Genomic DNA, 57,671 nt, shown 5'->3' with positions numbered 1-57,671 from the left:
GTTCATGCCCTCCACCGTGAATCTGGGCAACCAGATCAACGCGTGGCTCACGACGCACAAACAGTGCACCCACGCCTTTGGGGCCGTAAACCTTGTGTGCAGAAAAAGACATCAGGTCAACAGGGAAGGCGCTCAAATCAATTGATATTTTACCTGCGCTTTGAGCTGCATCAACATGAAATAAAACATTTTTTGCTCTGCAAACCTCACCTAGAACATGAATATCGTTAATACTGCCGATTTCATTGTTCACATGCATCAGAGACACCAGAATCGTATCTGGCCGAATCGACGCCTCAAGTTGCTCGGGACTGATACAGCCATCTTTGCCAGGCCTGAGATAACTCACTTCGAAACCCCGTGTTTCAAGATAACGACAGCTATCCAGCACGGCCTTGTGTTCAATCGCTGAGGTGATGATGTGTCGGCCCTGGTCGGCGTAAAACTCAGCCACCCCTTTAATGGCCAGGTTATCCGCTTCCGTGGCACCAGATGTCCAGACAATTTCACGGGTATCGCAGCACACAAGATCAGCCACATCACGGCGGGCATTCTCAACGATTTCTTCCGCCTGCCAGCCAAATACATGGGCGCGCGAGGCCGGATTGCCAAAATAGCCGTCCAGCGTCAGGCACTGGGCCATGCGCTCAGCTACTCGGGGGTCCACCGGCGTGGTGGCAGCATAATCCATATAGATGGGCAGCTTCATGACAACTCCTGATTTGGCTGTGTATGCTGTCAGGATGTCAGGCGCATGTCACGAATAACCAGCTCACGACGCTCGTCCTGAGTATCAGCAATCCGGCGCACGTCACGACGCTTCATCAGATCGTCGAGGCTGATATCCTTCAGGAAATCATGAATCTGCTGGCTCAGATCCTCCCAAAGGTGGTGAGTCAGACAGATTTCACCTTGCTGGCAATTGCCCTGACCCTGACAGCGAGTCGCATCAACTGACTCATCAACAGCGTCTATGATGTCTACAATGGCAATATCGCCGGTAGCACGACCCAGTCGATAGCCGCCACCAGGGCCACGCACGCTCTGCACCAGCTCCCGGCGACGCAATCTGGCAAACAATTGCTCCAGATAAGACAGCGAAATATCCTGTCGCACTGAAATATCCGACAGCGTAACCGGCTCCCGATCGGCATGAATTGCCAGATCCAGCATCGCCGTTACAGCATAGCGGCCCTTGGTTGTCAGTCGCATAAATTGTCTGGATCCTGACAGGGATGAAAATTAGTAGACTGATTATGAAATACCACAGTATTTTTATCAACTATTGCAGGCATCAGAGGAAGAATAGACGATACCACGACGCTTATTTACAATGACCTCACCTTACATTAGGCTGCCGCCCCATGTTTGACCTTCATTCCCATACCTCACTGTCCGACGGCGAGCTGTCTCCGCAGAACCTGATCATCCGAGCTCACAGTGCCGGACTTCAATGCCTGGCAATCACAGATCACGACTGCATCGACGCGCACCTGCAAATCGAAAGAGGTCAGATTACTGTTCCCGAGTCTCTGGACATCATACCTGGCACAGAGATATCAACTGGCTGGGAAAATCAGGAAATTCATATACTTGGTTTATTGATCAACCAACACGATCAACCGCTGCGATCACTCCTTCAGGAACAACAACAGAGGCGCCGGGAACGAGCGGCGCAGATTGGAAAAAAACTCGAAAGAGCTGGAATATGCGGACTGGAGCATCACCTCAACATACTTGCGTGCGCGGCGCCGGGGCGTTTGCATATAGCAGATTTTCTATTGAAGCAGGGTAAAGTAACCAGCAAACAACAGGCCTTCAGCAAATATCTTGCAAAGAAAGGCAAGGCTTATGTCAGCGCCCAATGGTGCTCGATCGGCGAGGCGGTCGCTGCGATCCGGCATGCCGGCGGCGTGGCAGCCATCGCACACCCGGACCGTTACACCTTGAGCAGACCTCGTTTCAATCGGTTGATTGATGAATTTGTTGAGGCTGGCGGCAACGGCATTGAAGTCAGCTATTCCAACCTCAATCCAGATATTCTTTCCAATCTGGCCAGAATAAGTCGCGAGAAGTCCCTATGGGCCACTGCCGGGTCTGATTTCCACTCGCCGCAGCATCACTGGATGGATCTGGGCCGAATACGCCGCCTGCCGGAACAGTGTGCTGAACAGGCAATCTGGCATCACCCCCGCTGGCAGATTTTTGCCCGACCTGTTGAACAATAAGCCAGGCAGAAGTATCAGATTTAACGACGTCGAATCGATGCGATAACGCCCTTGAATACATCCATCAGTGTTTCATGCTTATAGTCCGTAAACTCTCCGGCATCCATGAACATGCCGTGATCCGGGCATGCTTCATATTCGAGATGCGGCTGTTTGCGGTCATTCAGTTTTACCATGGCTTTACTGCAACGCGGGCACTGGATGTCACGAATACGGTTATAGGTTTTGCCCACCCGGGGATCACCACTGTCCAGAAAATCGGACATCCAGGATTCTTTGAGTTGCTCAGCTTCACCATTGTCAAACCACAGCCCCTGGCAACCTGAACACTGATCAATTACGACTGTTCCGTGCAGCACTTCCACTGATCGCTCAATCATTTTCGCGTTACATTTGGGGCAATCCATCTTGTTCTCCTTCTTATGTCGCGGCAAGACACGACATTGGGCTTATTGTTGTGGTTCCAGCCTGGATAGCTGCGAGGATTATTCTATAAGATAAGGCGAGACCTTAACAGTCTCAATATTCGTAACTAAGAGCAGTTTCAAGCAGCTGTCCACCGGTGATTGCACCACGTTGGCAATCCTGCAGATCCCGCTGAGAAATCGTGTAAACCCGGTCGTATCGAACGGCAACCTGTTCATCAGCCCGCCCGGCGCCAACCAGAACCAAATTCAGATATTCACCTGACGGCAGGTCGCGCAGCCCGCCGGCAAAGTCGCAAACTGTCGTAAACAGTTGCTGCTCGAATTCGGCCATTTGCTGCTGCCGTGCCAACTGTTGCTCAGCCTGCACCGTCGCCTGATGGTCGCGAAGCGTCTGCATTCTCCCGGCAAGTTGACGTTGCAGCTCACCGACGCGCAATTCAATTTGTTCCCGAGTCGCCTGCCAGGCTGCAAGCGTCGCTGGCTCCGGCATCGATTCCGCCTCTGCAGCCTGCCGACTGATGTCTCTGCGCAAGCGGGCAAGCGCCTCGATCTGTGACTGCACATGCTCACGCAAGGTCTGCAGCTCATCATCCAGCCCGGTCAACAACGACTGATCTGCAAATGCAGCACTCTGCAATCGACGAATCTGTAACGCTGCCTCCGCAAGCGCCCGATCCATTACCGGCAAACTGCCGATCTGAGTCAGTTGCTGCATCAGGTCCCTGTAGTAAAGCGATATCTCATCTGTTCTCAAGCTCAACGCCAGTGCGTCGCGCATCGCATCAAAGTCTGGACGGGTCACGACACCCCGCTCCATCATGCCTCCCAATTGCAGGGCCAGCTCATCGAGAGACTGGCCAAGTTCACGCACAGATATGTCAACATTATCCGGAGTGCCACGCATTGGTGCCACAATACTGAGCGTAACCCCCTGCCCGGCCAGATAACGACCCTGAACATCGCCGTTACGAGGACTGAATATGCCCTGCCGCTGGTTCAATCCTAACCCCTCACGCAGCACATTGCTGAACAGATCCACGGCACGACGCATCTCCGTAACATTTTCCTGCGCCACGATACTCAATGGCATAGCAAGCGTGACCAACAAAGCACCCGGAGCAATGCTCCGTCGCAGAATTTGCACGGTATTTGCGATCATGGTCGGGCCTCCTGATATTGCACGTAAGACGCCAACTGCTGGACGGAATTAACCGTCTGAAAATTGCTGTCGAGCATCTGCTGAAAACCAGCTTCCATCCGCTGAATATCAAGCTCCCTTTGACGCTCCAGATACTGCACCAGTTGCATCATGGAATCAGAACTGGTTTCGCTGAATCTGGTCAGAGCCTGTTGCAGGTCCTGTTGTGTCTCCTGGCGCTGTTCTTCCGCAAACACAGCGAGATAGTCCCGCAATTGCTGATCTGTAACAAACGCCTCGCCGGGCGCCGCCTCACTGCCCTGTCCACCAATACTGAGCGCCCAACCATCGCTGTCGCGTTGTACGTTTAATTGCAGCACCAGCGCTGTCGCCAGCACACAGGAGGCGGCAAGCGAAGCCCAATGCAGCCAGTTTGTGACACGGCGGCCAACTCCCGGATCATTAACAATCGGCACTGCAGAGGCCTTTCGATCCCATTCCGGAGTTTCACCCGGGACATAATTTTCCAGCAGTTCAAGGGTGGGCCTCAACGATTCAACTTCACATCGACAAATCTCACAAGCCGCCAGGTGAGCTTCGATCTCAAGTCGTCGCTCGGGAGCCAGTTGACCACCCAGATAATCGGCTACCAGGATTGGGGTATGCTGGCAATTCATGTTCTGGCCTCCATTAACTCTCTGATCTTTTTCAGCGCTGTGTAAAAGCGGGTTTTTGCCGTATTAGCGGAAATACCGCTCAGGTCCGCAATCTCATCAAATGTCAGCTCCTGGTAGATTTTAAGCTCTATCACCATGCGCTGGGCTGGTGGCAATTGCGACAACAACATAAGGACTCTTTCATTTCCCTGTATCGCCTCCAACTGCTCATCCGGGGCAGGTTGCTCGCTGCGCAGTTCCTGCAACTCATCATAATCAGCCTGTGCGTTCAGTACCGGGCGCACACTCCGCCGCCTTGCCAGGTCAATCGCCTTATTATGAGCCACCCTGAACAGCCATGTTGACAACTGCGCCTGCCCACGGAACTCCTCAAGATTCCGGTATAAACCCAGGAAAACTTCCTGCATGAGATCCTGCGCATCATCCGCGTTGCCGACAAAGCGCAGGCTGAAGTTATATACCTGTCCTTCGTAACGGCGCACCAGCGTATCCCAGGCTGCCAATGAACCAGCCTGCGCTTTTCTAATCAGGTCCAGATCTGACTGATCCATAGGTTTTCAGTAGTTGGTCGCGCGTTGCAGAAAAAAAGTTTGCAGGAAGTGTGCAATGATTCCACACGAAAGGGAATGCCTGCCTGAGAATCGCCCTGTTAGTGGAGGACAGCTCTCAGGCGGGCAGAGGAGAAATGATCAAAAAAAAGTTCCGATCTCCGCAGATTCAAGCCGCAGAACGCTGCCTGGCCTCTTCGATCAACTGACCGGCGGCACGCAGCAAGGCGTTAAGCGAGGAGCTGACGATATCACGACTAATCGCAACACCCGTATACCGTTCCAGGCCATGTTTGAGCTGAATATAGGTCACCGCTTCTGCATCAGCACCCTGCCCCAGGGCGTGCTCTCCGTACTCCATGATCTCAAATTCTATATTGGTCGCCTTTTTAATGGCCTCGACAAAGGCGTCTACCACCCCATCGCCCTCACCTTCAATATCGAGACTCTGTCCAAAGCAGTTCAATCCAGCACTAAAGCGCTCGCGCTCTCCCACTTTTTCGAAGGTGAAATTATCCAGAGACACATCCTGATGAGCATTGAGATAGGTGGACTGAAACAGTGTCCAGATCTTGTCTGCTGCTATCTCCTGACCAGTCACCTCAGCTTCTTTCTGCACTACGCGGCTGAAATCAATCTGCAACCAGCGCGGCAGATTAAAACCAAACTTGCTCTGCAGCACGTAAGCCACGCCACCCTTGCCGGACTGACTGTTAACCCGAATCACATCCTGATAGGTTCGCCCCAGATCTCGCGGATCAATGGGCAGATAGGCAATCTCCCAGCTATCGCCCTCCTGGTATAAATCCAGGCACTTCTTGATAGCATCCTGGTGGCTGCCGGAAAATGCTGTAAAGACCAGATCACCCGCATAAGGTTGACGCGGATGAACATCAATCTGCGTACAGGCTTTGCTGACCGTGCAGATTTTGTCCATATCACTGAAATCCAGCATTGGGTCGATACCCTGGCTGTACAGATTCATCGCCATGGTAATGATGTCCATGTTGCCGGTTCGCTCTCCGTTACCGAGCAGAGTTCCTTCCACCCGATCGGCGCCCGCCATTACACCAAGCTCCGCAGCCGCAACCGCACAACCACGATCATTATGCGTATGCAGACTGATCACAACAGAATCACGCCGCTTGACCTGCCGACAGAACAGTTCAATCTGATCAGCGAACACATTGGGGGTAGCCATTTCAACAGTGGCAGGCAAATTTATAATGCATGGCCGGTCAGGGTTTGGCTGCCATACATCAATGACCGAATTACAAACCTCCACGGCAAAATCGACCTCTGTGCCTGTAAAACTCTCTGGTGAGTATTGAAAAACCCACTCCGTTTCCGGATGTTGAGCCGCGTGCTCTTTAACCAGCCTGGCACCCTCAACGGCAATGGCTTTGATGCCGGCCTTATCCATCTTGAATACTTTTTCACGCTGCACTACCGAAGTTGAGTTGTACACGTGCACAATGGCCCGCTTAACGCCTTTTAATGCCTCGTAAGTGCGGGCAATCAACTCAGGACGGGCCTGAGTCAGAACCTGCACGGTGACATCGTCGGGAATACGGTTTTCTTCAATCAGATAACGAACAAAATCAAAGTCTGGCTGGGACGCCGATGGAAAACCAACTTCGATTTCTTTGAATCCAATCTCCAGCAGCAGATCAAACATCTGCTTCTTCTGGGCTACCGACATCGGTTCAATCAGCGCCTGGTTACCGTCACGCAGATCCACGCTACACCAGCGCGGCGCACGCGTAATGAGCTGATCAGGCCAGGTACGATCCTTCAGCGCTACAGGCGCAAAGGGAACATATTTACGGTGATTAAAACGGTTCTGTGGAGCCATGCTGACTTTCCTCTGATTCTTGCGATTGCGTCTGTTTCCGGCTAACAGGTCCGGCAGGCTGACTGATGCTGGTAGCATCAGGATAGCAGTGTGTGCGGGGTCTTCTTGTGGATGATCTGCAAACACACTGTGTCTCTGGCCTGTCATCACCGCCGAAGGATCATTCCGCAGTGATTGGCTGGTCCGGATCATGCCCGGCCGGATGTTGCATAGAATAGGGATTTGTTATTAGTGTTTCTACCGCTTATTTACCCTTAAAATGGAACTTTTTAGAGCAATACACTAATATATTGATAAAAACAGATAGCAGACACCAAATTAAGGAAATTTTATGGAATTAGACAAACTTGACCGGCGAATCCTGCATGAATTACAGCGTGATGGCGCCATTACCAACACGGAGCTGGCAGAGCGAGTCGGGCTGTCAGCCACCCCCTGCGCCCGACGCGTCAAACGCATGCAGGATGAAGGACTGATCATGGGCCAGACCATAGTTCTGAGCGCTGCGGCATTGGGATTAAAGCTCAGCGCGCTGGTACAGGTCAGTATGGACCGGCATACACCCGATCGCTTTGAACGGTTTGAATCAGAAATACTCAAACATCCAGAGGTCATCGAATGTCTGCTGATTACCGGCCAGTCAGCCGACTATCAGCTCAAAGTCGTTGTGCCGGATATGGATTACTATCAAGAATTTCTTCTCAATACGTTGACTCGTATTGAAGGCGTGGCGGATGTCCACTCAAGCTTCATCATGCGCAAGGTTCTTGACACAACTGCACTGCCCCTGATGCATTTAACGTGACATCTTCAAGATCAGCAAGGTCACGAATGGTCAGTATCAAAAGAAGTGTTTAACCTTATCCTTGTATGAACGACTCATCTTCAATGAAGCGCCACAGCTCAGCGTCAGGTGAAACTCTCCATTGATATGTGATGATACTTTTTCCACACGATCCAGGTTAACAATCGTGGAGCGATGGACACGCTGAAATATGGCCGGATCGAGCAGAGATTCAAGCTCTTTCATGGTGGTTCGCATGATATGAGTCTCGCCTTTTACATGCACACACATGTAATCACCGGCTGCGTCAATCCAGTCAATATCCCTGACTGGCACAAAGGTGGTGGAAGAACCGTCTTTAATCGCCAGCTTTTCACTGAAGCGACCCGGGCTCTGGCCACTTTTCATCAACTCGGCAATTGCCTGTTCCGATCTTCCGGTCAGCCCGATGACGATATCGAGCAACTGTCGCTTCTCTTGATCCGAACGCCCAAGCGCCAACCGTTCGCGCACTTTATCCAGTGCCTGCGCAAGTCGGGGTGTTTCTATGGGCTTTAGCAGGTAGTCAACTGCATGTACCTCGAAGGCGCTGACTGCAAACTCATCGTACGCCGTCACAAACACGATTAAAGGCATATTATCCTGTTGCAGGCTCTCAACCACCTCAAAGCCATTCATTCCGGGCATCTGGATATCCAGAAAAAGCAGATCAGGCGTCAGTTCGGCAACTGCTTCCAGTGCCTCGCGACCATTTTTACAACTTCGAACCACCTCGACACCGCCCAGCTCAGCCAGACGCAGCTCCAACCCCTGCCTGGCCAGAGTTTCATCATCAACGATTACCGCTCGCAGGGAATGCTTTTGATTATCGGATTTCATAAGGCATCACAACCGTTACCTGAAAGCCTCTGGGTTCGCGTGGCGATGATACCAGCATAAATTTATCGCCATACATTTCCTGAAGCCTGTCACGAATATTTTTCAGTCCCACCCCGATTGACGTCGGGTGATCCGACGCACCTGGACCATCATCGGCCACAGTAATACACAATTTGTCTTTCTGACAACGACTGGCGGTGATCCAGATGGTACCGCCGCTTTCGCTTCTGGCTATAGCATACTTGATTGCATTTTCTACCAATGGCTGCAGCAACATGCTCGGCACCTGCGCCTGACGTGTATCTGACTCCAGATCATACTCAACATGCAGTCGCTCCTCAAAGCGGACTTTTTCAATGTCCAGATAAAGATTGAGGCTGCTGATCTCATGATCAAGACTGACTTTATCCAGGGGATCATGTTCCAGCGAATACCTGAGAAACTTGCTAAGCCGTGTCACCATGGCATTAGCCTGATCTGTGGATTGAACCAGAATCAATGTTGAAATGGCATTCAGAGTATTAAACAGAAAATGGGGGTTCAGCTGGTATCGGAGCATGCGCAATTGTGCTTCGTGCGCCAGTGATTCGGAACGCAGGCTCTTTTCCTTTTCGCTCTGAAAGAGCTGATAATACTTAAGAAAAAAATACAGAACACTCCATATCAGCAGCAACGACATGGATACCGGTAACCAGACACTGATTGTCGCCCAGCCATAATCAGTCAAATCAACAGACGATCCGAAATCACTGTCAGTGATAAGGACTTTGATAGGCCGCCAGGCCTGAGAAGCTAACCAGCAACCGCCAAAAACCGCTAACACACGGATAGTTACGGCTGCCTCCCAGACTGCTCGATACAGGTATCTCAAGACAGTCGTCAGCGCCATGCCGATCAGCGCATCCACAACAAACACTGACACCCGTCCCAGCAGATACTCACTGGGAACAAAGGTCATATCCCGCAGCACAAGCATGACAATCCAGATACTCCAGCCAGCCAGCTGAAACATCCAGAACTGCAACTCCCTGCGCCAGTTAACGCGAATCATCGACAGAATATCCCGGCATGTCTCTCAGAATTCAACATGCCGGGATCGTATCACTGTTATGGGAGCAGATGGGCAACACCGGCCCGTTCTTCTTCAAGCTCTTTCTCGGTTTTGCTCATCAGGTCACGGCTGAAATCATTAATATCCAGGCCCTGAACAATGCTGTACTGACCGTTCTCACAAGTCACCGGAAAAGAGTAAATCAGGCCTTCGGCAATACCGTAGCTGCCATCGCTATGGATACCCATGCTCACGATCTTGCCGTTGGTACCCAGTGCCCAGTCGCGCATATGCTCGATAGCTGCATTGGCCGCTGATGCAGCCGAAGACAGACCACGCGCCTTGATGATCGCGGCGCCACGCTGCTGAACATTCGGGATGAAGGTTGATGTCAACCAGTCCATATCCACCAGATCCAGGGCTTTCCTGCCATCAACAGTGGTATGGTGGACATCAGGATATTGAGTCGCGGAGTGATTACCCCAGATGATCATGCCGTCCACATCGGTGCTGTGCTGACCGGTCTTCTCGGCCAGTTGCGCAATGGCGCGATTATGGTCGAGACGGGTCATGGCGGTGAACTGTCCCGGCTTCAGGTCAGGAGCGTTGCGATAGGCGATCAGTGCGTTAGTATTGGCCGGATTTCCAACAACCAGCACTTTCACATCACGACTGGCGTTGTCATTAATGGCCTTGCCCTGAACCGAGAAAATTGCGGCGTTGGCTTCCAGCAGATCCTTGCGTTCCATACCAGGGCCACGCGGACGTGCACCGACCAGCAGGCAGTAGTCGGCATCTTTGAATGCCACATTGGGGTCATCTGTCTGAACGAATCCCTGCACCAAAGGAAACGCACAATCTTCCAGCTCCATGACCACGCCTTTCAGCGCTTCCAGAGCAGGTGTGATTTCCAGCAGTTGCAGGATGACCGGCTGGTCCTTACCGAGCATTTCGCCGGCAGCAATTCTGAACAACAATGAATAACTGATCTGTCCTGCTGCCCCGGTGACAGCCACGCGAACGGGTGCTTTTGCCATGTTAAAACCCTTATAGATTGTCGAATTTACAATGGTACTGAAAGATTAGAGGGGCACGAGTATACCACTACCGAATGAACATGGCATCGCCGTAGCTGAAGAAGCGGTAACGCTCCTTAATGGCCTGAGCGTAAGCATTCATGATCTGCTCGCGGCATGCAAAAGCGCTGATCAGCATCATCAGTGTAGAGCGCGGCAGGTGGAAATTGGTGATCATCGCATCCACGACACGGAACTCATATCCGGGGTAAATGAAGATGTCCGTTTCACCCTGGTAAGGCAACAGATCACCGTTTGACGGACACATTTGTGCAGCTGATTCCAGGCTTCGCACAGACGTTGTTCCCACCGCTACAACCCGACCACCGCGAGCCCGGCAGGCTTTGATCTTTTGACAGGCGCTGGCCGATACGTCAATCCACTCACTGTGCATCTGATGAGATTTGATATCGTCGGTCCGCACCGGCTGAAAAGTTCCTGAACCGACATGCAAGGTGATAAACGCCATATCGACTCCCTTGTCGCGCAATGCGTCAAGCAAAGGTTCATCAAAATGCAGGCCAGCCGTCGGCGCCGCAACCGCGCCGGGGTTGCAACCATAAACTGTCTGATATCGCGTCTGATCTTCCGGCTCGTCCTGACGATCGATATATGGCGGCAGTGGCATATGCCCGAATTGTTGCAGCAGTTCCAGTGCCGATCTACTGGAGTCGAAACGAATCTTGAAAAAGGCGTCTTGCCGGCCCGTTACTTCGATCTCAAGCACGCCATCGCAGCTTGCAGATTTGACGTTGATGCGCGTACCCGCGCCAGGCGATTTGCTGGCCCGAATCTGTGCGATGGCTTCATTGTCGGACAATAGTCGCTCAATCAGTATCTCTATACGACCACCACTGGTTTTATGACCCAGCAGGCGCGCTGGCAGGACTTTGGTGTCGTTGAATACCAGCAGGTCATCAGACGTGAGCATATCCAGCAGGTCACGAAAGCTGTGATGTGATACCTCGCCAGTCATGCGATCAAGCTGCAGAAGTCGGCTGGCACTGCGGTTCTCCGCCGGATAATGAGCAATCAGCTCATCAGGCAGGTTGTAATCAAAATCGGATAATTGCATAAGGGCGGCAAGTTTGCCCGAATGCCCGACGAAAACCAAGCCCCGCATGTTTAAAAGAAGCATTGTCAGGCGTCGCAATATTGTTATAATGCGCCCCTCTGCACAACCTCACATCCTGCCGGAGTGGTGAAATTGGTAGACACGCCGGATTCAAAATCCGGTGCTAGCGATAGCGTGCCGGTTCAAGTCCGGCCTCCGGTACCATCTTCCCGCCATTGTATATTGCTTAACAAGCTGTGACGCCTCAACTGATCGCGTTTAATCGGCAATTGTGAAAATCTATTATATCTATTAATCGATTTGTCTTTTCTTCGACATACCACAGTTTTATAGTCGACCGGGTAACAACACAATTCTAATGATATGAGACTCAGGAGGAACGATGGACAGTCAGAATAACTCCGGCACCTGCCCCGTCATGCACGGCGGCAACACAAAAGTTGGCAACTCCAATATGGATTGGTGGCCCAACACGCTTAACCTGGACATCCTTCATCAGCACGACACCAAGACTAACCCGCTGGGTGAAGATTTTGATTACGCTGAAGCTTTCAAAAAACTCGATCTGGCTGCTGTGAAAGCCGATCTGACCAAACTGATGACCGACAGCCAGGAATGGTGGCCCGCCGATTGGGGGCATTACGGCGGCCTGATGATCCGTATGGCCTGGCATGCGGCCGGCACCTACCGTATTGCCGACGGTCGCGGTGGTGCAGGCACAGGCAATCAGCGTTTCGCACCTATCAACAGCTGGCCGGATAACGCTAATCTGGACAAGGCCCGCCGACTGCTGTGGCCGATCAAGAAAAAATACGGCAACAGCCTGTCCTGGGCAGACCTGATGATTCTGGCCGGCAATGTTGCATACGAATCCATGGGCCTGAAGACGTTTGGCTTTGGCGGCGGCCGGGCCGATATCTGGCATCCGGAAAAAGATATCTACTGGGGTTCTGAAAAGGAATGGCTGGCTCCCAGTGACAATCCCGACAGCCGTTACTCCGGTGAGCGTGATCTGGAGAACCCGCTGGCGGCTGTCATGATGGGTCTGATCTACGTGAACCCGGAAGGCGTCGACGGCAATCCAGATCCACTTAAAACTGCCAAAGACGTGCGCGAAACTTTTGCCCGAATGGCCATGAATGATGAAGAAACTGTCGCCCTGACCGCCGGTGGTCACACTGTCGGAAAATGTCACGGTAACGGCAAAGCTGATTTGCTCGGCTCCGAACCGGAGGGTGCCGACGTTGAGGAACAGGGGCTTGGCTGGAATAACCACACCACCCGTGGTGTGGGCCGCGACACCGTAACCAGTGGTCTGGAAGGCGCCTGGACAACACATCCAACTCAGTGGGATAACGGCTATTTCCACCTGTTGCTCAATCACGAGTGGGAACTGAAAAAGAGCCCCGCCGGTGCATGGCAATGGGAACCCATCAACATGAAGGAAGAAGACAAACCAGTTGATGTGGAAGACATGACAACCCGTTACAACCCCATCATGACCGACGCCGACATGGCCATGAAAATGGATCCGGAGTATCGCAAGATCTCCGAACGATTCTACAAGGATCCAGACTATTTCACAGAAGTCTTTGCCCGCGCCTGGTTCAAACTGACGCACCGTGATCTGGGCCCCAAGAGCCGCTATCTGGGTCCGGAGGTTCCGGCCGAAGACCTGATCTGGCAGGATCCGGTGCCCAGCGTGGACTACACACTGAGCGATGGGGAAATCGCCGAATTGAAGGCCAAAATCCTGTCCAGCGGACTGAGCATTTCAGACCTGGTCAGCACGGCCTGGGACAGTGCCCGCACTTTCCGCGGTTCCGATTACCGGGGCGGTGCCAATGGCGCACGTATCCGTCTTGCGCCGCAAAAAGACTGGGAAGGCAATGAGCCTCAACGTCTGCAGAAAGTATTGGGCGCTCTGTCGGAGTTGCAGGCTGGATTGAGTAAACCAGTCAGCATGGCCGACCTGATTGTCCTTGGCGGCACAGCAGCGGTTGAGAAGGCGGCCCGTGATGCCGGTGTGGATATCACCGTACCATTTGCACCCGGTCGAGGTGATGCCACCGATGAGATGACCGATGCAGACTCTTTCGAACCACTGGAACCGATTCACGACGGCTATCGCAACTGGGTTAAAAAAGACTACGTTGTGTCACCCGAAGAGCTGCTGCTTGATCGCACCCAGCTGATGGGCCTGACAGCCCATCAGATGACAGCGCTGATCGGTGGATTGAGAGTGCTAGGAACCAACCATGGCGGCACAAAGCATGGTGTCTTTACCGATCGCCCGGGCGTGCTCAGCAATGACTTTTTTGTCAACCTGACTGACATGAACTACACATGGAAGCCAACCGGCAAAAATCTCTATGAGATCTGTGACCGCAAGAGCGGCAAGGCCAAATGGACGGCAACACGAGTCGATCTGGTATTCGGATCGAACTCGATATTACGTGCCTATGCTGAGGTCTACGCGCAGGATGACAACAAGGAAAAGTTTGTCAGAGACTTTGTGAAAGCATGGACTCACGTTATGAATGCTGACCGATTTGATCTGAAATAGATCAGGAAGCTGTTGCGTGCATCGATTCAGAAAACAACTGTTGGCTGTGCTGCTGTATCTGTTCAGTTCCGGGGCAGCAGCACAGTCCTGGTCGGTTTTGATCGATCCGGCGCAGCTTCGGCAGCTTATCAGCAACGAACCGATGCTGAGAATCATCCAGGTGACCGGGGATTATCAACAAGGCCACATACCTGGCTCTGTATATGCTGCTTATTCCCGGTTCAGGGGGCCGGCAAATAACGCCGGCCAACTGCCAGAGCCTGCTGATCTGCAAGCCTTGATCCGCTCGCTGGGCATCGATCGCCAAACCCCGGTGATCGTCGTTCATCAAGGTAGCAACGCCTCTGATATGGGTGCTGCAACCCGAGTTTACTGGACATTGAAATCTGCCGGCATTTCACAATTGGCCGTACTGAATGGTGGATTGAATGCCTGGCGCGATGCTGGCCTTTCTTTAAGCACAGAACCTGTAACGGTTGCCAACTCCAATTTTACCCTGCAATGGCGCGATGACTGGCGCATCAGCACCGCACAATTAGCTCAGCGCCTTGATGACCCGGCCCTGAATCTGGTTGACGCGCGTCCTGTCGATTTTTATTTCGGTCAACAATACAGCGCCAGCCGTCCCGGCACTATAAGAGGCGCAGAGAACATAAGTTACAACCAGTGGTTTGAGAACGCAGCCTTGAAAACCGCCAATGAGCTGCGCAACCTGGTGCAGCAAAGCGGGCTGGACAGCAATCAACAACAAGTCGCGTTCTGCAACACCGGCCACTGGGGCTCCCTCAACTGGTTTGTGATGAGCGAAATCGCTGGATTGCCTGATACCCGTTTGTACGCCGAAAGCGTATTCGAGTGGTCTGCACAAGCTCTGCCCATGGATCATCAGCCAGGACGCATAAAACATTACTGGTCCATGACTCGGGACTGGATCAGATCGTTGATAGGGGGTTAACAGTTCATGACGCTGACCCCTGCCGCCTCCAGAGTCGGTCTGCTGGCCTGTTTGTTGCTGATCATCTCCGCCACTTTTGCTTATGCTGGCCCCAGGTCAGCTTTGCTGATGGCCATCGGGCTGGGTTTCGGGCTGACCCTCGAGGGTCTCAGATTCGGCTTTGCAGGCCCATGGCGGCAGCTGATTGTGGACCGCGACAGTCGCGGCATGGTGGCGCAGTTAATGGCCATCGCCGTGACAGCAGCCGTCTGTTTTCCATTGTTGGCGATCGCCAGTGAAGAACTCAGCGGCGCACATGCCCCGATTGGCCTGGCGATGATCGTCGGTGCTTTTGTGTTTGGCGCCACCATGCAGGTCGTATTGGGTTGTGGGTCCGGCACCCTGGTCAATGCCGCAAGTGGAAATTTTGTCGCCTTGCTGGCATTGCCCGGTTTCGTTGCCGGCAGTTTTCTGGCAACGTTGCACCTGGACTGGTGGACCGGGTTTGGCACCCTGCCTGTGCTTAGCCTGCAAGGCCTGTTTGGCACCGCAGGCGGGTTGCTGTTGACTCTCAGCGGCCTGATGCTCCTGCTTGTAATTGCCCTGATACGGGCACGCGCCGGTCTCCGCCTACCGGGTAGCCGCTTATGGCTGGCGGCCATGCTACTGGCAATTCTGGCTGTATTGCACCTGGTCATCAGCGGTCAAAGCTGGGGGATTGTGTACGGCCTGGGTTTGTGGGGCGCCAAGCTCTCGCAAGCTGGCGGACTGGACCTGGCTACCACCGCTTACTGGTCAGCAACTACCAACGCGGAACGCCTGCAGCAGTCAGTTTTCACAGATGTCACCTCGCTGACTAATATCGGTATCATGCTGGGTGCGTTTATCGTCATGCAATGGCGCCGCGCCGGGCATAACGCTAAATCTGACACACAGACCGAAACTTCAGTGCAGATTGTTATAGCCATGTTGTTGGCAGGGCTGGTGCTTGGCTACAGTTCCCGCATTGCCTTTGGCTGTAATGTAGGCGCCTATTTCAGCGGCATAGCCACTGGCAGCCTGCATGGTTGGGTCTGGCTGATCGCCGCCTTTGCGGGTGCCATCCTGGGCGTCAGAATACGGACACGTTTGCAGACCACCGCAAGTAGCCGAGCAGAATCTCACCGGCCACCGACACGGCAAGTCAGCGCCATTTATACACTTGTACTACTGACCGCGTTGTTGATCACCGATTATCGCAACGCTCGTATTCTCAACCCCTTTGCTGCGCCACCACCGGCCGCGTTAGGATCCGGCCTGCAACCGCAAGGCGCGCATTGTACCGACTTCTGACAAACAGCGATTCAACATTTCCTGCGACAAATTGACCCAGCGCATTGCTATTGATCAAAAGCCGCGCATAATAAGCTTATAACTGTTAAAGCTAACATGACCCAGGAGCAATCAATATATGCGCCAAGCCATCAGCAAAACACTGTTGTTCGTTGCAGTAAGCGGCGCAGTGTCTATATCCTCAGCTCAGACACAGGAGGCTGGTGTTGATAGCGCTCACATCGCGTTTCTGCAGGCATTGGGTGAGCCTGCACTGATCGGCGCCAATGCCGACCATGAACTTGCACCCACCGCTTACCGGCCCGTTCCCGCTTTCCGGCAGGATCAACTTGATGCAGACAAACTCCGACTGGGCTTTGACCTGTTTCACGAGCGCCGCCTGTCAGTGGATAACAGTGTAGGATGCAACAGCTGTCATTCCGGCATGTTTGGCGGTACCGACGGTCGCACCGTATCTACCGGTGCCAATGGCGCGCAAGGCCTGCTGAATGCGCCGACAACATTTAATGCGGCCTATAACTTCCGGCAATTCTGGGACGGACGCGCTGTGACCCTGTCCGATCAGGCATTGGGGCCAATTGAAAACGACCTGGAAATGGCACACAGCCTGTCGGCTGTCCTGCAGATGCTTGAACAGGACAGCAACTATCCCGACGAGTTTTCCAAAGTCTATCCGGACGGCATCAGTGTCAATAATATGGCCGACGCCATTGCCTATTTCCAGACAGTAAATTTCAGCCGCTCCACCACGCCTTTTGTCCGCCATCTTGATGGTCAGACTGGTCAACTCAGCGAGCAGGCGCTGCGTGGCTGGCAGCGCTTTGACGAGGTCGGATGCTTATCCTGCCACAACGGTATCAACCTGGGTGGCAACTCCTACCAGACACTGGGCGCCGCTCTGGATTATTTTGTTGAACATCGGGTCGCCGGACCCGCCGACAACGGTGTTTTCAACCGCACGCAGCGCGAAGAAGATCTCCACCTGTTCAAAGTACCGACCCTGCACGGTGTCGCCGAAACAGCCCCCTACTTTCATGATGGCAGCATCGACACGCTGGAGGCGGCTATCGAAGAAATGGGTGAACACCAGCTCGGGCGCATGCTTAGCGAGCAAGATGTAGAAGATATTGCCGCTTTCCTGCGCAGTCTGGGAGGACGCCCGATGGGCATGGCCATGGGCAGCATGGGCATGGGACGCGGCATGGGCATGCGTCAGCCCCAAACTCAAGGACAGGGACACGGACAGGAACACAACCATGAAATGAATCACGGCGGCCAGGGCATGGGTCGTGGTCAGGGCATGAACCACGGTTCAGGAAGCCAGGGTGGCGGCATGCATCATGATCAAGGCCGCATGAGTAGACATGGCAGCATGCCAGGTGCGATGGGCAGTAATGACGGCACAGGCAGTGCACCAGAAAACCCGTCATCAATCACCATCACCACCAGCCACCAGAAAGCATACGCAATAGCCATCCAGGTCGCAGAATCAGCGCCGGAGCGACTGATCGCTGAAATGCAGAAAGTCGTTCAGGATGAGGTTAAGAACTATGACTTTCTGCAGTTTGAACACCTTGAATTGATTCGCCACGCTCGTGCTCTGCAACATACGCCAGCGACACTGAGTTCAGCGCAGGCCGCAGGTTTGGCTCAAGCGGCAGAGCAGTTACTGGAGCAGGCACACAAGCTGGAGTGGATCATCGCAGACTTTCTGCGCGCTGTTGCCATGCGCAAAATAATGGAGAGCCACATCGAGGAACCCGAGCTCAGTGAGCTGGCGGCCGAACTGGGTGACCCGGTACAGCAGCGCGACAACTACCAGCGTGTGGCATTAAACCTGATAGGTGATATGCAGGAAACAGGGATCAGTGAACTGGCTGCCGGGATGCGTCGACTGTATTCCGACAGCCAGTAAACCTCAGGGTTGAGCGGACTCCAGCGGCTGAGTGGAGTAGCGCTCCAGATAGCGTTCATAAAGCTGTTGTTGTGTACCATTCAGATCAATCAGGCGTCCTTGAATAAAGGCTTCCTGAACCTGACTGGTGCGCATATCCAGCGCATCTCCCAGCGAGATAAAAAACGTTGCATCCTTGCCGGTCTCCAACGTTCCGATACGATCATCAACGCCCAGTATCTGCGCCGTATGGCTGGTCACCATAGAAAGCGCCGTTTCCCGATCCAGACCATGCGCAGCGGCAGTGCCCGCGTAAAAAGGCAAATTGCGCTGCGAGTCGAGGGCTGACTCGCCACCGCCGATACTGACAAGAACGCCGGCATCGTGTAACTCGAAGGGAATCTTGAAGGGTTCGTCAATGTCATACCATTCTCGCGCTGGCAGGCTATGCACCGACTCATAAATCACGGCGACATCGGCATCACGTAACAGATCCACTACTTTCATGGCGTCACGCCCCCCGACCACCACCAGTTTTTCAACTCCATAGCGCTGAGCAAACTGCACGCTGGCAACAATATCGCGGGCGTTGTCAGCATGTAAAAACAGACTCGCCTCACCCGAAAACAGCGGTTGCATGGCCTCCAGGTTCAGATTAACCGGCTGACCGGAATAGCTCAGTGCGTTTCGAAACAGGGCGTGCAACATTTCGACCTGTTGGGCGTACTCTTCATTGTCCACCGTTTCAAATTGGCCACTGATCTCGTTACGTTCGCGCCGGGTACGCGCCGGCCAGTGCAGATGCTGGGCAATATCACTCTTAAGCATGGCATCTTCCCAGTTCCAACCATCCAGTTTCAGCACACTGGAACGCCCGGCAATCAAACCACCAAGCGGTGCAATCTGGGCAGTCAATATACCGTTAAAGCGAAACGTCGGTATCAACTCTGAATCTGTATTGTAGGCGATCGCCGAGCGCACGCTGGCATTTATGTCACCTTCTTCTTCCGTATCGTTGGTGGCGCGCAGGTTGGCAACTTCCAGCAAGCCCAGACTTGAGTTGGGAAGAATAAACCCAGGGTACACATGGCGCCCTTGCACGTTAATGACCTGATGATTAAAAAATTCCGGACGGTTGGCATCCGTTCCCACATAGGTGATCACACCCTGGTCAAATGCTAACACGCCGTTTTCGATAATCTGGCCATTGCCGACGTGAATGACCGCCCCCGTGATCGCGATTGGCTCGCTCTGCTCAGCGGCTGGCTCGGGCACGATGGCGCTTACTTGTGATACTGCAAAAGTCACCAAACCTATCAGAGAGTTGCGAATTGATTTTTTCATGGTCTTACTCTCCCTTCTTGGCAACGATGGAAGCGATGATACGGGCGCGCTCATCGGCTATTTGCTGTCGCAGTTCTCGGTCGCGCTCACGATCATAGTAAGGCACACCATCAACCCAGGTGGTCTGGGCCCGCGCGTAAACAGACAGAGGATGCTCGTCCCACAGCACCAGATCTGCATCTTTACCTACCTGGATACTGCCCATACGATCATCCAGATGCAGCAGCTTGGCAGGGTTCAGCGTGATCATCTTCAGCGCATCGGTCTCACTGACGTTACCATATTTGACCATTTTGCCCGCTTCCTGATTCAGCCGCCGGGACATTTCTGCATCATCGGAATTCAGGGCGACCACCACACCCGCCTCCTGCATCAAGGCCGCATTGTAGGGAATGGCATAACGCACTTCCCACTTAAACGCCCACCAGTCGGAGAATGTGGAACCACCGGCACCATGTGCAGCCATTTTGTCAGCGACTTTGTAACCTTCCAGGATATGGGTAAAAGTATTAATCCGGAAATCAAAACTTTCTGCCATGTGCATCATCATATTGATTTCCGACTGCACATAGGAGTGGTTAGTCACGTAGCGCTCGCCGTTCAGGATTTCAAGCATCGCTTCGTGCACCAGATCCCGCCGCGGCATTATTGCATTGCGTCGTTGTGATGCCGACAGGCTGTTGTACTCATCCCAGCGCCGCGCATAAGCCTGTGCTTCTGTGAAAGCATTCACATAAACCTGCTCGACACCCATGCGTGATTGCGGGTAACGAATTGACGCCGGGTTAGTGCTGCGTTTGACGTTTTCGCCCAGGGCAAATTTGATGAACTTTGGCGCATCATCCATGGCCAGCTCGTCGGGTGTACCACCCCAGTGGAATTTGATCAGAGATGACTGTCCGCCAATCGGGTTGGCTGAGCCATGCAATTGCTGGGCAGCAACAACACCGCCCGCCAGATTGCGATAGATATTCACATCCTGTGAGTTCACCACATCGCTCATGCGAACCATACTGGAATTGGTCGCCACCTCATTAATGCTGAACAGTGCGATATGGGTGTGCTCGTCAATGATGCCGGGCGTCAGATGCTTTCCTGTGCCATCGATCTCGAGCACATTCCCGCCATTCAGGTTCTCCCCAACAGCAGCAATTTTGCCATCACGCACCAACACATCAGTCACCAGGGTGCCAATATCTTCATTAGTCCAGACGGTAGCATTACGAATGACCATGTCCTGCTGCTGTGGACGAGTTTCTGTACCATAAGCTGCAAACGGATAAATAACCGGAGAAGGCAGCTCGGCGCTCCGCGCCACTATCTCAGAAACTTCAGCTTCTGTTGTCAGTTCCGAGTTAAAGGTAAGCTGCCAGTTCAATGGCTCGCCGCGAACATTCTGTCCGCTGCCCTGCCAGCCGGTTTCCGTTGGCCAGCCACTCAGTCGTATCGGTGCCTCAGCGCCTTCCCAGGTTACAGTCAGATTAATGAGCTCATCGGTCAGGTTTACACCAAGATCTGCGCCTTCAGCGCTGGCTTCGACTTTGCCACTGCTGTCAAAGTCAAGCGTCACACTCAACGTACGGTTGTCCGCGGCCAGCAGATAAACGCCGCGGCGCTCGTCAAGCCCACTGTCAATCACATAACGATCGCCGCGCACCCAATTTTCCAGAATGCGCGTACCGTCCTGGAACAAAGGGCCGGATGTCACTACTATATTGGCCAATGTATTGGGGGAAATTTGACCTACAAGTTCCTGCACGCCCAGCATCTCAGCCGGCACAGTGGTAATCGCAGCAATAGCAGCTGACTTCGGCAATCCATTGGCAACCGCCTGATTCAGCCTGTCCCAGAATTTATCTCCCGCGCCTGCACTGGTGATCGCAAACTCGACACCCGCTTCATGCAAAAGGCGCAGATTGTATGGCGCCAGTTCCCAATGTTTCAGATCGTAAAAAGACACCTCATCAGCTACAAAAGGGTCAGCGACATCCGGTGCTTCGGGTTGCGTCAAAGGAACAATAAATCGCGCACCAGTCTGCGCCAGCGCATCTGCCTGTTGATAGAGATCCGGCTGAGCTTTGATGATGTAACGCGTGTCAAACTCTTGGGCCACCTTGTGAACTGTCAATGCCTGGTGCCAGTTCTGTACTTCCATGATCTGTGGCAGAGATTGCGTGCGCAGCCAGCCTTCCAGTGACTCATCGGCAAACGGTCTGGGATCATGCTGAGCGTACCAGTCAGCATCCAGGTAAGTCTGACGCAGCAACGCGACCGAACCCATCAGTGACACCGGAATCGTCTGCCGCGAGCTGCCCTTGTTTAATGAATAATGCGCCGCTGCATCAGCGACCAGCACTGATTCATTGGCATTATCATCACTCAGGGTAACAAATGCCGAGGTGCCCCGCGCAATTCCATCAGCATGATGAGTCAGTACAGTGGAAAAACCCAGATTACGCAGGGTCTCACGTTGCTCCTGGTCTGGCTTGAAGTTCAGCACCGCACGCTCATGCGAGCGAATTGCATCATTAACATTCAGAGCCTGTCCGCTGGACTGCAACACCTCGGCACCACCACCGCTGGCAGGACGCCCCGGCGCTGGCAGACCATAACCCGTGTAAATATCAATAAATCCGGGGTATAGATACCGACCAGCCATGTCTATTTCAAAAAAACCGTCCGGCGCCTGCCCGTTACTGCTGACAGATATGATCTGCCCGTTCTCAAACAAGACAACAGCGTTCTCCTGATAGCTTCCGTCAGGTTGATACACTGTTGCACCAGTTAATGCCACCGCATCTCTGCGATGATCGGCAATTCCGTTGGGCGTGGCTGTTTCCTGCGCGGTTGTCACCCATGTGACAGCCATCGCTGCCAGGCCGATGGCCAACAAGCTAGGTTTCATAATTTACCCCGGGATTCTGATGTTTCAGATAATTGAGTCGATTTATTCTGGCGTTCACTATGTGGCGTACCTGCACAGCTTTCGCCGGTATACATACCCGCCAAAAACTGTGACAGGCCGTAAAAAAAGCGCCGCACAGGCCCGCGCGGGGGCGCAACCCCCAGATTTATTTCCTTGATGGACAGGCGTTTACCGTCAAGCGTCGCCTGTGTTTGCTCAGTCTCGCTGTCAGGGGACATATACCTCGCCCTGCTTTATCACAAGTGCAATCTTTTGGAATACCGTTATATCCTGCACCGGATCGCCATCAACTGCAAATAATGCCAGCAGACTTTCGGATATCAATCGCATAACGACCCTTTTTCACCAATCACAGCGCCCCCATATCGGGAAATGAATTCTTCAGGCATCCGTTTCGCCCGGCCCGAACTTAGCTCCATACAGACAAAAGTACTCTGTGCCCGTAGAAGCGTCAGACCGTCGTCTGGTCGGGTAATCTGAAAATGCCGGGTCAGGCGCAATTTGCCGTCAGATTTCACAATCCAGGTTGCCACCTGAATTTGCTCATTGGCAAACGCTGCCGCTAAATAGTCAATCTCATGACGCAGCACTACCATGGCCCGGTCCAGCCGCCGATAGTCACACATGGATAGATGCAGAGATTCAGAATGACGCCATGCACAAATCTCCATCCATCGCACGTAAGTCGCATTATTGACGTGCCCAAGCTCATCTATATCCCCCGCCGATACCTTAATACTCAAGATAAATGGCTGCGGGTGGTCCCAATCAGGCATAACTAACTCCATTCCTCCCTCTGGCGGACAATTAACCCTGAAATCTCCGGACATTACAAGTAAAATGCCGCAACTCACACGTGCACGTCAAAAATCAGATCGGGTATCACCAACCATGGATATTTTTGTATTTTCCTATAACCGCGGTGCCTTTCTACAGAATTGCATCGATTCGCTGCTCAGGCATGCCCGAGGTAGCAGAATCTGCATTGTTGACGATCACAGCGATTGTCCGGACACCCGGGCCTACCTGGCAAGTCTGCCTGCTGGTGTCGAGCTGATATATGGCCAGGTAAAAGACGGTGCCCGGCACGGCGGGCTGTATAACAATATGCAACGGGCACTGGATAACTGTCAGGATGAGCTGATCTTTTTTATTCAGGATGACATGCAGGTTGTCAGAGATATTGATGATGAAGACCTGCGTTATATCAACGACTTTTTCACCCACTACCCCGACGCTGCCTTCCTGCATCCCATGTTTCTGCGCGGTCGTCGTAATCGTCGTGACAAACGAATCACGAGACTGGAATCCGGATTTCCGGTGTACTTCCGCGAACAGCCGGAAAAGAAAAATCACCGCGACCTGACCTATGTAGACGGCGTCATTGCCCATGCCAACCGCCTGAAGGCAGCGAACTGGCAATTCGTGGAAGGCGAAGCCGCCAATGCCAATCAGGCGGCCCCATTGTTCGGCAAGATGGGCATCTGGCCGTTTCCGGTGGCAATGTTTTTGCCAGAAGTGCCGGTTTACCGGGGCAAACACAAGACCTGGGCCGTCAGCAAAGCCGAACAATTGGCGGGCACAACACCCAAGGCATTTATTCCGATGAGCCAGGAAGACACTTCACGCCTCAGAGCGCGCGACCTGCGCGAACTCCCGGTTGCTGAAGACTTTCTGCAATGCTCAGTACCCGTGAAACGTCCGTTTCACTATAGTGTGGTTAATGTCTACCCTGCGCTAAGGGCGCTTCACAAACTGCAACAGCTAATTTCCAGGCGCTAGAAGTCATTTCAGAACAATAAGTTGATACGCATCAAAAAACTGTTTGTTCAATAAGACTAGCCTCACAGTTCAGACAACCACTCAGATTGCTACGTCGGAGACCTGAACCATGGGAATAGTCAAACGCACAGCCAGCATAGTGACGCTGGCGTCGGCCTTACTGGCGGGCGCTGCGACAGCACAAACAGAGGGCAGCCGGGCTGGTGACTTCGCGCTACTCGATCATCAGGGCTATTTTCACCACATGGCCTGGTACGACAATAACAAGGCTATCGCCTTCCTGGTGCAGGCCAATGGGGCGCCTGAGGTCAAACAGGCCCTTCCCGAGTTCCAGCGACTTCAACATACCTATCAGGATCAGGGCATTGTCTTTTTCCTGCTGAACTCACTGGGCGAATCTCGCGACAGCGTTCTCAGCGAAATGGATTCACTGGGTAGCGATATTCCGGTGTTAATTGACGACGTTCAGGCAGCTTCTGAAGCGCTGGGAGTGGAGCGAATCGGCGAGGCTTTGATTTACGATCCACAAAGTTTTCGAGTTTTATACCGGGGCCCCGCCGGCGACTCATTCAGAAACGCACTGGCAGACGTCGCAGTTGGCAAGGACATCAGCAACGCTGTTATGGCCAGCAATGGCAGCCTGGTCGAATATCATACGCGCAATGACAACGTGCCCTCCTACAGTGAGGAAATCGCGCCGATCATCGCTGATAACTGTGCAAGCTGTCATCGTGAAGGCGGCATCGCACCGTTTGCCCTGAACAGCCATGCCATGGCACAGGGCTGGTCACCGATGATCCGTGAAGTGCTGGTCACCAAGCGTATGCCGCCGGGCCAGCTGGATCCGCATGTCGGCGAGTTCAGTAACCCCTATTTTGTCCCCTTTGAAGACCAGCGCAAGCTGCTGGACTGGATAGCCGCCGGCTCACCCCGAGGGGACGGCAATGACCCGCTGGCGGAACTGCAATGGCCGGAGACCGAATGGGCTTTCGGCGAGCCCGATCTGATCATCAATGTTCCCCCGCAAACCATCCCGGCGACAGGAGTGCTGGATTACATCAACGTCGTGGTTCCAATTGAAGGTCTGGATCGCGACCGTTGGGTCAGGGCCAGCCAGTATCTGGCCGGCGATCGTCAGGTGCTGCACCACACGCTGAATTCGGTCATCGGACCAGGCGAACGACTGAGAGGCGGATTTACCGCTGATGGCGACCCGAATGTCGGCCATATTGCCGCTTACATTCCTGGTGCTGAACCGCACCTGGAAGCGCCCAATACTGGCGGCTTGCTAAAGGCTGGCTCGTCCATCGCGCTGCAGCTGCATTACACCACCATGGGTCGCGAAACGGTTGATGCCGGTCGGATCGGTGTCTGGTTCTATCCCGATGACCAGATCCCAACTGAACGCCGCACCGGCGAGTGTGCCTGCATTTTCACACCCACCTGGACAGATATTCCGCCCTACCATCCGAATTTTGAACAACAGGCGGAAATCACTATCGACGCTGACGCCTATGTGATGAGCTTTATCTCGCACATGCACTTCAGAGGCAAATACATGCGTTTCCACGCTCACTACCCTGATGGCGAGGTGGAAGAACTGATGAATATCCCGAATTACAACTATAACTGGCAAATGGAATACAAGCTGGAAGAGCCCAAACTGGTGCCCGCAGGTACACGGATTGTCGTAACCGGGGCATTTGACAACTCCGAGCAGAATCCCGCCAATCCCGATCCGAGTATCGCGGTGGGCTGGGGCGATCAGAGCTGGGACGAAATGTTCTTTGGTCAGGTCTACTACAAGTATGTCGACCAGAGCCGTTATCTGATCAGCTCAAATTAATTGATTTGCTCGACGGTCGTGGTTTCCCCCGTACCCCGCAGGGCGGGGGAAACCAACTTCCTTACAGACCGTTACCGTTCATAAAATCCAGCGCCAACGCTGTCATCGCCTTGACACCAACCGGCAGAGCGCGCTCGTCGGCATAAAAAAATGGTGAATGATTCGGATATACCATTGCTGGATCATCGGCACCAATTCCCAGAAAGAAGAACATGCCCGGCACCTCATTGGCGTAGTAAGAAAAGTCTTCCGCGCCGGTAATCAGTGATGCTTCGACAAAGCGCTCGCCAGCCACTCGCTGAAGGGTCGGCGCCATGTTCCTGGTCAACTCAGGATCGTTATAGGTCACCGGATAACCAAGGCTGATATTCACATCCACTGTCGCACCAGCACTGGCGGCAATCTGGGTTGCCGTACGCTCCACCCGCTCATGAATCTGACGCCGGGTTTCTGCATCAAAGGTCCGCAAGGTACCGATCATCTCAACGGAGTCAGGAATGATATTGCTGCGCACTCCGCCATTAATGGCACCCACAGTGACAATGGAGGGTGTCAGGGTGGCATCGAGCTGACGGCTTGGAATGGTCTGCAGCCCCATCACGATTTGCGAGGCAACCACAATCGGGTCAATGCCTGCCCAGGGCGCTGCACCGTGTGTCTGCTGTCCCTGCACGCGAATTCTGAAGGAGTCGCTGGAGGCCATGGTACCGCCTTCACGAACTGCTATCTGTCCCGCCGGGATCGGCCAGACATGCAGACCAAAAACCGCATCCGGGCGGATATCATCAAACAGCCCTTCTTTCAGCATAAGCTCGGCGCCACCTTCTTCACCCTCAGGTGCCCCCTCTTCAGCCGGCTGAAAGATAAACATCACAGTTCCCTGCAGCTCATCACGCATGTCTGCCAACACAGTCGCTGCCCCCATCAGAATCGCCATGTGATTATCATGACCACAGGCATGCATCACACCAACATCCTGACCGTTATATTGCGTTCGTACACGCGAGGCAAAAGGCAGATCAACCTGCTCTTCCACCGGCAATGCGTCCATATCCGCACGCAGGGCAACAACCGGCCCTTCCCGGCCACCGCGCAGAATTCCGACAACTCCGGTATGCGCAACCTCCGTCTGCACCTCCATACCCAGTGCACGCAGGTGATCGGCAATAATGCCTGCAGTCCGGAACTCACGATTACCCAGTTCGGGATGCTGATGAAAGTCACGTCTCCATTCCACGACCTGCGGCATGACGCCGTCTACCAGACTCTCTACCGCGTCCGGCAAAGCCGGCACCTGCGCCTGGGCACTGAAAGACAGTCCGATCAGGCAACTCATAAGCAGTTTCTTCATCATCAATCTCCGGCGATGTTAAATAATGATGCCCATGCAAAAGTCCAGACTAGCCGTTTTTAACGTACAAGTCACCGATGATCTGCTAGACTTTCGGCTGCAGAAATTTTAAGACAATGTATTTTGAAAGAGCGATTGCTCATGGAACTGCTGGTATTTGATCTGGATGGCACACTGCTTAACGAGTCATCGCGAATCTCCGATTTCACCCGGGACACTTTGCGCCTGCTGACCGCCAACAATATTGCCTACACGGTTGCTACCGGCAGAAATCTGCAGGCGGCCCGCGACATCATCAACGGTCATGGTTTTGAACTGCCCCACGTCTACACCAATGGCGTGATGATCTGGGACCCTCGAAAACAGGCGCTGTCGCTGGGTAACTTTCTGACCGTTACAGAGGCCCAGCATATTCTGCAGGCAGCCATCCGCGCTGACCTGACACCGTTTGTGCATACCGTTGAAGCCGGTAACCACCATGTCATCTATCATCCTCCTACCCGGCACCCGCCAGAAGAGAAACTGCTGACGATGTTCGCATCCAGAGCACAGAATGTCGTAAAACCACTTGCTATCCTGCCAGTCGATGCGCAGATAACCAATATCAACATGATTGGTGAAAATTCCGCTGTTGAGCAAGTGGCTGCGGAGATCAGTACCGAAGACCATCTGGTTGCCTACTCAGGTCCGGCCATGGAAAACCGCGCCCTCAAGTGGATCGACATTCATCATAGTCTGGCCAGCAAAGGCAGTGCTGTCAGCGCATTACGTGAGCAACTGGGCATTTCGAAGGTCGTCTGTTTCGGTGATAGTGACAACGATCTCAGTATGTTCGAGATCGCCGATGAGTGCTATGCACCCGAAAATGCCAAAACACCGCTGAAAGAGGCGGCCACGGCAGTCATCGGCCACCACGATGCTGATGGCGTCGCACTGTTTTTGCGGGACCGCTTCAATCTGTAAGCCGGGTATTGTGCACATCTGTCTGTGCGCCTATGATCTGGACAACAACAACTTGGATAAAAGGGATAAATTATGGCCTGGGTAACTATCGTTGCAGTGCTCGCACTGATCCAGTACACCGCATTCGGCATGCTGGTTGGTAAAGCGCGCATGACTTATAAAATTGATGCGCCGGCTGTGCACGGTGATCCGGTATTTGAGCGCTACTATCGCGTGCACATGAACACACTGGAAAGTCTGCTGTTCTTCCTGCCCTCATTGTTCCTGTTTGTTCAATACTTCAACCCTCTGCTGGGTGCAGGCCTGGGGGCCGTTTTCCTTATCGGACGCCAGCTATATTTCTTCAGCTACATCAAGGATCCTGCATCAAGAGGGCCAGGCTTCGCGTTGACACTACTGCCTTCACTGTTCATGGCAATCGGCGCCGCAGCAGGTGCCATTCAGTCCATGTTATGAGTAAAACCGACCTGGAAAACGACGGCAGGCGCAGTCACGCATCGTCACAGCGCAACCGCGAACCCATCAGACAGGTGCTTCACAGAATTCTCAAGCCCGGTGCGACCGTACTCGAGATTGCCGCCGGCACCGGAGAACAGGCAGTTTATCTGAGCAGGGAGTTGCAAGCTGACAAATGGTTTCCTACTGACATAAATCCGGCAGCACTGGAAAGCATCAATGCCTGGCGTCGCCATGAAGTCAATCAGGTCTTGCAGCCAGCAATGATTCTGGACGTAACCGCGCCACCTGAGTCCATAATTGCTGACCTGCGGGACTCGGGGGCCAATCCACCCGCTTTTGATGCCATTGTCTGCATCAATATGATTCACATCTCACCATGGGCCGCTACCGAAGGCTTGATGCGTCTGGCTGCAGACGCCCTGGCGCCGGATGGTGTTCTTTATCTTTACGGTCCATACAAACAGAACGGTATTCATTCAGCTCAGAGCAATGCAGACTTTGATATGGATCTCAGGGCAAGAAATCCAGAATGGGGTATTCGAGACCTGACTGATGTCAGTGCCCTGGCTCGACATCATGGCCTTGAAGCAGCCGGTGTTGTGGACATGCCGGTCAACAACTTGAGTGTTTTGTTCCGCAAACCCCCGGCCGACGCCAGGCAAGGCTGATGCCCGAGACATCCCGCGAGCATCGCTGGTACAGGCAGTCAGGGCCGGGTGTACTGATCGCGGCGGCCTTTATCGGACCGGGCACTGTCACTGTCTGCACAATAGCTGGCGTCAACTTTGGCTATGAACTCTTGTGGGCATTGCTGTTGTCGATAATCGCTACCATCCTGCTGCAGGAGATGTCAGCTCGAATCGGGCTGATAAGTGGTAAAGGTCTGACCGAAGTCATCCGGGAGCAGCTGCAATCACGCCCGATATTAAAGGCGCTGGTTCTGACTCTCATCATCAGCGCGATTGTTATCGGCAATGCAGCCTACGAAGCGGGCAATCTGAGCGGCGGACGTCTGGGACTGGAAAGCGCCCTGGACCTTGAGCAGAGCCTGATCGGACCCTGGCTATCACTGCTGATCGGATGCGTTGCTTTCGCCATCCTTTTCAGTGGCAGTTATAAGGTACTGGAACGCGCGCTCACCGCCCTCGTGGTGTTGATGAGTCTGTCTTTTGTTACCACAGCAATCCTCACCAGACCCGACCTGGGTCAGGTTCTGGGCGGCCTGTTGCTGCCCGGTGTCAGTGATGCCAACCTGCTGACCATTGTCGGCCTGATCGGCACCACTGTGGTTCCCTACAATCTGTTCCTGCATGCCGCCCTGGTGAGAGAAAAGTGGACTGACGCATCTTCATTGCCTGCTGCGAGACGCGATACTATCGTCGCTGTCTCACTCGGCGGCCTGGTGTCCATGTCGATCCTGATATCAGCTGCCGCTGCTGACGTCTCTCAGGTTAGCAACGTCGGCGACCTGGCGCGCAGTCTTGAGCCACTTTACGGCAGCGCGGCGAAATACCTGTTAGGTCTGGGATTATTCGCGGCCGGCATCACATCCGCTATCACTGCACCGCTGGCCGCCGCCTATGTTGTGCGAGGCTGCATGGGCTGGCCAGTCTCCCTGCAACATACCGGTTTTCGGGCAGTGTGGGTACTTGTGCTGCTGAGCGGAATACTGTTTGCTTCCCTCGGCATCAACCCGATTGAGATTATCCGCTTCGCACAGGTGGCCAATGGCATTACCCTGCCAGTGGTGGCCGGCATCGTATTATGGTTGATCAATACCCAATTGCTACCCGCCCGCTATCGCAATACCCGTCTGCATAATATAGCCGGCATGACCATTGTGCTTGTCACCGTCGCACTAGGTATTCGTTCGATATTTTTAGTGTTGAACAGCCTGATTAGCTGAGGCTCACGCACATCCGGTTTTCCTTGAACCCGCACAAACTCTCTGGGTAAACTCTGAGCAACATTGGTGTAATTGTCTGACTTTCGCGGAGAAATCTGATGAGCAAATCGCAGGGCATGTCTCGACGCCGTTTTCTGGGCACCAGTCTGGGAGCTGCTGCCGCACTCACCCTATCCCCGTCCTTCCTGGCCCTGGCCCAGAATGCCGCTCCCATTATGCGGGCCATTCCGGCGACAGGAGAAACCATACCCGCTATCGGACTGGGATCGTCTGCCACGTTCGCTCAGGTGGCCCGCAGTGAGGATATCAGTGCGGTCCGTGCGGTCATGGACCGCATGCATCAATTGGGCGGTCGTGTGTTTGACACAGCACCCAGTTATGGTGCCTCCGAAGAAGTCGCCGGGCAAATAGCACAGGATCTGGGAATCAACGAGTCGCTGTTCTGGGCAACCAAGGTCAATGTTGCCGGCCGCGGAGGCGGCAGTGCCGACCCGACAGCCGCGCGCAATCAGCTCGAAACATCCTTTCAGCGCATTGGCAAGGAGGTCATCGACCTGATTCAGGTTCATAATATGGGCGATCCGGATACCCAATTGGCCCTGCTAAGAGAGCTTAAAGAGCAAGGTCGTGTGCGTTATATGGGCATCACCACAACCTTCGCTGAGCAGTATGAGCACCTGATTCGAGTTATGAACAATGAACCCCTGGACTTTATCGGGATCGATTACGCCGTCGATAACCGCGATGTCGAAGACCGTATTTTACCACTGGCCCGGGATCGTGGCATCGCTGTTCTGGTATACGCACCCTTCGGCCGAACTCGCCTGTGGGCAAGAGTCGGCGATCGCCCCGTGCCTGATTACGCGCAGGAGTTTGATGCCAGCACCTGGGGACAGTTTTTCCTGAAGTTTGTTCTGAGTCATCCGGCGGTGACCGCAGCTACCCCGTCTACCAGCCGACCGGCCAATATGGAAGATAATATTGGAGGTATGCTGGGCAGACTGCCAGACGCTGCCATGCGGCGGCGAATGATTGAAACCGTTGACGCTCTGCCGATGGTATAGGAATACAGACGAATGGCGGGGTTTGGAAACACAGACCCCGCACACTCGTTGACCTGATGGGGTTTAGTCGCTGTCAGCTACCCGCAACAAACCGTCTGCAGCCTGCAACAGTTTACCCATCAACTTGGGTGACATGTCACCGTTCGCTGCAATGAACTGTTCAACCACCGTCGCAGCCTGAGGTGAGCGGTGCCCATCCAGAATGGCGTGCAGCCATCGCAAGGGGAAAAATATATCGCCTGTTTGCTGAATATCTTCCAACATTTCCAGCCCCGGCAAAATCAGAGACAGAGACTGCTCTGCCCGCAGCGGGTGATGAATGGCGCGGGCAGCATCGAGCACCCAGGATTCACGTTGACGATTCTGTACATCCGCAAACGATCTGAACATGGCACCTCGTTCGTTGGCTGAGCCCTCAAACGCCACCCGGACAAACTGAAACCTTGCCAGACGATCCGGGTTAGTAATACGCGACTGCTGTTCATCCATAATGCGTCCGGCGTCCGGCCTGTCACGCAGCGCCAGCTCCTCTGCCAGAGTAATAAACTGCTGCTCCTGTAAGGGTAGTCCCTCAATAGAGCTGTCACCGGACCAGAGCTCATAAAGGCGCTGTACGCCATTTCTGGAGACAGTCACATTCACCAACGTATCGAAATAGGCGCCTTTATCACCAGACGCAGCCGCCTGTTGCATGGCATTCCACAAGACCTGCTCCAGCTCAGTAGCCTGCCGCTGACGGGCTGCTTCGGGTATATAGCGCCACCAGATGTTTCTTAGCAGCCCCATCATCTGCTGAGCCATCAATGGAGCACGCTCTTGCTGCAATCCAACCAGCAGCGCCTGCAGTAACTGCTCAGGAGCCAGGCGATCTTCCAGTACGTCTTCCCACAACTGCTGCCATGCCACCGCGCGATGTAAGGCGGATTCAAACCCATGAATAGCTGTCAGCAAGACTTGCCGGCCGGATTCATCCATTTCAAAACGCGCGTAACTGACGCCATCGACCCCGACCAGCACGAAATCCGGACGGCTTTGATCCACCATATCGATGAACGCGTTGCGTTCGGACAATTCGAGCTCATAGCTTCGTAATTGCTCATTCTGAGAAACCAGAACGCTCATTGGTTGAGCCCATAGCAAATCACGTTGCTGATCGTCATCGCGTTGCACTATTTCAAGTGCAGACTGCTGCCAGATACCTTGCACCCTGGGTCGTCCCGGCTGGTCCACCCAGGCGTGGCTCCAGGCGGACAGATCACGATCAGTATTGGCATCCAGTATGTTGATCAAATCCTGCCAATCGGCATTGGAGAACGCGTAATCCGAGAGATATCGCTGCAATCCGTCCCTGAGTGCATTTTCACCCAGCAGCAACTCCAACTGATTCATGACCACAGGGGCTTTCTGATAAATGATTGCCCCATAAAGCGATCCGGCGTCACGCAGATTGTCCAATGGCTGACGAATGGGATTGGCTCCAGCTGTGCGGTCCACGGCATAGGCGGTTGGATGGTGTGCCTGATAAAAGCGCAGATCCAGATCGAGCTCTGGAAACGCGGGACCGGCAATCTTGGCTGCCAGGAAATTTGCGAACACTTCCTTCATCCAGACGTCATTAAACCAGCGCATGGTCACCAGATCACCAAACCACATGTGTGCGGTCTCATGGGCTATCAGGCTGGCCCGCCCCAACTCCCGGTTGCGTGAGGCACCGGGATCAAGAAACAGACTTTCAGCGCGATACCAGATGGCTCCCGGGTGCTCCATACCGCCGAACTGGAACGCTGGAATTGCAAAAAAATCAAATTTATCAAATGGATAATCAATGGCTGTATAGTCTTCCAGCCAGTCCAGGGCGGTGACATGCAAATCAAAAATGGCATCCCGATTTCGTGCCACACTGTCAGCATCAGTCTCACGATGGTACATCGTCATCTCGCGCCCGTTGCGCACGGCAGTCTCAGTCTGAAACTGACCGGCGGCAAACGCAAAGAGATAAGAGCTGAGAGGCTGGGTGACGGCGAATTCCAGCCGATCGGCATTGTTTCGGTCTGAATCAGGCTGACGACGCAGCAGTTGACCATTCGCCAGCGCTTGCCAATCGTCAGGTACACTCAGCGAAAGTCGGTACCGCGCCTTGATATCAGGCTGTTCAAAAACCGGAAATGCCGTCGAAGCATTGTCAGGAACAAATAATGTATACAGAAAATCAGGTTGACGATTCAGCGCATTGTCAGTGCTTTGAAAATCAATCTCAACAGACACTGGACCCACGGACAAATGTTCAGCAGCGATGACAATGTGATCTTGTGGCGTCGAATATTCTGCCGATTGCCCGTTCAGAAAAACCTGGTGGATATGATCAGGTGGCGCGCGAAAATCGATCACCAGCGAACGATCTGCATCGAGCAAGGTGAACTCTATGAGCACACGGCCTGTGACTGATTGGTTCTGTGATTCAGGAATCCGGAAATGCAGATCGTAACTGACATCGGTAACGGCTGATGCACGCGTTTGCGCTAATTGCTGTGACACGCCGGGTTCAGGTACCATTTGCGCAGGTTCCGGAGAAGAGCAGGCAGCCAGTGCGGCCAGGACAATCATGAGTGTAACTGTCAATGACCGCATCAGCTGTCTGCTCCGGCATCAAAAAAGGGATTAGAGGGACTCTATAAAGGCGCCCAGGTTCTCAATATCAGCCGCAGACAGAGCGGCTGCCGATGGCCACATCATGGCACTCTGATCACCACGGGTTTCGCGATTTTTGTAAGCAGTCAACGCTTCCACGATAAACGCCTGGTCCCGACCGGCAAGCTGCGGACCTACTCCACCACCACCTGTGGCACCATGGCAGGCCTGACATCCTGCATAAGCAGTTCGTCCCAGTTCGGCGGGGCTGGCCGATGCCGCAGCTTCCGCGGCCGCGCGCTGCTGGTCCAGAATGTTACCATTAGCTGCAACATAATCCTCGTAACACTCGCCTATACAGGCATGAACACGTTCCTGATTCGGCAGATCCAGATTCATCCAGGCAAGGCTGATAAGCGCTACGGTGGCTAAAACTGATAAACCGGGGATGTACAACTGCTTCATAAATACTCCTGAAAAGATATAAGCTGATCTGCGAAATGCCGCGGGTCGTAATTTTACCCTAAACACACTGAAGGATGCGATCATGACGACAAGTCTGTACTGGTTGACCAGCGACCTGCGACTGGATGACAACCCGGCCCTGGTCAGAGCAGCCCAGGCTGACTCGCTGATCTGTGTCTACTGCATCGACCAGCGTTGGTTCAAGCCGCACAGATATCACGTCAGCTCCATGGGCACCCATCGCTGGCGCTTCCTGCGGCAAAGCCTGGATACGATGGCGGAACAATTGAGGATCAGGGGCCAATTCCTGCAGATTCGCTACGGACTGCCGGAACAGCAACTGGCAGAGCTGATCCGTCGACATAAGGTTCAAAGGCTGATCTGCTCACGTCAGATAGCCAGTGATGAGCTTCGCATACTCAAATTTCTGTCTCAGCATTTTCCTGAGCTGATCATTGAGCAGGTAGACACCGCCACTTTATTCGATACCGGTTCCTTTGACATTTCGCTTGAGACGCTGCGCAAAGGCTTCACGCCTTATAGAAAGCAGGTTGAAACTCTCTCTGTGCCAGAACCACTGCAAGCTCCGGGGTCATTGCCACGCGCCCCCCTTCAAGTGGTGCCGGATCAGAGCCTGCCAGATTGGATACCAAAACGGTATCAGCAATCAGGCAGCGGCTCAGCTGATTTTATCGGCGGCGAAAATGCAGCCTCTGAACACCTAGAGGCCTATTTCAACAGTGATCTGCCATCTGACTATAAAAACGTAAGGGATCAGTTGGACGACTGGGAAAACTCATCCAGGCTTTCCCCCTGGTTAGCGGCAGGGTGTCTTTCACCCAGGCGTATCACCAAACGCCTGTTGCGATATGAACAGCAAAAAGGTGCTAACGAGTCCAGCTATTGGCTGTACTTCGAACTGCTGTGGCGCGAATACTTCCACTGGCTGGCGCTTGCTCAGAAAGACTCACTTTTCCAGCTCAAGGGCCTGCGCAGCAGACCGCCGCATGCCTGCCTGCATCCGGAGCGGTATCGCAAATGGTGTCATGGCAACACGCCCTGGCCACTGGTTAACGCCTGCATGCGCCAGCTTCAGGCTACCGGTTATCTGTCAAACCGTGGCAGACAGATCGCCGCCAGTTGCTTTGTGAATGAACTGGGCATGGATTGGCGCTATGGGGCCGCCTGGTTTGAGCACATGCTGATTGACTTTGACGTTGCCTCCAATTGGGGTAACTGGCAATATATCGCTGGTGTAGGGGTGGATCCACGTGGCGGACGTCATTTCGACCTCGCTGCGCAGGCCAGCAAATTTGATGTAGATGGAATGTATGTCAGACGCTGGGCACCGCACACACCCGATTCAGCGCTGGACTCAGTGGACGCCGCAGACTGGCCCATCGGCTAACGCGCGGCGAGACAGACGTATCGGCGTGGCTAATAGTGGTGTGACTATTGTTGACTATTGTATAGGTGCGACAATCTGTCGCACCCCCATTCTGGTAATGACATTTTATTTTTTAATAGTGTAGTCTACACACACCAAGACACGGAATCAGGTTGTTATCATGGCACAAAATGATCAGGACAAACCCAAGAAATTTTTTGGTTTTGAAGTCAGCGATACCATTTCTTACATCGTGGTGGTGATACTGGCACTCATCTTCATACGCCAGGTCATGCAGCTTTTCTGACAATCAGGAGACAGCCTGCCCTCCTGCACCTTCCGACAGACCACCTAACGTGGTAAATTACTGACCCTCCTATTTATGCAACAACGTCGTCATGCAACGTCATAGATTTCTGTGGCATGTCGCTGTCTGGACAAACAACGGATAATTTCATGAGTAATTTCAAAATCGCCCTGCTCGATGGGGATGGTATCGGGCCGGAAATCATGCGTGAGGCCGTAAAGGTCCTGGATCTGGTCGCCGAACGTAACAATATCAGCTTCGACCTGATCCATACGCCATTTGGCGCCAGTGCCTACTTTGAGTGCGGACACCCCTTTCCTGAACAGACCCAGAAAGTTTGCGATGAGGCCGATGCAATCCTGAAAGGGCCCATTGGTCTGAGTCATGAAGAATCCCAGAAGATTCCGGTCGATATGCAGCCGGAACGGGGCGCTCTGCTGCCACTGCGTCGCCGCTACAACACTTATGCCAATTTTCGGCCAGTATTTCTGCCCAAAGGTCTGGCTCACTTTTCGCCGCTGAAACCGGAAATTATTGGCGACGGTATCGACATCATGATCATTCGCGAACTGGTGGGTGGGCTATACTTCGGTGAGAAAGAAACGGGTAAAACCGCCGACGGCATCCGGTATGTCAAAGAAACACTCGAATATGACGAGAATCAGATTCGGCGCATTGCCAAAGTGGCCTTTGAGACAGCGCAAAAGCGCAAAAAAGTGCTGCACAATATCCACAAGAGCAATGTCCTTAAATCCAGTGTGCTGTGGAATGCGGTCATCGACGAAGTTGGCAAAGATTACCCCGACGTCAAAGTCGAGAACATTCTGGTAGACGCTGCCGCTACTTACCTGTGCCTGAATCCCGGACGCTTTGACGTGATGGTCATGGAGAACATGTTTGGTGACATTCTGAGCGATCAGGGTGGTGGCATTCTGGGCTCACTGGGCCTGATGCCCTCTGCCTGTCTGGGTGATGACAAAGCATATTATGAACCCTCGCATGGCTCGGCACCTGACATTGCCGGTAAAAATATCGCCAATCCATACTCAATGATCGGCTCAGTTGCCATGATGCTGGAAATGAGTTTTAACATGACTCAGGAATCCAGGAATGTCTGGCATGCCATGCAAAGTGTCTTCGCAGATGGTTACTCGACGCCAGATTTATCCAGGCCTGGTTCAGACGTCAAGATGATTGACACACAGGCATTCGGAGATCGGGTTGTTGCGGCTTTGAAGGCGCTGCCAATCCCCGCTTGAAACAAAAAAGATAGTTTAAAACGGTCTTGCATGCTTGGGCAGCAGGACCGTTTTTGTATGTGATAGCCGTTCGTGAATTGCATCGTGCTGCTTATCCACATACATCCACAGATAGCCAAGCCCGCCCAACCAGAAACTGGGCCACGCTGCCAACCAGCGAATCAAACCCTGGCGCAGGGTGATCGGTCGGTTATCAAGCTGCAACGCCCGGATACGCCAGGCAATCATACCGAGTGTCTGCCCCGACCGATTCCAGAACCAAAGATAAAATGCGATGGATGTCGACAGCATCATCGCAAATTGCAAAGCAGACAAGATCGGATGTGTCACTACCTGGCCATCAACCAGCCGACTGGTATTGTCGGCAAACAGACCAAACACAAAAAGCAGCAGGTACCCCAGACAGAACCAGATAGCAGCAACCAGGAACATATCGTAAAGCAGCGCAGCAAGCCTCCGCAGCAACCCGGCGCGGGGCAGGCTGGCAATTTCATCATCACTCAGCAGGCGTCGTTCACTTATTTTGCCAGGTTTTGACGCGGTATTGGCATTATCAGAAGGTCTTGTCATAAGATCAGAAAATTTCCGGTGACGAGTCCTCATCCTGCTCTGCGTCTGCCTCTGTTTCAGCCTCGTTGTCACTGCCAGGCCTGCTTGAAGGCTGCAGCAGGCCGCGAAGCTGTTCAAGCTCCTGCTGCCTGGCCGCGCGTCGCGCATCCGCTGCCGGATTATCCAGCAAGTCAGCCAGTGCAAAAACCTGATTAAACGTGCTGCGAGCATCTTTCATGCATAGAATGGTGAAACTGATCTCTGTTTGAGCGCTGCGGAACTCATTCAGACGACCGTAGAGAACTTCCCTGCAGTCAGGATGTTCCAGCGCCAGCTCAGCGGCTGTTGACAGTGCATCCGAGTACTGTGCAAACGCGGGCGGCAACCATAAACGCTCCGGTCGCACTTCTGCACGAACATCAAGGCTGGCCAATGACAGGCCCATTAACAGTGAAACAGCTAGAGATCGGTTCATGCCGGTATTATCGGTCATTTCGTCAGAAACTTAAACTCTGCTAGAATCGCGCCTCTGACTGCGATCCACTTTGGGAAACTTTGCACAATGAACGCCAATACCGAGCTCAACAATCGTCACGTCCAACTACTGGATACCACACTGCGTGACGGCGAACAGACCCAGGGCGTATCGTTCACCCCAAAGGAAAAACTGCAGATTGCCCGCTCTTTGCTGCAGGCCCTGAAAGTTGATCGCATTGAGGTCGCCTCGGCCAGAGTTTCTGAGGGCGAGCAACGTGCCGTAGCCGATATCAACGCATGGGCGGCCCAGGAAGGCTTTCTGGATAAAGTTGAAGTGCTGGGGTTCGTTGATTATACGCTTAGTGTTAACTGGGTCCGTGATGCTGGTGGAAAAGTAATAAACCTGCTGGCCAAGGGCAGCGAGAAACACTGTCGTGAGCAGCTTGGCCGCACGCTGAACGAGCATGTTCAGGACATTCGCAGGACTGTGGCCTACGCTCAGGAACAGGGTTTGCGCGTCAACCTTTACCTCGAGGACTGGTCAAACGGCTATCAGGACAGTCCCGAATACGTTTTTGGCCTGGTTAGCGGCATCACTGATATTGGTATCGGCAACTTCATGCTGCCGGACACATTGGGTGTGATGACGCCGGATGAGGTCTACACCGCACTGCGCGACATGATTACCCGATTCCCGACACTGCGCTTTGATTTCCACCCACACAATGACTACGGCCTGGCCACGGCTAACGTCATGGCGGCAGTAAAAGCTGGCGTTGACACAGTGCATTGCACCGTCAACTGCCTGGGCGAGCGGGCGGGCAACGCCTCACTTGCAGAAGTCGCTGTTGTGCTGAAAGACAAACTGCGAGTCCATCTGTCTATCGATGAAACACGCATCGCCATGCTCAGTCGCATGGTAGAAAATTTCTCAGGCAAGTGGGTCGCTGCCAATGCCCCCATCGTCGGCGCTGATGTGTTTACCCAGACAGCGGGTATTCATGCTGACGGCGACCAGAAAGGCGGCCTTTACATCACAGCCCTGCGTCCCGAGCGGTTTGCACGCAAACGCACTTACGCACTTGGCAAGATGAGTGGCAAAGCATCTCTGGCCAACAACCTGGAAGAATTAGGTCTGGAGCTTTCGCCTGAAGATCAGAAAAAAGTGTTGCAGGAAGTGGTTAAACTGGGCGATTCCAAAGCTCTGATTACGGCCGACGACCTGCCCTTTATCATTGCTGATGTATTGGAGCGGCGCGAGTATCGGTATGTCGAGCTGCTGAACTGTTACATCAGCAGCGGACTGGATGTCGACAGCACCGCCAGCATCCGTGTCAGCATTCAGGGCAAAATTTATACTGCGTCTGGTTCCGGTACTGGCGGCTTCGCCGCGTTTACAGACGCCGTGAGCAAGATACTAAAAAAACGCGACTTCAGTATGCCAGCCTTGCTGGACTACGAGGTGCACATTCCCCGCGGTGGCAACACCAACGCACTGACTGAATGTATTATTACATGGCGCCTGGAAGAACGTGAGCTGAAGACCCGCGGCGTCGACGCCAACCAGGTGCTGGCGGGTGTAAAGGCCACCCTGCGCATGATCAACATTCGCATGCACAGTCTGGTTCCCTGAGTTACTCAGGTATTTAGACTCGCCGTAGCAGATACAGCCCAACCAGAACGCATAGCAGTATGGGGAACAAAACCGCAAAAAACGGGTTTATCCCGTAAAGAATCGTCACTGGTTCCAACGTTCTTTGGGCGATAGTGAACCCCAGCGCAATGGCAATTGCCACAAACACCCGATGCCCCATAGTCGCTTCACGCAGCGGGCCAAATACAAAGGAAATCGCCAGCACCACAAGCGCCAGCGTCGCCAGTGGCTGCATCAGTTTCTTCCAGAAAGCGAGGTAATAGCTGCTGCTATCGAGCCCCTCACTATCAAAATAACGCGCAAAGCGGAACAGGCCACTGATTGACTGGCGATCAGGGCGAACCAACAGAACGCTCAGTAACTCCGGAGACATATCAATATCCCATCGATACATGGGATAGTCGGCGGCAACCAGTCTGTCACTGCCAAACAGTGTCTCCTGCACATCGTGCATACGCCAGTAGGACTGCTCACCTTCATCAATGTACTCTGCTATCTGCGCAAAGCTGCTTCGCAATACCCGCCGCTGCTCATCCAGCTCATAAACGGTGACTCCAAACAACTCCCGACCGCCCGGCGCGATGGCATTGACATGAATAAATTCATTGCCAATTTTGCGCCACTGACCGCCTTCACTGGTAATGGCCTGCCCGCCACTCATAATCACTGCACGTTCACTCTGCGCACGCTGCTGTAGCGTCGGCGCCACCCATTCGCCCAGTATCAGGCTAAACAGCATGACGCCAAACACCGGCAACAACACCCAGTAAATCAGTCGGGTAGTCTTGATGCCGGCCGATTGCATAATCAGCAGCTCCTGGCTGGAAGCCAGCACGCCCAGTCCGATAATCGCCCCGCCCAGTGCCACATAAGGTAATAATTCATAGACACTGGTCGGCATGGTCATAAGCACGTACATCACGGCATGAGCAGCGGTGTAAAACTCATTGGTACTGCCCAGTTCGTCGGCAAGGGTAAAAATAAGGTCAATAGTGGCTATGACGCCAAGCACGACCAGCATGGCACCCAGTACCATTTTGCTGACATATCTCGCCAACAAGCCCATATCAAGGAGCCCTCGCTGCAAGCGGACGTTGTCGTGGACGACCTTTCATCAACAGGATCAGTCCATACAGCAAAAACACAGCGTGCACCCACCACAGACCTATTGCTGCAGGCAGATCACCATCTTCAAGTGCCTCTCTGGAAACCTGCAACAGCATAAAGTACAAACCATACAGCAGTGCTGCCGGCACCAGGCGGGCAAAACGCCCCTGCCGTGGTTCAACCTTGCTTAGCGGAACTGCGATCAAGGTCAGCACAGGCAATAACAACACCACCGAAATACGCCACTGCAGCTCCGCCTGCAGACCGGGCTGCGCCGAACCCAGCAGTGCTGCGGTTGGTAAGGCCTTTTCTTCCAGAACCGGTGCTATATTCGCCTGCTCTGGCAGCAGGATACCCTGCTGTTCAAATTGCGTGACAGAGTAATCAGCCTGGCCTGGCTCACCATCGTAGAAATATCCATCTTCCAGCAACATGAAGCGACGTCCGGTTTCCTGATCCAGAATGGGTCTGGCCGTGCGCGCCACCATCACTCGCAACTCAGGCTCCCCTTCTGCACCACCGGGAGCACGCACAACAACAAATGTGTTATTCAATTGCCGACCCTGATCTGTTTCAGAAATGGTCTCCGCGTAGGTAACCCGTTGCCCACGATTAAATTCCTGAAACTGCCCGGCAACAATCAGATCAATTTCCGTCAATTCCTGTTGAGAAAGCCGCAAACGCTCCGTCTGCTGCAAGCCGGCTGGTGCCAGGTATAGACTCAACCCGCCCATGACAATCGCCAGCAGCACCGCGACAACACTGGTCACAGCCAGCAGGCGAGAACGACTGTAGCCACAGGCATGCAATACCACCAGCTCGTTTTCCGCATACATGCGCCCATAAGCCAGCAGAATCGCCAAAAACCAGGCAAAAGGCACGATAATGCTGAGAAATTCAGGCAACCTGAAAGACATCAACAACAACAGGATATCTGTGGTCATCTGGCCAGCTACCGCATCGGCCAAGTATTGAAGAAAACGCGAGGTAAATGAGACAACCAGCAGAATCAGCGTTACTGCAGCCGTGACCTGCAGCAGCTGACGGGCAAAGTAGCGAAACAGGATCATGGTGCCCGCGGCCCTAAAGTTCGGTTTCGCCTACCAGACTTTTAAACGCCGGGGGAACCGGCGCAATTTTATGTTTGTCAAAATCGAAAAACACCACGCCCTGTTTAGCATTACACACAACCCGCTCCAGTGCTGAATTGGTAATCTGAAAGCAGATATCACAGCCATATTTATTAAACCGACTGACACCTACCTCAATGACCAATACATCCTTGGCAAAAGACTCAGAGCGATAGTCGATCGCCATATCTGTCACCACCATACCCAGGCCAAAAATATTGGCCTCCGTCAGACCCAGACTGGCCAGAAACTGCAGCCTGGCTTCGTGCAAAATATGCACCATGGCAACACTATTCAGGTGACGGGCATAATCCAGATCACTGAAGCGCACCGGGTACTCCATGCTGAACAAAAACTCTTCCGGCATGCTGATTTTGACTCGGGCCATAACAACTCCGTGATTCAGGGTGATAAACAGGGCGCCAATTTTAATCGTCTCAGGCGGCAAAGTACACTGAAGGCGTTCAGTATTGCCTTGTTGTCGTCTTTTAACTAGCATGACAGCCAATCTGTGCCATTTAAAATCAATACCTTATTCATCAGGACATCAATGTTATGAAATTTCAGTTACTGACTGACAAAACCCTGAACAAGAAAGTCGACTGCCTGGTTCTGGGGGTCTGTGAAAAAACCGGTCTGGCCGCCGATGGCATGACGCTTGACGCGTCGCTAGGCAAGCTGGTCAGCGGTTTGATCAAATCCGGCGATATCAAAGGCAAAACTGCCGAAACTCTGATGGTTCCAACTCCCGGCAACAGCCAGACTGAACGACTGCTGCTGGTCGGTCTGGGTGAAAAGGCCAAATTGAATGCTAAAGCCTGGCGCAAAGCGGTTCGCGCAGCTGCCACCAGCATTAACAAAAGTGGTGCAAAAACAGCAACCAGCACTCTGGCACAGCTGGCCATCCAGGGTCGTGATGCCGCCTGGGCGGTGACGCAGCTCACCATGGAAACGGCCAACGCTCAATACCGTTATGATCAGACCAAGAGCAAGAAATCTGATGCATGGACATTAAAAACCGTCAATATCGCACCCGCCGCTGATGCCAGCCGCAAAACCCTGAGCGATGCCATGCAGGCCGGCGAAGCCATCAGCAAAGGCATGAGCGTCACACGAGAGCTGGGCAACCTGCCAGGCAATATCTGTACGCCGTCCTATCTGGCGCAGACGGCCACAGAAATGGGCATCAAATACAAATCGCTGAAGGTCAAGGTTCTGACTGAAAAACAGATGGAAAAACTGGGTATGGGCTCCCTGCTCTCCGTTGGTAACGGCTCTAAAGAAGAGTCCCGACTGATTGTGATTGAGCACAAGGGCACCAGCAAAGCCGGCAGTAAACCCTACTGCCTGGTAGGTAAAGGAATCACCTTCGATACCGGCGGTATCAGCCTGAAACCCGGCGCAGGCATGGACGAGATGAAGTTCGATATGTGCGGTGCGGCATCGGTTATTGGCACTATGACAACGGTTGCAGAATTGAACCTGCCGATCAACGTGGTTGCTGTGATAGCTGCTGCCGAGAACATGCCCAGCGGCAAGGCCACCAAACCCGGTGACATCGTCACCAGCATGTCTGGCAAAACCATAGAAGTTCTTAATACCGACGCCGAGGGCCGCCTGGTTCTGTGTGACGCACTGACCTATGCGGAGCGCTTTAACCCCAAAACAGTGATTGATGTGGCAACTTTGACCGGCGCGGCGGTGGCGACCTTTGGTGAAGTAAACACCGCCATGCTCAGCAACAACGAAGCACTGGCCAAGGAGTTGTTTGAGCTTGGCCAGCAGACACTGGATACCGTCTGGCAGCTACCGCTGGACGAAGAATATTTCCCGTTACTGGACTCAAACTTCGCGGATCTGGCGAACATCGGCGGCCCCAAAGCCGGCACGATCACCGCAGCCTGCTTTCTGTCCCGATTTGCCGAGAAATTCCAGTGGGCGCATCTCGACATCGCCGGCACTGCCTGGCTGAGTGGCGCCCAGAAAGGTGCTACGGGTCGTCCTGTGCCTCTGCTGGTTGAGTATCTGCGTCGCCAGAAAGCCTGAACCTGGCCCTCCTCGTAATGCCCGCCGGTGCAGTGGTCACAGGCGGGCACGGAATCTCCCATGAAAGGTCATACGCTGCGAAGCGCAATCGTGCTGCTAATCATAGGCAATGCACTGGCGGTGCTATCAGATGTTGTTGTCAAGTTGATGGGCAGCGGCGCGCCTGTTTTTCAGTTCATTCTGGTACGAACGTTGATCACCATTGCGCTGTTATTGCCCTTTTATCGCCAGTTTGATCTGCACACTCCCTTTGCTGGTCTGCGCGTCCACTTGTTAAGATCAGCGATGGCCCTGTTGGGTGTGTTTTGTATGGTCGTCGCCCTGACTACCCTGCCACTGGCCACTGCCAATGCGGTGTTTTATATTGCACCCTTGATGGTCATGTTACTGGCCGTGTTGATGTTCAGCGAAAAGTTAACACCCTGGAGTGTGCTCGCAGTAGTGAGTGGGTTGGCGGGTACGCTGGTTATACTGAGACCGCTGGAGTTCAACTGGGGTGCAATCGCGGCACTGGGCGGTGCGCTGGCGCTGGCCATCAACGCCGTATTGGTTCGCTTGTTGCCGCCTCAGCACAGCACGGTACACAAGCTGTTTATCAGCCATGTACTCATGGTGCCTGCTGCCATACTGTTATTTGCGGGCGAATGGTTTATCAGCGCTCCGGGTTGGCGACCCGACATCCTGGGATTTGCTCTCAGTTCTGGCGCTTTAATTCTGGTTTATAGTCTGACCGTGTTGCTCGCGTATCGCACTGTCGACGCCAACCAGGTAACCAGTGCCGAATATACCGGCCTGATCTGGGCCATACTCATCGGTTGGATCTGGTTTGCCGAAACTCCGGATATATGGTTTGTTATCGGCAGCCTGATGATTGTGGTACCCCTGATTCTGTTGGGCATTTTCCAGAACCGACCGACTACCGCAGATCGTTCAGACTCCAGTCATAGCGCAGATACCGAATCCGAAGCTGTCCTGCCTCAAGCAGTCGCACATCATCAGCCGTCAGATCCAACGCTGACGCATAAGCACTGACAAACTGCTGAACAGACTCAAACCCCATCCAGCCTTGCTCGAAGTCCTCCGGATACCATCGGAAAATTGAAGACAGATAAAGTGTGCGCCCATCGAGATGATTACGACTGCGATCCATCAGAAAAAGACGCGTCTGCTCCTCCAGCTGGGTGTCAAGTCGTGCCCCCTCATACGCCTCATCACGCAATGCCGGACAGCCAATACTCGCGCAATTGACGGCAAAATGAATCAGCGGGTTATTGTAGCGGCCCCAGCCACGAATCATGTCATGTTCGATATTGTCCAGCGTGTAACGTTCACCAAACAGTTCCACAATGTCCTGACTCCACGGTGAAGCAAACCAGCCACCAATATCGCGAATGGAGTCAAGGTCGGGGTATTCAGTGAGGATCAGCTCTACAGTCCAGGCATTGTAAACATTAATCAGAAATGCCAGCTGCTCATCCTGCGACCATTGCTCAAAGTCATCCCTGGACACTGCGGCCAGTGCCTCCAGATATGCCCGCAGCGCCTGCCTGTCTTCATTCATCCCGACATAATCCAGCTGCGTCGCCTGCCCCCCATCGATCACCCGCACATGCGCCTGCAGCAGCTCTGTCCAAGGCCGATGTTCAAACGCCGCCTGCGCCTGCGCCTGCGCCATGCCGACCCAGCCCAGCACCAGCCCAATCAACCACTGTCGGTAGCATCTTGCTGTCATCATGCGCCACTGAACCTCAATTCATCACGATGTTACACCCATAGTACGCGCTCGCCACCCGGTCAGATGATTGTCACTACTGGTGGCTTGTGCGAGGTAGTTTCGATCGGCTCCGGCCCAGAGGGGTCGGGTGCGTTTGCTTAGCTTCGATCAACCCCGGCCGCGGGGTGATGGGGGTAGTTGCGTGGAGCGTCGCCAGCCATGGATGGCTGGCGCCGAGCCCCCCATGGATGGGTTCACGGGCGTCTCCTAAGCAACTACCCCCACCCGCCCAAGGCCGGACCCGATCGAAACTAACCTCCGTCGTAAAGGCCGGAGCCAATCGAAGCAATTACCGCCGCGCGCTCCAAATGAAGAGCCGCATCGGGTATAATCCGGCGCTTACGAATGCACACCCATCGCAGAGACAAGCAAGCACCCATGGACAAGACCTACCAGCCCCAAGACATCGAGCAACAGTGGTACCAGACCTGGGAAGAGCGCAACTACTTTGCCCCCAGCGGCAAAGGCGAGTCCTACAGTATCGTAATTCCACCGCCCAACGTCACCGGCCGTCTGCACATGGGCCACGGCTTCCAGGACACCATCATGGATGCCTTGATTCGCTATCACCGCATGATGGGTCACAACACGCTCTGGCAGGTCGGCACTGATCACGCCGGTATTGCCACACAGATGGTGGTTGAACGCCGCCTGGAGCGCGAGGGCATCAAGCGCACCGATCTGGGCCGCGAAAAGTTTCTGGATGAGGTGTGGAAGTGGAAGGAAGAATCCGGTGGCATGATCACTCAGCAGATTCGTCGCCTGGGTGCCTCCATCGATTGGACGCGCGAGCGCTTCACCATGGATCCCGGTCTGTCGGCGGCGGTTGAGGAAGTCTTTGTCCGCCTCTACGACGAAGGCCTGATTTACCGTGGCAACCGTCTGGTTAACTGGGACCCTAAACTTCACACGGCGGTGTCCGACCTGGAAGTATTAAACGAAGAGGAAGATGGCTTCTTCTGGTACTTCAAATACCCGCTGGCCGACGGTGCAACAACCGACAGTGGCGACAACTTTATTACCATCGCCACCACTCGTCCGGAAACCCTGCTGGGTGATACCGCCGTTGCCGTCAACCCCGACGACCCGCGTTTCAAATCGCTGATCGGCAAATGGGTAGACCTGCCCCTGTGCAATCGGCGCATTCAGATCATTGCAGATGATTACGTTGACCCGGAATTTGGTACCGGCTGCGTAAAGATTACCCCAGCCCACGATTTTAATGACTACGAAGTGGGCAAGCGTCACAACCTGGAGATGATCAACATCTTCACCATTGATGCTGCTATCAATGATAACGCTCCGCAAGCCTATCAAGGCCTGGATCGTTTTGAAGCGCGTAAAAAGCTGGTCACTGACATGGAAGCGGCCGGCCTGCTGTTGAAAGTTGAACCGCATAAGTTAAAAGTGCCTCGTGGCGACCGCACGGGTGTTGTGATCGAGCCCTATCTGACCAATCAGTGGTATGTGGCCGTCAAATCACTGGCAGAGCCGGCTATCAAGGCTGTTGAAGATGGCGATATCGAGTTTGTGCCGAAACAGTGGGAGAACACCTATTTTGCCTGGATGCGCGATATTCAGGACTGGTGTATATCCCGCCAGCTTTGGTGGGGTCATCGAATTCCCGCCTGGTATGACATCGAAGGTAATATCTATGTCGGTTGCAGCGAAGCGCAGGTGCGTGAGAAATACAATCTGCCAGCCGACCTGGAGCTGAAGCAGGACGAAGACGTACTCGATACCTGGTTCTCCTCTGCCCTGTGGACCTTCTCAACACTGGGTTGGCCGGACGATCCGGAAACCCTGAAAACCTTCCACCCCACAGATGTGCTGGTGACAGGTTTTGACATCATTTTCTTCTGGGTCGCGCGTATGATCATGATGACTCTGAAGTTCACCGGCCAGATTCCGTTTAAGAAGGTCTATATTACCGGTCTGATCCGCGATGAGCAGGGTCAAAAGATGTCCAAGTCAAAAGGTAATGTACTTGACCCCATCGATTTGATTGATGGCATCGACCTGGAAGCGCTGGTGGCCAAGCGCACCGAAGGTCTGATGCAGCCGCAACTCGAGAAAAAGATCGAGAAAAACACCCGCGCCCAGTTCCCTGATGGCATTACCGGCTACGGCACCGATGCGCTGCGTTACACCTATTACTCTCTGGCTTCCACCGGACGTGACATCAAATTCGATCTGGGGCGAATGGAGGGTTTCCGTAACTTCTGTAACAAGATCTGGAATGCCTCACGTTATGTGATCATGAACACTGAGGAAAAAGGTATTCAGTTCAGCGCCACCGATGTGACAGCGCTGAAATACAATGCCCACTTGAGCCTGGCCGATCGCTGGATTCTGTCGCGCCTGCAACAGACCGTTGCCCAGGTGCACGAACACATGGCCAATTACCGCTTTGATCTGATGTCGCAGGCCATTTACGACTTTTTCTGGAACGAGTATTGCGACTGGTACGTCGAGCTGTCCAAACCCGTGTTGTGGGATGCTGATAATCAACCGGAAAAAGCCCAGGCTGCGCGCCTGACACTACTCAGCGTGCTGGAGAGCAGTCTGCGTATGTTGCACCCGCTGATGCCATTCATAACTGAAGAAATCTGGCAGAAAATAGCTACACTGATTGGCATCAACACGGCCGGCACCAGCATCATGCTGCAGGCCTACCCGCAGGTCGACAAGGACCTGATCAACACCCAGTCCGAGTCAGACATTGACTGGGTAAAAGGCGTGATTGTTGGTGTACGCAATATCCGTGGCGAGATGAATATTCCACCGGGCAAGCTCTTTCCTGCTCTGTTAAATAAAACTAACAGCGAAGACCAGCGTCGTCTTTCAGACAACCTGGCCAATCTGTTGAAGCTCGCCAAGCTCTCTGAACTGCGCATCCTGACAGACGACGAAGCAGCGCCGGTCAGCGCTACGCAACTGTATCAGGATATGGAAATTCTGGTGCCACTGGCCGATCTGATCGACAAAAATGCCGAACTTGCACGACTGGACAAAGAAATCGGCAAACTGGAGAAAAATCTACAGGGCATTAATGGCAAACTGAACAACGAAAAATTTGTGCAGAATGCCCCGACAGAGCTGGTTGAGCAGGAGAAGGAGCGCCAACGCAGCGCGCAGGCCGCACTGGCCGCCTTGACGGAAAAAGTGCAAAGCATCAAAGCCTTGTAACAAGGGATGAATCATATTGGCGCAGACTCAGTCAGATGATGTCTGCGCCAGTTTTTGCAGTCTTAGCTTCAACAGCACATCGTGAGCCGGCAGAGTAATAAACAAGGTAACGTAGACCCAACCAGCCAGAACAATCCACTCCCCTTGTGCCGTCAGCGCCAGTACCAGCCCCATCAACCCGGTCGCTGAGGGAATCAGCCAGGCCTCGATTTCAGCACGCGTGGCAACTCGTTCTTCAGCATTCAGCGCCAGCCAGTCCCGACGCCGATAAGCATGTACATACAAGGCAGCAATCAGCGCACACATGACACAGAAGCCAGCGCCATAAATGGCGAAAATGGCCCGCATATGCGCCCACTCCAGCGGAAACGGAAATGGCAGCAGACCATCCGAAAAGTAGCCAACAGCCGCAGCAAACATGACACGAAGCGGATAAACAATAACCAGAATACCGCAGACAATAATCAGTGACAGGGTCAACGCCATGCCATCTTCCAGGCCATACCGCCGACTCCAGGCCCTGTGGCCCAGCCAGAACATGATGACCTGAAAAAAACTTGCCACAAATGCCGGCGTGTTCAGCAGGGCTTCGATAAACTCATCATAACTCTGTGGCACATCATCCACGGAAATGACCAGCATGGTTACAGCAAACGCAAAGGCTGCATCCACAAAGGTTTCCAGGCGCGACATTGACTCACCGCGCAGGCGGAAATGGCCGTGGCGATTAAGTTTCGCCAGGCGGTCTTCTGTCCATGAGTCATTTACATTAGCCATCGGCCATTGCCTTTTTATTCATCAATAAGCAACTGTACTGCACGTGCCCGGCTGCGATTCCAGTCGCGCCAATCAGTATTGTCTGTTTGAAAAGCCAGCTGTTCATGCACGCTAATCGACTGTTCCTGAGTCAGTTTGACACCTTCGGCGCTCGACAACAATGGCACAATCGCATCTGCGCCCAGACTGATCAGATAATCAACATCCAGGGGCTGAGCACGACTTTGAGCATGTTCAATATTGACCTGTGCAACCCGCTGAGCCGGGTTCATCAGGGCCAATAACACACTGATTGTTATTCCTGAAAGCAGAAGCCCGACAATAAAACCTTTTTGACGCCCGCGCAGGACCGTTCCGCCAAACCACAACAAGGCAAACGCCAGCCAGAGCGCTAACGCCAGTGCCATCAGCCGGTCCATGGTCAGACCAAATTGATCAATATAAAGATGCAAGCGATGCAAGGCTGACACCAGCATAACCAGCACGCAGGCAATCATGATACCACCCAGTACGCGCAGCAGCCCGCGGTGACCTTGCATGGCAGAAACACTCATCAAAACGGCCAGCGTCAGACCCGCCACCACCACCAATTCAAAAAATCCACGCCGCGCGTATTCAGCCAGTGTCAGCCCACCGCGAGATTGGATCAGATCCTGACCACCAAACAGCCAGGACAATTGCAGCACAACAAAAATGACAAACAGGGTCGCAAGCGATCCCAGCAGCACAGCCGTTTCTTCGCGACCCAGCGACGGCAGCCGAACCTGCAGTTCAGCACGCGGCAAATCAACGCACTCTGATTTACGAACCGAACAGCTTAAAACACCCGTTGCGACCATCGTCAGTGCAAAACTGATCAATGGCGTCTGCGGCGCCAATGCATTCATGATATCACCCAGATTATCGAGCCAGGCACTGAACACCGCATCGGCAGAGGCGAACAAACCGACAAAGATCAACAATAAAGGCATGGCCAACAGCAAACCGCGAATAATTGCCTGCATCTGACCAAGGCCGTGCCAGCGTGTCTGAATCAATGTTTCAACGGCACCCACAACGCCACCTAACATACGCAACGGCATTCGCAGAGCAAGCCCGAATACCCTTATCAAGGTCGCGTGCGTAAGGCTATAACCCAGGCTTTGATAAAACATCATGCCCAGCGCCAGCAACATCACAAAGACCATCAACAAACGCACCTCCAGTGCATCCCGGATAACGGTCATACCAACAGACACCAACATCACAGCAAACCAGGCCCACTGCCTTCGCCGCCATTCCCTGTGCTCATTCAGATTGAGGAACACGCTACAAGCCACAAAAATCATCATGCTTAAAAACCAACCCAGACTGCCGCCCGCCCGGTCCCAGACCAGTACGTGTAAGGCCAGTCCGCTGACGAGACCAGCCACCAGCAATTGAGCGGCTGCACGGGCCTGCTGTCGATCCGGTGCGGACTGACTGAGGCTGCTAACCGCGGCGTTTTCAGACGAGTGTTCAAGCGATGTCATGGGTTAGACTCCTGTTTCATCGCGCCAATCAGCGCTTCCATATGATCCACATAACGCTGCAGCGCTTTACGCCCCTGGTTAGTCAAGGCGAACTCAGTTTTAGGTTTGCGTCCTTCAAACTGTTTGTCACAACTCAGATAACCGGCCTCTTCCAGTTTGCGCGCCTGCACACTCAGATTGCCATCAGTCATGTTCAGCAGGGTTTTTAACTCACTGAAACTCATGCGACCATGCACCGCAAGTGCGCTGATCAAAGCCAGGCGTGTACGTTCATGGATCAGGTTATCCAGGTCACGGGCTGGTGACAGTTTGCCGGGTGCAGTCGCACCGCCTGATGCCGGAGTCTTTTGCTCAAAATCTGGAGTTTGCTCATCACTCCGTCTGTGTTTATTAACCGCCATAATGCCTCCAGATCATTGCACCAAAAACCAGATGTAAGCCCCCAAATCCCAGCGCCATCCAGACATCTCCGAACTGCGGCAGCAGCAAGGCACACACGCCCAGCCCCATAAACAACAATCCCATCAAGGGCAGCACCCGCACCGACCAGGCTCCGGCTGTGATCACGGCCGCTCCATACAATGTCAGCCACATACCAGGCAGCCAGTCGAACAATCCAAGTTGATAAAAGAGCAATGAGAAAATCCCGCCGGCGACCATGGTGGGCAAAAAGGCGGCGAGCAGCTTGCGGGTAGTAACCTGGCGTAGCGACTTGCCCTGTCGCCGGGTTTTCAGAAATGTCAGCGAACTGGCCAGGATCGTCGCCAGCACCAACGCTGACATCCATATCCAGAACCACGTCGTGCTATCGGTCTGGGTGGATGCCAGCCAGGCAGCGGCAATGGCCGTTGCACCGGTCAGCAGATATCCCAGACCGGAAATACCGGTGAAGACACCGGCATTTTCCATGGCAGCGCGGATAAATCGCAGGTTTTCTTCGGCGCGTTTATTCAGGTGGATCGGTTCATCAGCCCGATATTCAGGGTTAGACACAGACAGGCTCCCTCAGTCATTTCGTGAGAACTTTATTTCATAAAGTACTTTTATGCAAGCATGCCTTGAAAATTTTCAGCCGGTTTACCTGGTCATCTGACGGCCTGTCACAGATCCAGCAGCGGACTCAGAATGTCCCAGGCCGCCTGAATACGGGCGGTATTGGGATAGTTGCGGTTGGCCAGCATGACAATGCCACTTTGCTGGGCTGGTAACACAACGACATAGGCCCCAAAACCGTTTGTTGAACCGGTTTTGTGAATCCAGACGGGCGTCGCAGTGCTGTTATCCGGGTCCAGCGCCTCAACCGTATTGGGTTCCAGCACAATGGATGCCGCGCTGCCACTGCGAAGCAATTCAGCGCTCACCGGCAAGTGAAACTGCTCCCAGCCAAGACTCTGGATGAACTCGCCCAGCCGGAAGTATTGCTTTTGTGTGTCAGTGATAGCCTGCGACCAGAGGGCATCCAGTGAGTCCGGGGAAATATTGGCACGCACAAAGCGGATCATGTCACTGCTGCTGGACTTCACGCCGTAGGCTTCTGCATCCAGCACACCGGGCGTGACACGAATCGGCTGATCCTCCGCGTTATAACCCCAGGCGTAATGTTCAGACTCAGTTTCGGGCACCTGAATATAACTTTCTGTCATGCCCATGGCCGGAAACACTTGCCCCTCCACAACCTCTGTATACGATTGACCCAGGGCGAGACCCGCCAAGTGTCCCATCAGGCCGATACTGGGGTTTGAATACAGGCGCGATTCGCCCGGGCCAAAGTCCGGCTGCCATTGACGATAATACTCAACCATACTAGCGTGGTCTGTCACATACGCGGGAAACTGCAGTGGAAATCCGCCAGCAGTATACGTGCCCAGGTGCAGCAGACTGGCCGAATCAACCGGTGTATTTTGCAATTCAGGCATAAATCGGCTTGGGTAATCACGCAGTGACAGAGCACCGACCGCCTGTGCATAGGTGGTCAGCGTGGCATTAAACAACTTGCTGACCGAACCCAACTCGAAAATTGTGTGCTGCGTCACCGCGTCCCCACTCTGCAGCGATGACACACCGTAGTTAAAATAATGCACCTGCCCCTCATGAATGAGGGCGACCGCCATACCCGGGATGGCATACTCTTCAATCACCGGCGTGATGGCAGAGTCCACTAGTGACTGCAGATTGATGCTTTGATCCTCAGGTGCGTCCAACTGTGGGGTACACGCCATGACACCCGTCAAGACGACGGCGACACTTAAACGTAAAACAGTTTGCATTGGCAACTTTCCTTGCTATGGGAGGTTTTCTATAAATCGCCGCATCCACCGGGCCACTGCAGCCCCGTCATGCGTCTGTTGTAATGACTGTTCAGCCTTCTCTACAGCATCTCCGGGAAGGCGATCTTTACGATAGGACAGCAGAGCTTGTGCATAGTTCGTGGTAAATTCCGGGTGACCCTGAATGGCCAGCACCTGACCCGGAATGACGAATGCTGCATTGATACAGAAGTCATTGCCCCAAAGCCGAGTGGCACCCGGTGGCAAGTCAGATACCTGATCCTGATGGCTCACAATCAAATCCACTGTGTCAGTGGCGTCCATAAACTCAGCTTTGTCGGCCACTTGATAACGCATCACGCCCAACCCCCAGCCCTTATCGGAGCGCCCGGCCTTGCCCCCCAGTGCATGCGCCAATAACTGGTGGCCAAAACAGATACCGATCATCGGCTTTTTTTGGTCATACAGTTCACACACATAATCACGCAGCCGCACAATCCAGTCATCGTCGGCAAAACTGTCGAATTTGCTGCCCGTAATCAGCACGGCATCAAATTCCCCCATCGAGGCCGGATATTCGCCATTTATCACCGAGTAAACCTGCATTTGCCATTCGTCCTGCCAGTCCGCCAGCAGATCCAGAAACATCTGTCCGTAACTGCCATAGGTCGCACGCAGCGGATCATACAGGATGTCTGCATCCAGGATGGCGAGGCGTTTGATCATGATGACTCCGATGAATTTGTGACCTGCTGTGAATTGTAAGCAAATTCACTATCGATGTGCTATTTAAAGAATGTGGCTCAGACCGGAGTCACTCTAAACATATTGCTTCAAGGAGGATGAAAATGAGGGAACTGAGTCAGTCAGAAGTTGAAGCCGTAAGCGGCGGGATTATTTGGAACATAGTCAAAAACACAGTCATTGGAGGCGTTATCTGGGATTCCGCCAAGGCTGTGGCAAACTGGGCTGGAGACACCTTTCTAGCCAGCGACGGCAGAAGTGGTTCTCGATACCCCATAGAAGACTGTGAGCGCTGTAGTTAAATCACTCAATTGGTTGAGCCCTTTGCAAAGGGCTCAACCAATATAATTTTCGGAAACGTCATGAAACCCTGGTTCGCCTACGTTTTGGCACTGTGGATAAGCGTCCTTTATTTGTTTTTTCGTATTTTTTTCATTCAATTACTTCCTCCATCGATACAGAGTATGACCGGGCTGCTGACTGCAATATGGATAGTAGTTGTCGCCGCAATAATTACCTTCGCGCGACGGCAAACCAAAGGTTAAGCGCCACAGTCAAACCCTGTGACAATCTGCCACAGGACATCAGCGCTGTGGAATGCCATAATCGTGATCAGGATATTCTAACAGGAGACCGACATGAAACTGATTCTCAACATCACTGTCGCAGTGCTGTTAAGCTCACTGGCCATGTTTGCCAGTGCGGCTGATGGATGGCTGAAAACCATGAAGTCTTTTGAGCTGACCGACCACATGGGGCAGACTCATACCCTGAATGAGTACGAAGACAAAGACTATATCGTCGTCTACATTCATGGCTCCGGCTGCCCTATTGCCAGGCTGTCAGTTCCGACTTTCCTGTCTATCCGGGATGACTACGAGTCAAAAAACATCGAATTCCTGATGTTGAATTCCTTCATCCAGGACGATATTCCGCGCATTCAGAATGAAGCCAAGGAATTCAATATCGACTTTCCCATTCTGAAAGACGCCGATCAGTCGGTAGCGAGATCACTGGGCGTAGAGCGCACGGCTGAGGTGTTTATCGTCAATCCCCGTAACGGAGAAGTTGTGTTCCGCGGCCCCATTGATGACTCATTAGGTTATGAAACACAGCGCGTGGTCACCGAACACAACTACCTGCGTGACGCACTGGATACCGTGCTGGCTGGCGGTACGGTGGACATGCAGGACATTCCTGACTCCAAAGGCTGCCTGGTTGGCTTCTTCCTGAGCTGATCAGCCCTGTTTGACGCTGCGCCGGCAGCATGGAGCTCCCGGCGCAGTCGTTCAGTTTCTGGCAACAGCATCATAAGTCGGCACGGTTTTCGACTCTTCCATCGACACAACAGGCCTTTCTGAGTATCGATCAACCAGGGTCTGTGCGTGGGGCCGAAGTAACAGCGTAAATCTGACCAGCTCCTCCATGACGTCCACAATTCGCTCGTAGTAAGCTGACGCCCGCATACGTCCCTGCTCATCAAATTCCTGGTAAGCTTTCGCCACACTGGACTGATTCGGGATCGTAAACATGCGCATCCATCGGCCCAGCACGCGCAGTGTATTGACCGTGTTAAAGGATTGCGATCCCCCACTCACCTGCATGACAGCCAGGGTTCTGCCCTGGGTCGGGCGGATGGCTCCCATGCTGAGCGGCAGATTATCGATCTGCGCTTTCATGACACTGGTGATCTGACCGTGGCGTTCGGGGCTGCACCATACCTGAGCCTCTGACCAGACGGATAACGCCCTGAGCTCCAGCACCGACGGATGCTGATCCGCTTGCGGATGATCAGGCAAGGGCAAGTCGGTGGGATCAAAAATCTTGACCTCAGCCCCAAGATAACGAAGGATGCGGGCCGCCTCTTCAACTGCCAGCCTGGAAAAAGACCGTTCGCGAAGCGACCCATACAGCAGCAATACCCGCGGCGGATGCCTGTCACTGACACCGGAGATATCGGGCAGCCCCGCCTTCAGCCGGTGTTTGTCCAGTGCCGGCAAGTGATCAGGATCAGGTAAATTTCTCAGAGCCATTTTTCCTCCTGTGCTCTCTTATGCAATTATTTGACATACAACTATTCATGCAGCGGGCTGAGGTTTGATTCTCCACAACACAATCGATGCCAGCAGGCCAAGCAACAACGTCAACCACAATGCATTCAAACCAAACCGATTGATCATCAAGGCAAACATAAAGGGCGCCGCAGCCTGCAGCAGACGGGCTGGCAAGGATAACCAGCCCTGCCGCACACCGTAGCCATGCGGTCCAAACAGAGCCAGTGGCAAGGTGCCTTT

52 protein-coding genes and 1 tRNA gene (2 of these 53 running past the window's edge) are annotated in these 57,671 nt (G+C 53.5%); 22 read left to right on the top strand and 31 right to left on the bottom strand.

Translation table 11 applies throughout. From position 1 onward, the window contains the following. Both PS2015_RS06010 and iscR read right to left on the bottom strand, forming a co-directional pair. A protein-coding gene (locus PS2015_RS06010) for an IscS subfamily cysteine desulfurase (RefSeq protein WP_058021369.1) crosses the window boundary here: on the bottom strand, positions 1-709 show its 5' portion. It extends 458 nt beyond the left edge of the window; 709 of the gene's 1,167 nt are visible here — the first part of the coding sequence; the start codon lies at positions 707-709; its stop codon lies off the left edge, out of view. A gap of 29 nt (positions 710-738) precedes the next feature. After that, a complete protein-coding gene (gene iscR / locus PS2015_RS06005) occupies positions 739-1,212 on the bottom strand; it encodes a Fe-S cluster assembly transcriptional regulator IscR (protein ID WP_058021368.1) in 474 nt (157 codons plus the stop codon). Between the two features lie 152 nt (positions 1,213-1,364). Here iscR and PS2015_RS06000 point away from each other — a divergent pair, with 152 nt between their 5' ends. Further along, entirely contained in the window at positions 1,365-2,228 is an 864-nt protein-coding gene (locus PS2015_RS06000; RefSeq protein WP_058021367.1) for a PHP domain-containing protein, read from the top strand. Positions 2,229-2,248: 20 nt separating this feature from the next. Here PS2015_RS06000 and PS2015_RS05995 read toward each other — a convergent pair whose 3' ends face one another. From PS2015_RS05995 to leuA, 5 genes are all read right to left on the bottom strand, one after another. Beyond that, complete coding sequence (locus tag PS2015_RS05995; RefSeq protein WP_058021366.1) at positions 2,249-2,635, bottom strand: TFIIB-type zinc ribbon-containing protein; 387 nt, start codon at positions 2,633-2,635, stop codon at positions 2,249-2,251. Between the two features lie 112 nt (positions 2,636-2,747). Beyond that, entirely contained in the window at positions 2,748-3,815 is a 1,068-nt protein-coding gene (locus PS2015_RS05990) for a hypothetical protein (RefSeq protein WP_058021365.1), read from the bottom strand. After that, a complete protein-coding gene (locus PS2015_RS05985) occupies positions 3,812-4,471 on the bottom strand; it encodes an anti-sigma factor family protein (RefSeq protein ID WP_058021364.1) in 660 nt (219 codons plus the stop codon). The genes PS2015_RS05990 and PS2015_RS05985 overlap by 4 nt, the downstream gene beginning before the upstream one ends. Beyond that, entirely contained in the window at positions 4,468-5,022 is a 555-nt protein-coding gene (locus tag PS2015_RS05980) for an RNA polymerase sigma factor (protein WP_058021363.1), read from the bottom strand. Before PS2015_RS05980 ends, PS2015_RS05985 begins: the two co-directional genes overlap by 4 nt. A 166-nt stretch (positions 5,023-5,188) precedes the next feature. Then, positions 5,189-6,874, bottom strand: coding sequence for a 2-isopropylmalate synthase (gene leuA, locus PS2015_RS05975; RefSeq protein WP_058023172.1), 1,686 nt, complete (start codon positions 6,872-6,874; stop codon positions 5,189-5,191). Between the two features lie 331 nt (positions 6,875-7,205). Here leuA and PS2015_RS05970 point away from each other — a divergent pair, with 331 nt between their 5' ends. Beyond that, positions 7,206-7,679 carry an Lrp/AsnC family transcriptional regulator gene (locus PS2015_RS05970; protein ID WP_058021362.1) on the top strand — a complete coding sequence of 158 codons (474 nt, stop codon included), beginning with the start codon at positions 7,206-7,208 and terminating at the stop codon, positions 7,677-7,679. Between the two features lie 36 nt (positions 7,680-7,715). Here the strand turns inward: PS2015_RS05970 and PS2015_RS05965 are convergent, their stop codons facing one another. The 4 genes from PS2015_RS05965 to queA all read right to left on the bottom strand — a co-directional run bounded on the left by PS2015_RS05965 (position 7,716) and on the right by queA (position 11,739). Continuing rightward, complete coding sequence (locus tag PS2015_RS05965; RefSeq protein ID WP_058021361.1) at positions 7,716-8,537, bottom strand: LytR/AlgR family response regulator transcription factor; 822 nt, start codon at positions 8,535-8,537, stop codon at positions 7,716-7,718. Beyond that, positions 8,524-9,588 carry a sensor histidine kinase gene (locus PS2015_RS05960; RefSeq protein ID WP_058021360.1) on the bottom strand — a complete coding sequence of 355 codons (1,065 nt, stop codon included), beginning with the start codon at positions 9,586-9,588 and terminating at the stop codon, positions 8,524-8,526. Before PS2015_RS05960 ends, PS2015_RS05965 begins: the two co-directional genes overlap by 14 nt. Positions 9,589-9,644: 56 nt before the next feature. Continuing rightward, positions 9,645-10,625: a malate dehydrogenase gene (locus PS2015_RS05955; RefSeq protein ID WP_058021359.1), complete on the bottom strand. Its 981-nt coding sequence runs from the start codon at positions 10,623-10,625 to the stop codon at positions 9,645-9,647. 67 nt (positions 10,626-10,692) lie between these two features. After that, complete coding sequence (gene queA / locus PS2015_RS05950; protein WP_058023171.1) at positions 10,693-11,739, bottom strand: tRNA preQ1(34) S-adenosylmethionine ribosyltransferase-isomerase QueA; 1,047 nt, start codon at positions 11,737-11,739, stop codon at positions 10,693-10,695. 117 nt (positions 11,740-11,856) lie between these two features. Between queA and PS2015_RS05945 the strand changes: the two genes are divergently transcribed. From PS2015_RS05945 to PS2015_RS05925, 5 genes are all read left to right on the top strand, one after another. Next, positions 11,857-11,943: transfer RNA gene (locus tag PS2015_RS05945), tRNA-Leu, on the top strand. Positions 11,944-12,121: 178 nt separating this feature from the next. Next, positions 12,122-14,305: a catalase/peroxidase HPI gene (katG, locus tag PS2015_RS05940; RefSeq protein WP_058021358.1), complete on the top strand. Its 2,184-nt coding sequence runs from the start codon at positions 12,122-12,124 to the stop codon at positions 14,303-14,305. Positions 14,306-14,321: 16 nt separating this feature from the next. After that, on the top strand, positions 14,322-15,260 hold the full coding sequence (locus tag PS2015_RS05935) for a sulfurtransferase (protein ID WP_058021357.1): 939 nt from the start codon (positions 14,322-14,324) through the stop codon (positions 15,258-15,260). Between the two features lie 6 nt (positions 15,261-15,266). Continuing rightward, positions 15,267-16,571, top strand: a complete 1,305-nt coding sequence (locus tag PS2015_RS05930; RefSeq protein ID WP_082627992.1) for a YeeE/YedE family protein — start codon at positions 15,267-15,269, stop codon at positions 16,569-16,571. A 118-nt stretch (positions 16,572-16,689) separates the two neighbouring features. Next, complete coding sequence (locus PS2015_RS05925) at positions 16,690-18,486, top strand: cytochrome-c peroxidase (protein ID WP_058021356.1); 1,797 nt, start codon at positions 16,690-16,692, stop codon at positions 18,484-18,486. Positions 18,487-18,489: 3 nt separating this feature from the next. On the opposite strand, the gene PS2015_RS05920 is transcribed toward PS2015_RS05925, so the two are convergent. The 3 genes from PS2015_RS05920 to PS2015_RS05905 form a co-directional block, all read right to left on the bottom strand. Then, on the bottom strand, positions 18,490-19,809 hold the full coding sequence (locus PS2015_RS05920) for an amidohydrolase family protein (protein ID WP_058021355.1): 1,320 nt from the start codon (positions 19,807-19,809) through the stop codon (positions 18,490-18,492). 4 nt (positions 19,810-19,813) lie between these two features. Next, a complete protein-coding gene (locus tag PS2015_RS05915; RefSeq protein WP_058021354.1) occupies positions 19,814-22,714 on the bottom strand; it encodes an amidohydrolase family protein in 2,901 nt (966 codons plus the stop codon). A gap of 341 nt (positions 22,715-23,055) precedes the next feature. Continuing rightward, on the bottom strand, positions 23,056-23,511 hold the full coding sequence (locus PS2015_RS05905; protein ID WP_058021352.1) for an acyl-CoA thioesterase: 456 nt from the start codon (positions 23,509-23,511) through the stop codon (positions 23,056-23,058). A gap of 115 nt (positions 23,512-23,626) precedes the next feature. Here PS2015_RS05905 and PS2015_RS05900 point away from each other — a divergent pair, with 115 nt between their 5' ends. Together PS2015_RS05900 and PS2015_RS05895 are read left to right on the top strand one after the other, a co-directional pair. Beyond that, positions 23,627-24,517: a glycosyltransferase family A protein gene (locus PS2015_RS05900; protein ID WP_169792275.1), complete on the top strand. Its 891-nt coding sequence runs from the start codon at positions 23,627-23,629 to the stop codon at positions 24,515-24,517. Between the two features lie 109 nt (positions 24,518-24,626). Next, positions 24,627-26,363 (top strand): thioredoxin domain-containing protein, encoded by a 1,737-nt coding sequence (locus PS2015_RS05895; protein ID WP_058021350.1) that lies wholly within the window; start codon positions 24,627-24,629, stop codon positions 26,361-26,363. Between the two features lie 61 nt (positions 26,364-26,424). On the opposite strand, the gene PS2015_RS05890 is transcribed toward PS2015_RS05895, so the two are convergent. Beyond that, complete coding sequence (locus PS2015_RS05890) at positions 26,425-27,714, bottom strand: amidohydrolase (protein ID WP_058021349.1); 1,290 nt, start codon at positions 27,712-27,714, stop codon at positions 26,425-26,427. A gap of 141 nt (positions 27,715-27,855) precedes the next feature. Between PS2015_RS05890 and PS2015_RS05885 the strand changes: the two genes are divergently transcribed. The 5 genes from PS2015_RS05885 (at position 27,856) to PS2015_RS05865 (ending at position 32,106) form a co-directional block, all read left to right on the top strand. After that, a complete protein-coding gene (locus PS2015_RS05885; RefSeq protein ID WP_058021348.1) occupies positions 27,856-28,677 on the top strand; it encodes an HAD family hydrolase in 822 nt (273 codons plus the stop codon). Between the two features lie 72 nt (positions 28,678-28,749). Beyond that, on the top strand, positions 28,750-29,133 hold the full coding sequence (locus PS2015_RS05880; protein WP_058021347.1) for an MAPEG family protein: 384 nt from the start codon (positions 28,750-28,752) through the stop codon (positions 29,131-29,133). Further along, the gene (locus tag PS2015_RS05875) at positions 29,130-29,804 is read left to right on the top strand and encodes a DUF938 domain-containing protein (protein ID WP_058021346.1); all 675 of its coding nucleotides are present in this window, start codon (positions 29,130-29,132) and stop codon (positions 29,802-29,804) included. The genes PS2015_RS05880 and PS2015_RS05875 overlap by 4 nt, the downstream gene beginning before the upstream one ends. Continuing rightward, positions 29,804-31,042, top strand: a complete 1,239-nt coding sequence (locus PS2015_RS05870) for an Nramp family divalent metal transporter (RefSeq protein WP_058021345.1) — start codon at positions 29,804-29,806, stop codon at positions 31,040-31,042. The genes PS2015_RS05875 and PS2015_RS05870 overlap by 1 nt, the downstream gene beginning before the upstream one ends. Before the next feature lie 98 nt (positions 31,043-31,140). Further along, a complete protein-coding gene (locus PS2015_RS05865; protein ID WP_237113394.1) occupies positions 31,141-32,106 on the top strand; it encodes an aldo/keto reductase in 966 nt (321 codons plus the stop codon). 63 nt (positions 32,107-32,169) lie between these two features. Here PS2015_RS05865 and PS2015_RS05860 read toward each other — a convergent pair whose 3' ends face one another. Further along, positions 32,170-34,734 (bottom strand): M1 family metallopeptidase, encoded by a 2,565-nt coding sequence (locus PS2015_RS05860; RefSeq protein ID WP_082627991.1) that lies wholly within the window; start codon positions 34,732-34,734, stop codon positions 32,170-32,172. A gap of 30 nt (positions 34,735-34,764) precedes the next feature. Then, positions 34,765-35,199: a c-type cytochrome gene (locus PS2015_RS05855; protein ID WP_237113392.1), complete on the bottom strand. Its 435-nt coding sequence runs from the start codon at positions 35,197-35,199 to the stop codon at positions 34,765-34,767. A gap of 82 nt (positions 35,200-35,281) precedes the next feature. On the opposite strand from PS2015_RS05855, the gene PS2015_RS05850 reads away from it, so the two are divergent. The 3 genes from PS2015_RS05850 to leuB all read left to right on the top strand — a co-directional run bounded on the left by PS2015_RS05850 (position 35,282) and on the right by leuB (position 38,152). After that, positions 35,282-36,607, top strand: a complete 1,326-nt coding sequence (locus PS2015_RS05850; RefSeq protein WP_082627990.1) for a DASH family cryptochrome — start codon at positions 35,282-35,284, stop codon at positions 36,605-36,607. A gap of 160 nt (positions 36,608-36,767) precedes the next feature. Next, entirely contained in the window at positions 36,768-36,893 is a 126-nt protein-coding gene (locus PS2015_RS15885) for a hypothetical protein (RefSeq protein ID WP_257721209.1), read from the top strand. A 149-nt stretch (positions 36,894-37,042) separates the two neighbouring features. Further along, on the top strand, positions 37,043-38,152 hold the full coding sequence (gene leuB / locus PS2015_RS05845; protein WP_058021343.1) for a 3-isopropylmalate dehydrogenase: 1,110 nt from the start codon (positions 37,043-37,045) through the stop codon (positions 38,150-38,152). 15 nt (positions 38,153-38,167) lie between these two features. On the opposite strand, the gene PS2015_RS05840 is transcribed toward leuB, so the two are convergent. Both PS2015_RS05840 and PS2015_RS15705 read right to left on the bottom strand, forming a co-directional pair. Further along, positions 38,168-38,722, bottom strand: a complete 555-nt coding sequence (locus tag PS2015_RS05840) for an RDD family protein (RefSeq protein ID WP_058021342.1) — start codon at positions 38,720-38,722, stop codon at positions 38,168-38,170. Positions 38,723-38,726: 4 nt separating this feature from the next. After that, positions 38,727-39,176 carry a hypothetical protein gene (locus PS2015_RS15705; RefSeq protein WP_169792274.1) on the bottom strand — a complete coding sequence of 150 codons (450 nt, stop codon included), beginning with the start codon at positions 39,174-39,176 and terminating at the stop codon, positions 38,727-38,729. An 87-nt stretch (positions 39,177-39,263) separates the two neighbouring features. On the opposite strand from PS2015_RS15705, the gene PS2015_RS05830 reads away from it, so the two are divergent. Beyond that, positions 39,264-40,811 carry a hydroxymethylglutaryl-CoA lyase-like TIM-barrel protein gene (locus tag PS2015_RS05830; protein WP_058021340.1) on the top strand — a complete coding sequence of 516 codons (1,548 nt, stop codon included), beginning with the start codon at positions 39,264-39,266 and terminating at the stop codon, positions 40,809-40,811. A 13-nt stretch (positions 40,812-40,824) separates the two neighbouring features. Here PS2015_RS05830 and lptG read toward each other — a convergent pair whose 3' ends face one another. Genes lptG through PS2015_RS05815 form a run of 3 tightly spaced genes read right to left on the bottom strand, consistent with a single transcriptional unit; the run spans position 40,825 to position 43,457 of the window. Continuing rightward, positions 40,825-41,898, bottom strand: coding sequence for an LPS export ABC transporter permease LptG (gene lptG, locus PS2015_RS05825; protein ID WP_058021339.1), 1,074 nt, complete (start codon positions 41,896-41,898; stop codon positions 40,825-40,827). Between the two features lies 1 nt (position 41,899). Continuing rightward, entirely contained in the window at positions 41,900-43,009 is a 1,110-nt protein-coding gene (lptF, locus tag PS2015_RS05820; RefSeq protein ID WP_058021338.1) for an LPS export ABC transporter permease LptF, read from the bottom strand. 13 nt (positions 43,010-43,022) lie between these two features. After that, positions 43,023-43,457 (bottom strand): acyl-CoA thioesterase, encoded by a 435-nt coding sequence (locus PS2015_RS05815; protein WP_169792273.1) that lies wholly within the window; start codon positions 43,455-43,457, stop codon positions 43,023-43,025. A gap of 167 nt (positions 43,458-43,624) precedes the next feature. On the opposite strand from PS2015_RS05815, the gene PS2015_RS05810 reads away from it, so the two are divergent. Both PS2015_RS05810 and PS2015_RS05805 read left to right on the top strand, forming a co-directional pair. Continuing rightward, positions 43,625-45,115: a leucyl aminopeptidase gene (locus PS2015_RS05810; RefSeq protein WP_058021336.1), complete on the top strand. Its 1,491-nt coding sequence runs from the start codon at positions 43,625-43,627 to the stop codon at positions 45,113-45,115. A 60-nt stretch (positions 45,116-45,175) separates the two neighbouring features. Then, positions 45,176-46,147: a DMT family transporter gene (locus PS2015_RS05805; protein ID WP_082627987.1), complete on the top strand. Its 972-nt coding sequence runs from the start codon at positions 45,176-45,178 to the stop codon at positions 46,145-46,147. Here the strand turns inward: PS2015_RS05805 and PS2015_RS05800 are convergent. After that, on the bottom strand, positions 46,032-46,850 hold the full coding sequence (locus PS2015_RS05800) for a DUF547 domain-containing protein (RefSeq protein ID WP_237113391.1): 819 nt from the start codon (positions 46,848-46,850) through the stop codon (positions 46,032-46,034). The genes PS2015_RS05805 and PS2015_RS05800 overlap by 116 nt on opposite strands. A gap of 417 nt (positions 46,851-47,267) precedes the next feature. Between PS2015_RS05800 and PS2015_RS05795 the strand changes: the two genes are divergently transcribed. After that, entirely contained in the window at positions 47,268-50,078 is a 2,811-nt protein-coding gene (locus PS2015_RS05795) for a valine--tRNA ligase (RefSeq protein ID WP_058021335.1), read from the top strand. A 27-nt stretch (positions 50,079-50,105) separates the two neighbouring features. On the opposite strand, the gene PS2015_RS05790 is transcribed toward PS2015_RS05795, so the two are convergent. From PS2015_RS05790 to PS2015_RS05765, 6 genes are all read right to left on the bottom strand, one after another. Next, positions 50,106-50,855 carry a TMEM175 family protein gene (locus PS2015_RS05790; protein WP_058021334.1) on the bottom strand — a complete coding sequence of 250 codons (750 nt, stop codon included), beginning with the start codon at positions 50,853-50,855 and terminating at the stop codon, positions 50,106-50,108. Positions 50,856-50,869: 14 nt separating this feature from the next. Next, positions 50,870-52,366: a DUF4153 domain-containing protein gene (locus PS2015_RS05785; protein ID WP_058021333.1), complete on the bottom strand. Its 1,497-nt coding sequence runs from the start codon at positions 52,364-52,366 to the stop codon at positions 50,870-50,872. Continuing rightward, complete coding sequence (locus PS2015_RS05780) at positions 52,363-52,767, bottom strand: winged helix-turn-helix domain-containing protein (protein ID WP_082627986.1); 405 nt, start codon at positions 52,765-52,767, stop codon at positions 52,363-52,365. Before PS2015_RS05780 ends, PS2015_RS05785 begins: the two co-directional genes overlap by 4 nt. Next, positions 52,757-53,359, bottom strand: a complete 603-nt coding sequence (locus tag PS2015_RS05775; RefSeq protein WP_058021332.1) for a hypothetical protein — start codon at positions 53,357-53,359, stop codon at positions 52,757-52,759. The genes PS2015_RS05780 and PS2015_RS05775 overlap by 11 nt, the downstream gene beginning before the upstream one ends. A gap of 107 nt (positions 53,360-53,466) precedes the next feature. Next, positions 53,467-54,633 (bottom strand): class C beta-lactamase, encoded by a 1,167-nt coding sequence (gene ampC, locus PS2015_RS05770; RefSeq protein WP_058021331.1) that lies wholly within the window; start codon positions 54,631-54,633, stop codon positions 53,467-53,469. A 15-nt stretch (positions 54,634-54,648) separates the two neighbouring features. Next, positions 54,649-55,359 carry a glutamine amidotransferase-related protein gene (locus PS2015_RS05765; protein ID WP_058021330.1) on the bottom strand — a complete coding sequence of 237 codons (711 nt, stop codon included), beginning with the start codon at positions 55,357-55,359 and terminating at the stop codon, positions 54,649-54,651. A gap of 656 nt (positions 55,360-56,015) precedes the next feature. Between PS2015_RS05765 and PS2015_RS05755 the strand changes: the two genes are divergently transcribed. Beyond that, positions 56,016-56,615 (top strand): redoxin domain-containing protein, encoded by a 600-nt coding sequence (locus PS2015_RS05755; RefSeq protein ID WP_058021328.1) that lies wholly within the window; start codon positions 56,016-56,018, stop codon positions 56,613-56,615. A 51-nt stretch (positions 56,616-56,666) separates the two neighbouring features. On the opposite strand, the gene arsH is transcribed toward PS2015_RS05755, so the two are convergent. Both arsH and PS2015_RS05745 read right to left on the bottom strand, forming a co-directional pair. Beyond that, positions 56,667-57,410 carry an arsenical resistance protein ArsH gene (gene arsH / locus PS2015_RS05750; protein WP_058021327.1) on the bottom strand — a complete coding sequence of 248 codons (744 nt, stop codon included), beginning with the start codon at positions 57,408-57,410 and terminating at the stop codon, positions 56,667-56,669. A 45-nt stretch (positions 57,411-57,455) separates the two neighbouring features. Then, positions 57,456-57,671, bottom strand: the final stretch of a protein-coding gene (locus tag PS2015_RS05745) for an MFS transporter (protein WP_335338261.1). The gene runs 960 nt beyond the window's last position; only the last 216 of its 1,176 coding nucleotides appear in the window; its start codon lies beyond the right edge, outside the window; it ends in the stop codon at positions 57,456-57,458.

The sequence above is a fragment of the Pseudohongiella spirulinae genome (genome assembly GCF_001444425.1).
In the GTDB taxonomy this organism is placed as follows: Bacteria; Pseudomonadota; Gammaproteobacteria; order Pseudomonadales; family Pseudohongiellaceae; genus Pseudohongiella; species Pseudohongiella spirulinae.
Note: the sequence above shows the minus strand (reverse complement) of the source record. Positions and strands in the feature narration are given on the sequence as shown.

What these genes read in the sequence shown, in the direction of transcription:
- PS2015_RS05915 (WP_058021354.1), bottom strand. Translation starts at nt 22,714, where the DNA reads ATGAAACCTAGCTTGTTGGCCATCGGCCTGGCAGCGATGGCTGTCACA.
- PS2015_RS05960 (WP_058021360.1), bottom strand. Translation starts at nt 9,588, where the DNA reads ATGATTCGCGTTAACTGGCGCAGGGAGTTGCAGTTCTGGATGTTTCAG.
- PS2015_RS05885 (WP_058021348.1), top strand. Translation starts at nt 27,856, where the DNA reads ATGGAACTGCTGGTATTTGATCTGGATGGCACACTGCTTAACGAGTCA.
- PS2015_RS05890 (WP_058021349.1), bottom strand. Translation starts at nt 27,714, where the DNA reads ATGAAGAAACTGCTTATGAGTTGCCTGATCGGACTGTCTTTCAGTGCC.
- lptF (WP_058021338.1), bottom strand. Translation starts at nt 43,009, where the DNA reads ATGATCCTGTTTCGCTACTTTGCCCGTCAGCTGCTGCAGGTCACGGCT.
- PS2015_RS05970 (WP_058021362.1), top strand. Translation starts at nt 7,206, where the DNA reads ATGGAATTAGACAAACTTGACCGGCGAATCCTGCATGAATTACAGCGT.
- PS2015_RS05810 (WP_058021336.1), top strand. Translation starts at nt 43,625, where the DNA reads ATGAAATTTCAGTTACTGACTGACAAAACCCTGAACAAGAAAGTCGAC.
- PS2015_RS05795 (WP_058021335.1), top strand. Translation starts at nt 47,268, where the DNA reads ATGGACAAGACCTACCAGCCCCAAGACATCGAGCAACAGTGGTACCAG.
- PS2015_RS05900 (WP_169792275.1), top strand. Translation starts at nt 23,627, where the DNA reads ATGGATATTTTTGTATTTTCCTATAACCGCGGTGCCTTTCTACAGAAT.
- PS2015_RS05925 (WP_058021356.1), top strand. Translation starts at nt 16,690, where the DNA reads ATGCGCCAAGCCATCAGCAAAACACTGTTGTTCGTTGCAGTAAGCGGC.
- leuB (WP_058021343.1), top strand. Translation starts at nt 37,043, where the DNA reads ATGAGTAATTTCAAAATCGCCCTGCTCGATGGGGATGGTATCGGGCCG.
- PS2015_RS05995 (WP_058021366.1), bottom strand. Translation starts at nt 2,635, where the DNA reads ATGGATTGCCCCAAATGTAACGCGAAAATGATTGAGCGATCAGTGGAA.
- arsH (WP_058021327.1), bottom strand. Translation starts at nt 57,410, where the DNA reads ATGGCTCTGAGAAATTTACCTGATCCTGATCACTTGCCGGCACTGGAC.
- lptG (WP_058021339.1), bottom strand. Translation starts at nt 41,898, where the DNA reads ATGGGCTTGTTGGCGAGATATGTCAGCAAAATGGTACTGGGTGCCATG.
- iscR (WP_058021368.1), bottom strand. Translation starts at nt 1,212, where the DNA reads ATGCGACTGACAACCAAGGGCCGCTATGCTGTAACGGCGATGCTGGAT.
- PS2015_RS05815 (WP_169792273.1), bottom strand. Translation starts at nt 43,457, where the DNA reads ATGGCCCGAGTCAAAATCAGCATGCCGGAAGAGTTTTTGTTCAGCATG.
- PS2015_RS05830 (WP_058021340.1), top strand. Translation starts at nt 39,264, where the DNA reads ATGAACGCCAATACCGAGCTCAACAATCGTCACGTCCAACTACTGGAT.
- PS2015_RS05875 (WP_058021346.1), top strand. Translation starts at nt 29,130, where the DNA reads ATGAGTAAAACCGACCTGGAAAACGACGGCAGGCGCAGTCACGCATCG.
- PS2015_RS15705 (WP_169792274.1), bottom strand. Translation starts at nt 39,176, where the DNA reads ATGAACCGATCTCTAGCTGTTTCACTGTTAATGGGCCTGTCATTGGCC.
- PS2015_RS05955 (WP_058021359.1), bottom strand. Translation starts at nt 10,625, where the DNA reads ATGGCAAAAGCACCCGTTCGCGTGGCTGTCACCGGGGCAGCAGGACAG.
- PS2015_RS06000 (WP_058021367.1), top strand. Translation starts at nt 1,365, where the DNA reads ATGTTTGACCTTCATTCCCATACCTCACTGTCCGACGGCGAGCTGTCT.
- PS2015_RS05865 (WP_237113394.1), top strand. Translation starts at nt 31,141, where the DNA reads ATGAGCAAATCGCAGGGCATGTCTCGACGCCGTTTTCTGGGCACCAGT.
- PS2015_RS05905 (WP_058021352.1), bottom strand. Translation starts at nt 23,511, where the DNA reads ATGCCTGATTGGGACCACCCGCAGCCATTTATCTTGAGTATTAAGGTA.
- PS2015_RS05990 (WP_058021365.1), bottom strand. Translation starts at nt 3,815, where the DNA reads ATGATCGCAAATACCGTGCAAATTCTGCGACGGAGCATTGCTCCGGGT.
- PS2015_RS05780 (WP_082627986.1), bottom strand. Translation starts at nt 52,767, where the DNA reads ATGGCGGTTAATAAACACAGACGGAGTGATGAGCAAACTCCAGATTTT.
- katG (WP_058021358.1), top strand. Translation starts at nt 12,122, where the DNA reads ATGGACAGTCAGAATAACTCCGGCACCTGCCCCGTCATGCACGGCGGC.
- PS2015_RS05895 (WP_058021350.1), top strand. Translation starts at nt 24,627, where the DNA reads ATGGGAATAGTCAAACGCACAGCCAGCATAGTGACGCTGGCGTCGGCC.
- PS2015_RS05850 (WP_082627990.1), top strand. Translation starts at nt 35,282, where the DNA reads ATGACGACAAGTCTGTACTGGTTGACCAGCGACCTGCGACTGGATGAC.
- PS2015_RS05860 (WP_082627991.1), bottom strand. Translation starts at nt 34,734, where the DNA reads ATGCGGTCATTGACAGTTACACTCATGATTGTCCTGGCCGCACTGGCT.
- PS2015_RS05755 (WP_058021328.1), top strand. Translation starts at nt 56,016, where the DNA reads ATGAAACTGATTCTCAACATCACTGTCGCAGTGCTGTTAAGCTCACTG.
- ampC (WP_058021331.1), bottom strand. Translation starts at nt 54,633, where the DNA reads ATGCAAACTGTTTTACGTTTAAGTGTCGCCGTCGTCTTGACGGGTGTC.
- PS2015_RS05985 (WP_058021364.1), bottom strand. Translation starts at nt 4,471, where the DNA reads ATGAATTGCCAGCATACCCCAATCCTGGTAGCCGATTATCTGGGTGGT.
- PS2015_RS05930 (WP_082627992.1), top strand. Translation starts at nt 15,267, where the DNA reads ATGACGCTGACCCCTGCCGCCTCCAGAGTCGGTCTGCTGGCCTGTTTG.
- leuA (WP_058023172.1), bottom strand. Translation starts at nt 6,874, where the DNA reads ATGGCTCCACAGAACCGTTTTAATCACCGTAAATATGTTCCCTTTGCG.
- PS2015_RS05965 (WP_058021361.1), bottom strand. Translation starts at nt 8,537, where the DNA reads ATGAAATCCGATAATCAAAAGCATTCCCTGCGAGCGGTAATCGTTGAT.
- PS2015_RS05805 (WP_082627987.1), top strand. Translation starts at nt 45,176, where the DNA reads ATGAAAGGTCATACGCTGCGAAGCGCAATCGTGCTGCTAATCATAGGC.
- PS2015_RS05800 (WP_237113391.1), bottom strand. Translation starts at nt 46,850, where the DNA reads ATGATGACAGCAAGATGCTACCGACAGTGGTTGATTGGGCTGGTGCTG.
- PS2015_RS05980 (WP_058021363.1), bottom strand. Translation starts at nt 5,022, where the DNA reads ATGGATCAGTCAGATCTGGACCTGATTAGAAAAGCGCAGGCTGGTTCA.
- queA (WP_058023171.1), bottom strand. Translation starts at nt 11,739, where the DNA reads ATGCAATTATCCGATTTTGATTACAACCTGCCTGATGAGCTGATTGCT.
- PS2015_RS05870 (WP_058021345.1), top strand. Translation starts at nt 29,804, where the DNA reads ATGCCCGAGACATCCCGCGAGCATCGCTGGTACAGGCAGTCAGGGCCG.
- PS2015_RS05790 (WP_058021334.1), bottom strand. Translation starts at nt 50,855, where the DNA reads ATGGCTAATGTAAATGACTCATGGACAGAAGACCGCCTGGCGAAACTT.
- PS2015_RS05785 (WP_058021333.1), bottom strand. Translation starts at nt 52,366, where the DNA reads ATGACATCGCTTGAACACTCGTCTGAAAACGCCGCGGTTAGCAGCCTC.
- PS2015_RS05920 (WP_058021355.1), bottom strand. Translation starts at nt 19,809, where the DNA reads ATGAAAAAATCAATTCGCAACTCTCTGATAGGTTTGGTGACTTTTGCA.
- PS2015_RS05765 (WP_058021330.1), bottom strand. Translation starts at nt 55,359, where the DNA reads ATGATCAAACGCCTCGCCATCCTGGATGCAGACATCCTGTATGATCCG.
- PS2015_RS05855 (WP_237113392.1), bottom strand. Translation starts at nt 35,199, where the DNA reads ATGAAGCAGTTGTACATCCCCGGTTTATCAGTTTTAGCCACCGTAGCG.
- PS2015_RS15885 (WP_257721209.1), top strand. Translation starts at nt 36,768, where the DNA reads ATGGCACAAAATGATCAGGACAAACCCAAGAAATTTTTTGGTTTTGAA.
- PS2015_RS05840 (WP_058021342.1), bottom strand. Translation starts at nt 38,722, where the DNA reads ATGACAAGACCTTCTGATAATGCCAATACCGCGTCAAAACCTGGCAAA.
- PS2015_RS05880 (WP_058021347.1), top strand. Translation starts at nt 28,750, where the DNA reads ATGGCCTGGGTAACTATCGTTGCAGTGCTCGCACTGATCCAGTACACC.